Annotated in this window: 51 protein-coding genes and 1 pseudogene (2 of these 52 cut by a window edge); 34 read left to right on the top strand and 18 right to left on the bottom strand. The window is 64.3% G+C overall.

Features of this window, described 5'->3' with window-relative positions; genetic code table 11:
- Both MTR72_RS04165 and MTR72_RS04160 read left to right on the top strand, forming a co-directional pair.
- Window positions 1-1,168, top strand: the 3' portion of a protein-coding gene (locus tag MTR72_RS04165) for a dihydrodipicolinate synthase family protein (protein WP_341510119.1). The gene continues 23 nt to the left of window position 1, outside the view; 1,168 of the gene's 1,191 nt are visible here — the last part of the coding sequence; its start codon lies beyond the left edge, outside the window; it ends in the stop codon at window positions 1,166-1,168.
- Window positions 1,168-2,031: a sugar phosphate isomerase/epimerase family protein gene (locus MTR72_RS04160; protein ID WP_280965166.1), complete on the top strand. Its 864-nt coding sequence runs from the start codon at window positions 1,168-1,170 to the stop codon at window positions 2,029-2,031. The genes MTR72_RS04165 and MTR72_RS04160 overlap by 1 nt, the downstream gene beginning before the upstream one ends.
- 29 nt (window positions 2,032-2,060) lie before the next feature.
- On the opposite strand, the gene MTR72_RS04155 is transcribed toward MTR72_RS04160, so the two are convergent.
- The 4 genes from MTR72_RS04155 to MTR72_RS04140 all read right to left on the bottom strand — a co-directional run bounded on the left by MTR72_RS04155 (window position 2,061) and on the right by MTR72_RS04140 (window position 6,691).
- Entirely contained in the window at window positions 2,061-3,605 is a 1,545-nt protein-coding gene (locus tag MTR72_RS04155) for a Spy/CpxP family protein refolding chaperone (RefSeq protein ID WP_280965165.1), read from the bottom strand.
- A 97-nt stretch (window positions 3,606-3,702) separates the two neighbouring features.
- Window positions 3,703-4,065, bottom strand: a complete 363-nt coding sequence (locus tag MTR72_RS04150; RefSeq protein WP_280965164.1) for a hypothetical protein — start codon at window positions 4,063-4,065, stop codon at window positions 3,703-3,705.
- A 120-nt stretch (window positions 4,066-4,185) separates the two neighbouring features.
- The gene (rocD, locus tag MTR72_RS04145) at window positions 4,186-5,403 is read right to left on the bottom strand and encodes an ornithine--oxo-acid transaminase (protein ID WP_280965163.1); all 1,218 of its coding nucleotides are present in this window, start codon (window positions 5,401-5,403) and stop codon (window positions 4,186-4,188) included.
- Window positions 5,404-5,470: 67 nt separating this feature from the next.
- On the bottom strand, window positions 5,471-6,691 hold the full coding sequence (locus tag MTR72_RS04140; RefSeq protein ID WP_341510118.1) for a cytochrome P450: 1,221 nt from the start codon (window positions 6,689-6,691) through the stop codon (window positions 5,471-5,473).
- Window positions 6,692-6,798: 107 nt separating this feature from the next.
- Between MTR72_RS04140 and MTR72_RS04135 the strand changes: the two genes are divergently transcribed.
- From MTR72_RS04135 to cnbZ, 9 genes are all read left to right on the top strand, one after another.
- Window positions 6,799-7,353, top strand: coding sequence for a phosphonopyruvate decarboxylase (locus MTR72_RS04135; protein ID WP_280965161.1), 555 nt, complete (start codon window positions 6,799-6,801; stop codon window positions 7,351-7,353).
- The gene (locus MTR72_RS04130) at window positions 7,350-7,940 is read left to right on the top strand and encodes a thiamine pyrophosphate-dependent enzyme (RefSeq protein WP_280965160.1); all 591 of its coding nucleotides are present in this window, start codon (window positions 7,350-7,352) and stop codon (window positions 7,938-7,940) included. The genes MTR72_RS04135 and MTR72_RS04130 overlap by 4 nt, the downstream gene beginning before the upstream one ends.
- A 185-nt stretch (window positions 7,941-8,125) precedes the next feature.
- Window positions 8,126-8,812 (top strand): TetR/AcrR family transcriptional regulator, encoded by a 687-nt coding sequence (locus tag MTR72_RS04125; protein ID WP_280965159.1) that lies wholly within the window; start codon window positions 8,126-8,128, stop codon window positions 8,810-8,812.
- Between the two features lies 1 nt (window position 8,813).
- Window positions 8,814-10,007, top strand: a complete 1,194-nt coding sequence (locus tag MTR72_RS04120; protein ID WP_341510117.1) for an efflux RND transporter periplasmic adaptor subunit — start codon at window positions 8,814-8,816, stop codon at window positions 10,005-10,007.
- Between the two features lie 68 nt (window positions 10,008-10,075).
- Entirely contained in the window at window positions 10,076-13,171 is a 3,096-nt protein-coding gene (locus MTR72_RS04115) for a MexW/MexI family multidrug efflux RND transporter permease subunit (protein WP_280965157.1), read from the top strand.
- Between the two features lie 166 nt (window positions 13,172-13,337).
- Window positions 13,338-15,917 (top strand): sensor histidine kinase, encoded by a 2,580-nt coding sequence (locus MTR72_RS04110; protein WP_280965156.1) that lies wholly within the window; start codon window positions 13,338-13,340, stop codon window positions 15,915-15,917.
- A complete protein-coding gene (locus MTR72_RS04105; RefSeq protein ID WP_279371176.1) occupies window positions 15,914-16,303 on the top strand; it encodes a response regulator in 390 nt (129 codons plus the stop codon). The genes MTR72_RS04110 and MTR72_RS04105 overlap by 4 nt, the downstream gene beginning before the upstream one ends.
- Window positions 16,300-17,550, top strand: a complete 1,251-nt coding sequence (locus MTR72_RS04100; RefSeq protein WP_280965154.1) for an adenylate/guanylate cyclase domain-containing protein — start codon at window positions 16,300-16,302, stop codon at window positions 17,548-17,550. The genes MTR72_RS04105 and MTR72_RS04100 overlap by 4 nt, the downstream gene beginning before the upstream one ends.
- 9 nt (window positions 17,551-17,559) lie before the next feature.
- Complete coding sequence (gene cnbZ, locus MTR72_RS04095; RefSeq protein ID WP_280965153.1) at window positions 17,560-18,306, top strand: 2-amino-5-chloromuconate deaminase CnbZ; 747 nt, start codon at window positions 17,560-17,562, stop codon at window positions 18,304-18,306.
- Here cnbZ and MTR72_RS04090 read toward each other — a convergent pair.
- The 12 genes from MTR72_RS04090 to MTR72_RS04035 all read right to left on the bottom strand — a co-directional run bounded on the left by MTR72_RS04090 (window position 18,303) and on the right by MTR72_RS04035 (window position 32,020).
- Window positions 18,303-19,190: an ABC transporter permease gene (locus MTR72_RS04090; protein WP_280965152.1), complete on the bottom strand. Its 888-nt coding sequence runs from the start codon at window positions 19,188-19,190 to the stop codon at window positions 18,303-18,305. The two genes, cnbZ and MTR72_RS04090, sit on opposite strands and share 4 nt — an antisense overlap.
- A 3-nt stretch (window positions 19,191-19,193) precedes the next feature.
- Complete coding sequence (locus MTR72_RS04085) at window positions 19,194-20,135, bottom strand: ABC transporter permease (RefSeq protein ID WP_341510116.1); 942 nt, start codon at window positions 20,133-20,135, stop codon at window positions 19,194-19,196.
- Window positions 20,136-20,145: 10 nt separating this feature from the next.
- On the bottom strand, window positions 20,146-21,654 hold the full coding sequence (locus MTR72_RS04080) for an ABC transporter substrate-binding protein (protein WP_280965150.1): 1,509 nt from the start codon (window positions 21,652-21,654) through the stop codon (window positions 20,146-20,148).
- A gap of 22 nt (window positions 21,655-21,676) precedes the next feature.
- Window positions 21,677-22,786: an ABC transporter ATP-binding protein gene (locus MTR72_RS04075; protein ID WP_280965149.1), complete on the bottom strand. Its 1,110-nt coding sequence runs from the start codon at window positions 22,784-22,786 to the stop codon at window positions 21,677-21,679.
- Window positions 22,783-23,772 carry an ABC transporter ATP-binding protein gene (locus MTR72_RS04070; protein ID WP_280965148.1) on the bottom strand — a complete coding sequence of 330 codons (990 nt, stop codon included), beginning with the start codon at window positions 23,770-23,772 and terminating at the stop codon, window positions 22,783-22,785. The genes MTR72_RS04075 and MTR72_RS04070 overlap by 4 nt, the downstream gene beginning before the upstream one ends.
- On the bottom strand, window positions 23,769-24,479 hold the full coding sequence (locus tag MTR72_RS04065) for a DUF1028 domain-containing protein (RefSeq protein WP_280965147.1): 711 nt from the start codon (window positions 24,477-24,479) through the stop codon (window positions 23,769-23,771). The genes MTR72_RS04070 and MTR72_RS04065 overlap by 4 nt, the downstream gene beginning before the upstream one ends.
- 11 nt (window positions 24,480-24,490) lie before the next feature.
- A complete protein-coding gene (locus tag MTR72_RS04060) occupies window positions 24,491-26,296 on the bottom strand; it encodes a gamma-glutamyltransferase family protein (RefSeq protein WP_280965146.1) in 1,806 nt (601 codons plus the stop codon).
- 86 nt (window positions 26,297-26,382) lie between these two features.
- Window positions 26,383-27,372: an ABC transporter ATP-binding protein gene (locus tag MTR72_RS04055; RefSeq protein ID WP_280965145.1), complete on the bottom strand. Its 990-nt coding sequence runs from the start codon at window positions 27,370-27,372 to the stop codon at window positions 26,383-26,385.
- Complete coding sequence (locus MTR72_RS04050; protein ID WP_280965144.1) at window positions 27,369-28,355, bottom strand: ABC transporter ATP-binding protein; 987 nt, start codon at window positions 28,353-28,355, stop codon at window positions 27,369-27,371. The genes MTR72_RS04055 and MTR72_RS04050 overlap by 4 nt, the downstream gene beginning before the upstream one ends.
- 13 nt (window positions 28,356-28,368) lie before the next feature.
- Window positions 28,369-29,334 carry an ABC transporter permease gene (locus tag MTR72_RS04045; protein ID WP_280965143.1) on the bottom strand — a complete coding sequence of 322 codons (966 nt, stop codon included), beginning with the start codon at window positions 29,332-29,334 and terminating at the stop codon, window positions 28,369-28,371.
- A 1-nt stretch (window position 29,335) separates the two neighbouring features.
- Window positions 29,336-30,316, bottom strand: a complete 981-nt coding sequence (locus tag MTR72_RS04040) for an ABC transporter permease (protein WP_280965142.1) — start codon at window positions 30,314-30,316, stop codon at window positions 29,336-29,338.
- A gap of 102 nt (window positions 30,317-30,418) precedes the next feature.
- Window positions 30,419-32,020, bottom strand: coding sequence for an ABC transporter substrate-binding protein (locus MTR72_RS04035; RefSeq protein WP_280965141.1), 1,602 nt, complete (start codon window positions 32,018-32,020; stop codon window positions 30,419-30,421).
- Between the two features lie 416 nt (window positions 32,021-32,436).
- Here MTR72_RS04035 and MTR72_RS04030 point away from each other — a divergent pair, with 416 nt between their 5' ends.
- The 6 genes from MTR72_RS04030 (at window position 32,437) to MTR72_RS04005 (ending at window position 40,166) form a co-directional block, all read left to right on the top strand.
- Window positions 32,437-32,694 (top strand): DUF6489 family protein, encoded by a 258-nt coding sequence (locus MTR72_RS04030; protein WP_280965140.1) that lies wholly within the window; start codon window positions 32,437-32,439, stop codon window positions 32,692-32,694.
- Window positions 32,694-33,494 (top strand): esterase/lipase family protein, encoded by an 801-nt coding sequence (locus MTR72_RS04025; protein ID WP_280965139.1) that lies wholly within the window; start codon window positions 32,694-32,696, stop codon window positions 33,492-33,494. The genes MTR72_RS04030 and MTR72_RS04025 overlap by 1 nt, the downstream gene beginning before the upstream one ends.
- A gap of 46 nt (window positions 33,495-33,540) precedes the next feature.
- Window positions 33,541-35,091: a wax ester/triacylglycerol synthase family O-acyltransferase gene (locus MTR72_RS04020; RefSeq protein WP_341510115.1), complete on the top strand. Its 1,551-nt coding sequence runs from the start codon at window positions 33,541-33,543 to the stop codon at window positions 35,089-35,091.
- Window positions 35,092-35,101: 10 nt separating this feature from the next.
- Complete coding sequence (locus MTR72_RS04015) at window positions 35,102-36,097, top strand: alpha/beta fold hydrolase (RefSeq protein WP_280965137.1); 996 nt, start codon at window positions 35,102-35,104, stop codon at window positions 36,095-36,097.
- A gap of 126 nt (window positions 36,098-36,223) precedes the next feature.
- Window positions 36,224-39,460 carry a bifunctional cytochrome P450/NADPH--P450 reductase gene (locus MTR72_RS04010; protein ID WP_280965136.1) on the top strand — a complete coding sequence of 1,079 codons (3,237 nt, stop codon included), beginning with the start codon at window positions 36,224-36,226 and terminating at the stop codon, window positions 39,458-39,460.
- Window positions 39,461-39,491: 31 nt separating this feature from the next.
- On the top strand, window positions 39,492-40,166 hold the full coding sequence (locus MTR72_RS04005) for a spermidine synthase (protein WP_280965135.1): 675 nt from the start codon (window positions 39,492-39,494) through the stop codon (window positions 40,164-40,166).
- On the opposite strand, the gene MTR72_RS04000 is transcribed toward MTR72_RS04005, so the two are convergent.
- Complete coding sequence (locus MTR72_RS04000) at window positions 40,163-41,083, bottom strand: alpha/beta fold hydrolase (protein WP_280965134.1); 921 nt, start codon at window positions 41,081-41,083, stop codon at window positions 40,163-40,165. The two genes, MTR72_RS04005 and MTR72_RS04000, sit on opposite strands and share 4 nt — an antisense overlap.
- A 170-nt stretch (window positions 41,084-41,253) precedes the next feature.
- Here MTR72_RS04000 and MTR72_RS03995 point away from each other — a divergent pair, with 170 nt between their 5' ends.
- The 16 genes from MTR72_RS03995 to MTR72_RS03920 all read left to right on the top strand — a co-directional run bounded on the left by MTR72_RS03995 (window position 41,254) and on the right by MTR72_RS03920 (window position 55,652).
- Window positions 41,254-41,634 (top strand): hypothetical protein, encoded by a 381-nt coding sequence (locus tag MTR72_RS03995; RefSeq protein ID WP_280965133.1) that lies wholly within the window; start codon window positions 41,254-41,256, stop codon window positions 41,632-41,634.
- On the top strand, window positions 41,631-42,713 hold the full coding sequence (locus MTR72_RS03990) for a PHA/PHB synthase family protein (protein WP_280965132.1): 1,083 nt from the start codon (window positions 41,631-41,633) through the stop codon (window positions 42,711-42,713). The genes MTR72_RS03995 and MTR72_RS03990 overlap by 4 nt, the downstream gene beginning before the upstream one ends.
- The gene (locus MTR72_RS03985) at window positions 42,710-43,303 is read left to right on the top strand and encodes a GNAT family N-acetyltransferase (RefSeq protein WP_280965131.1); all 594 of its coding nucleotides are present in this window, start codon (window positions 42,710-42,712) and stop codon (window positions 43,301-43,303) included. The genes MTR72_RS03990 and MTR72_RS03985 overlap by 4 nt, the downstream gene beginning before the upstream one ends.
- A 215-nt stretch (window positions 43,304-43,518) precedes the next feature.
- Window positions 43,519-43,974, top strand: coding sequence for a phasin (locus tag MTR72_RS03980; RefSeq protein WP_279371151.1), 456 nt, complete (start codon window positions 43,519-43,521; stop codon window positions 43,972-43,974).
- Window positions 43,975-44,167: 193 nt separating this feature from the next.
- A complete protein-coding gene (locus tag MTR72_RS03975; RefSeq protein ID WP_280965130.1) occupies window positions 44,168-45,454 on the top strand; it encodes a DUF445 domain-containing protein in 1,287 nt (428 codons plus the stop codon).
- 202 nt (window positions 45,455-45,656) lie between these two features.
- Window positions 45,657-46,427 (top strand): esterase/lipase family protein, encoded by a 771-nt coding sequence (locus MTR72_RS03970; RefSeq protein WP_341510114.1) that lies wholly within the window; start codon window positions 45,657-45,659, stop codon window positions 46,425-46,427.
- Window positions 46,428-46,638: 211 nt separating this feature from the next.
- The gene (gene paaX, locus MTR72_RS03965; protein ID WP_280965128.1) at window positions 46,639-47,505 is read left to right on the top strand and encodes a phenylacetic acid degradation operon negative regulatory protein PaaX; all 867 of its coding nucleotides are present in this window, start codon (window positions 46,639-46,641) and stop codon (window positions 47,503-47,505) included.
- A gap of 75 nt (window positions 47,506-47,580) precedes the next feature.
- A complete protein-coding gene (gene paaA / locus MTR72_RS03960) occupies window positions 47,581-48,573 on the top strand; it encodes a 1,2-phenylacetyl-CoA epoxidase subunit PaaA (RefSeq protein WP_280965127.1) in 993 nt (330 codons plus the stop codon).
- A gap of 9 nt (window positions 48,574-48,582) precedes the next feature.
- Entirely contained in the window at window positions 48,583-48,870 is a 288-nt protein-coding gene (gene paaB / locus MTR72_RS03955; protein ID WP_008136594.1) for a 1,2-phenylacetyl-CoA epoxidase subunit PaaB, read from the top strand.
- Between the two features lie 149 nt (window positions 48,871-49,019).
- Entirely contained in the window at window positions 49,020-49,796 is a 777-nt protein-coding gene (paaC, locus tag MTR72_RS03950) for a 1,2-phenylacetyl-CoA epoxidase subunit PaaC (protein ID WP_341510113.1), read from the top strand.
- Window positions 49,790-50,293 carry a 1,2-phenylacetyl-CoA epoxidase subunit PaaD gene (gene paaD / locus MTR72_RS03945; RefSeq protein WP_280965124.1) on the top strand — a complete coding sequence of 168 codons (504 nt, stop codon included), beginning with the start codon at window positions 49,790-49,792 and terminating at the stop codon, window positions 50,291-50,293. Before paaC ends, paaD begins: the two co-directional genes overlap by 7 nt.
- 130 nt (window positions 50,294-50,423) lie before the next feature.
- Window positions 50,424-51,506 carry a 1,2-phenylacetyl-CoA epoxidase subunit PaaE gene (paaE, locus tag MTR72_RS03940; RefSeq protein ID WP_280965123.1) on the top strand — a complete coding sequence of 361 codons (1,083 nt, stop codon included), beginning with the start codon at window positions 50,424-50,426 and terminating at the stop codon, window positions 51,504-51,506.
- 56 nt (window positions 51,507-51,562) lie between these two features.
- A complete protein-coding gene (gene paaI, locus MTR72_RS03935) occupies window positions 51,563-52,018 on the top strand; it encodes a hydroxyphenylacetyl-CoA thioesterase PaaI (RefSeq protein ID WP_280971036.1) in 456 nt (151 codons plus the stop codon).
- 34 nt (window positions 52,019-52,052) lie between these two features.
- A complete protein-coding gene (gene paaK / locus MTR72_RS03930) occupies window positions 52,053-53,384 on the top strand; it encodes a phenylacetate--CoA ligase PaaK (protein ID WP_280965122.1) in 1,332 nt (443 codons plus the stop codon).
- Between the two features lie 202 nt (window positions 53,385-53,586).
- The gene (locus MTR72_RS03925) at window positions 53,587-54,591 is read left to right on the top strand and encodes a quinone oxidoreductase family protein (RefSeq protein ID WP_280965121.1); all 1,005 of its coding nucleotides are present in this window, start codon (window positions 53,587-53,589) and stop codon (window positions 54,589-54,591) included.
- Window positions 54,592-54,593: 2 nt separating this feature from the next.
- Window positions 54,594-55,652 carry a YeeE/YedE family protein gene (locus MTR72_RS03920; RefSeq protein WP_280965120.1) on the top strand — a complete coding sequence of 353 codons (1,059 nt, stop codon included), beginning with the start codon at window positions 54,594-54,596 and terminating at the stop codon, window positions 55,650-55,652.
- Here the strand turns inward: MTR72_RS03920 and MTR72_RS03915 are convergent.
- Window positions 55,631-56,587, bottom strand: coding sequence for a DMT family transporter (locus MTR72_RS03915; protein WP_445819546.1), 957 nt, complete (start codon window positions 56,585-56,587; stop codon window positions 55,631-55,633). The genes MTR72_RS03920 and MTR72_RS03915 overlap by 22 nt on opposite strands.
- Window positions 56,588-56,648: 61 nt before the next feature.
- On the opposite strand from MTR72_RS03915, the pseudogene pdxR reads away from it, so the two are divergent.
- Window positions 56,649-56,735, top strand: a pseudogene (pdxR, locus tag MTR72_RS03910) (MocR-like pyridoxine biosynthesis transcription factor PdxR) (it continues 1,336 nt past the right edge of the window).

The raw sequence follows: 56,735 nt of genomic DNA, 5'->3' as shown, positions 1-56,735 counted from the left end.
GTCATCGCTTTCATTGAAACTACCGAAGGCCGACCGGTCGATCGAGACCTATCGACTCGCGGCTTCGCGCAACTTTCCGGCCAAGCTCGAGGGCACGCTGAACCGTGTCGCCTTCTCGGCCGTGCACACGGTTGCCGATCCCTTCGCGGATAATGATCCCTGGCTCTCGGTGTCCGTCGACTGGGACAAGACCATCGCCTTCCGGGAGCACGTCTGGGATCTCGGTCTTGGCGTCGCGGAGGCCATGGACACCGCGCAGCGCGGTATGGGCTTGGATTGGCCGACGTCGCTGGAACTGATCACGCGCTCGGTCGCGGCCGCCAAGCGCCGCAAAGCTCTGGTGTTCTCCGGTGCCGGCACCGACCATCTCGCGGTCGAGGATGCGAAGAGCCTCGACGATGTGATCCGCGCCTATGAGGAGCAGATCTCGGCGGTCGAGAAGGTTGGCGGCCGGATCATCTTGATGGCCTCGCGCGCGCTCGCCAAGCTCGGCCGCAACGCCGACGACTATGCCAAGGTCTATGATCGTGTGCTATCGCAGGTCCGCGAACCCGTGATCATTCACTGGCTCGGCGACATGTTCGATCCGGCGCTGACGGGATATTGGGGCACCAAGGATCTCGACAAGGCGATGGACACGGCCGTTGCCATCATCAACGGCAACGCCGCCAAGGTCGACGGCGTCAAGGTCTCGCTGCTCGACAAACAGCGCGAGATCGATATGCGCCGCCGCCTCGACAAGCGCATCAAGATGTATACTGGCGACGACTTCAACTATGCGGAGCTGATCGCCGGCGATAGCCAAGGCTTTTCGCACGCGCTGCTGGGCATCTTCGATGCTATCGCGCCGGCGGCCTCTTATGCACTGTCGCGGCTTGCGGCCGGCGACGAAGCCGGCTTCCACGACGTTCTGGGGCCAACCGTGCCGCTGTCGCGCCATATCTTCAAAGCACCGACACGCTTCTACAAGACCGGCGTGGTGTTCATGGCCTATCTCAACGGCCACCAGGATCACTTCACCATGGTCGGCGGCCAGGAGAGCGCGCGGTCGATGCTGCATCTGGCCGAGCTGTTCCGCCTCGCCGATCAGGCCGGCCTGCTCGCCAACCCCGAACTCGCGACGCGGCGGATGAAGACCGTGCTGGCCTCGCACGGAATCGAATCCTGATGCGTGATTTTTCGTCCGATCATCGCTGGCTGTCGCTGAACACGGCGACGGTTCGCAAGCAGGGTGACCTCGTTGCGATCGTCGAGGCCTGCGCCCGCCATGGCATCCGTGCCATCGATCCCTGGCGCGACCAAGTCGCATCCGTTGGCCTCGACCGCGCCGTGCGCGCGGTGCGCGACGCCGGCCTGGAGCTCTCGGGCTATTGCCGGGGCGGCATGTTCACGTCTGACAAGTCGCGCCGAACCGAGGTGCGCGATGATAACCGGCGCTGTGTCGATGAAGCCAAGGCGCTGGGCGCATCCTGCATCGTGCTGGTCGTCGGTGGCCTGCCGCAATACTCGCGGCCGGGCAGCGCAGTCTCGAAAGATATCGTTGCGGCGCGGGGGCAGGTTGAGGACGCCTTGGCCGAGATGCTCGACTACGCCAGGCAGGCAAAACTGCCGCTGGCGATCGAGCCTCTGCATCCGGCCTACGCGGCGGACCGGGCCTGCGTGAACACGACCAAGCAGGCGCTCGATATCTGCGACCGTCTCGACCCTGATCATACAGGCATGCTCGGGGTTGCGCTCGATGTCTATCATATCTGGTGGGATCCGGAGCTGATGGGCCAGATCGCGCGCGCCGGCAAGGATCGCCTGCTGGCGTTTCACGTCTGCGACTGGCTGGTGCCGACCAAGGACATCCTCAATGACCGCGGCATGATGGGTGACGGCGTGATCGACATCAAATCCGTGCGCGCAGCGGTCGAGGCGCAGGGTTACGCAGGCTATTCGGAGATCGAGATCTTTTCCAACGACTGGTGGGGCAGACCGATGGACGAGGTGCTGCGCACCTGCATCGAGCGGCACCGGAGCGTGGTTTAGGATCGGCACTCAGGCAACGCTGGTGGCGGTCACTGGCTTGCCGTCTGGGGAAGCGTGTTGAAGCGGGCCTTCTGCTCGCTGCTCAGCGTCGCATAGAACTCGTCCAAGGCCGGCTGCACCCGATTGGCTGCCTCCAGCATAGCTTCGAGCCGCTTCTGCATCGCTTCGAGACGCCCGACTGGCGTCAACGGCACGTCGTCCGGGCAGGCAGCCTGTAGGGCTTGTACCGCCTGCTTGGTCGCATCGCCCAAGCGTTCGAGCGCTTCCTTTTGCTTGCCCGCCGGGTGTACCACCGCCTCGATTCGTTCGATCGGGAGCTGCGTCAGGCTGGCTTTCGGATCGCCGCAGCTTTCGGGCTGGGCATTCGCTTCCTGTTGCTGCGGCTGCTGTTGCGCGCGCTCGCCCAAATTGGGGCCGAGCGCGTTGAAACGCGCCTGCTGCTCGTCGCTGAGTGAGCTATAGAATCGTTCGAGCGCCGGCCGCACGATTTTCACCGCTTCGAGCGTGACGCTGACGCGGTTCGTCATCGCGCGCAACCGGCCGGGTGGCGTCAGCGCGTATGAGTCATTGCAGGATTGCTTGAACACGTCGGCAGCCTTCGCGGCCGCAGCCTTCAAGTCATCGAGCAGGGTACGCTGCTCCGGTGTCGGCCGCACTGCCTGCGTGATCGACGCGAAGGGCCAGGCGGTCACGCCTTTTTCCGGATCTCCGCACAACTGCCGGACGGTCTGCGCGCTTGCGCTCGCGCGTTGGCGCGGCCGACCGCTCGGTATCGTCGCGCCGGATTGCGGATAGGCGGCGTAGGCGGAATACACGTTATCGCCGCCCCAGAACACGGTGTCGACGAAGTCGTCGTAGGCGTAGGCCCAGTAACCGGGCTCATAAGCGTAAGGCCAAAACGTGTAGTCGAAGATGTCGGAATAGGCATAGGGCCAGAACACCGGGCCGAGCCAGGCCACAAACGCTGCGCGCCTGCCATGTCGCCAGGCAGAGCGGGGAGCCCAACCGTGTTGCCGGGCGTCGATGGCCGCGCGCGCTTGCAGCGTGTCGTCGCCGCGGAAGCGGGCGGCAAACCGTCCGCGTGCCGCAGCTTGTGCCGCGACGGCAGCGGCAGCGGCGGATCGCTCGGCCGAAGGCTGCGGTCCCAACCGCTGCAGGCGCGCCTGATCGCGCTCTTGCATGCGCTGCTCGCGCTGGAGCAACCGGTTCTGCGTCTGCAGCGCCCGCTCCTGCGCGCGTTGCGCCCGCAGGCCTTCCGGCTTCTGCGACTGCAATTGCTGGACGCGCTGCTGCATGCGATCGATGCGGCTCTGCCGTTCTGCGCTCTGGCGATTAAGCATCTCGCGCTGCCGCTGCTCGACGTGCTGCTCGCGTTGTTGCACTCGCTGCTCGCGCTCAAGCAGCCGGCTCTGCGACTGCAGTAACCGTTGCTGCTCGCGTTGCGCCCTTGCGCCTTCTGCGGGCTTTTGCGACTGCAATTGCTGCACTCGCTGCTGCATGCGGTCGATGCGGCCCTGGCGTTCCGCGGATTGGCGCGACAGCATCTCGCGCGGCCGTTCCGGCCGCTCGCTCACAGCCGGCGGCGCTCCGGGGCGTGAGGCGGGTGCGACATGCGGCGTCGGCCGCTGTGCCACGGCCGGGCGCTGCGGTGCTGCCGGCGGGCGACGGATTTCAGGCCGCGGTGCCGCCACGTGCGGGGCAGCTCGCGGCGGTGGTGCAGCGAAGTGCGGGGTCGGACGCGGCGGCGGTGAGGCGATATGGGGCGCCGGATGTGGTGCCATCGCCGGTCGCTGCGGCATGGCCGGTGGATGGAATGCCGGTGCGGCAGGCCGCGCCATGGCCGGCGGTGCGGCAGGCCGCGCCATGGCTGGCGGCGCGGCGGGCCGCGCCATGGCTGGCGGCGCCGCCGGACGGGCCATCGCAGGTGGCGCTGCCGGTCGTGCAGCCGGTGGTCCACCTCTTCCATGCTCCTGGGCGAGTGCGCCGACATTCGCCGCCAGCACGGAGACGCCAACCAGGAAAGCCGTAAGCCAAACGCCACGCGGAAGCATGACAGCAGCTCTCCGCTCATCCAGTCGCCCGCAACCTTCAACGCGCAGATGGCGAAATCGTTCGGCCGCCGCCGGCATTGCGCTATTCGGACGCAGGCAGACCTTACGCCAAATCCCGTGTAAGCGTGGCCGCGATGCCCTCCAGCGCCCAGTCAACCTGGTCGCTGGTGATCACCAGCGGCGGGGCGAAGCGGATCGTGTGCTCGTGAGTATCCTTGGCGAGGATGCCCTCGAGCTGCAGGGCCTCGCAGTAGCGGCGCGCACGTCCGGCCTCAGGGTTGAGCTCGACCGCCAGCATCAGCCCGCGTCCGCGCACCTCGCGGACAGTGTTGGCGCGGATGTTTCTGAGGCCTTGCAGAAAGCGTTCACCCTGTACCGCAGCGTTTTCGATCATCCCTTCCTCGACGAGAACGCGGAGCGCCGCCCGCGCCACCGCACAGGCCAGCGGGTTGCCACCGAATGTCGAGCCATGCTGGCCCGGTTTCAGCGTGCCGAGGACGTCGTTGTTGGAAAGCACGGCGGAGACGGGATAGAAGCCGCCGGACAAAGCCTTGCCGAGCAGCGTGACATCCGCCTCGATGCCCTCGTGCTGTTCCGCAAGCAGCTTGCCGGTGCGGCCGAGCCCGGTCTGGATCTCGTCGAGGATCAGCATCACCTCGTGTGCGGTGCATAGCTCGCGCACCCCCGTGAAATAGCCTGCCGGTGGAATGATGACGCCGGCTTCGCCCTGGATCGGCTCGACCAGGAAAGCGACTGTGTTCGGCGTGATTGCCTCTTCCAGCGCTGCGAGATCGCCGAAGGGAATGATTTTGAAGCCCGGTGCAAAGGGACCGAAATGTTCGCGCGTGGTCGCGTCGGTCGAGAAGCCGACGATACCGAGGGTGCGTCCGTGGAAATTGTTGGCGCAGACTATGATCTCGGCTTGCCCGTCGGGCACCCCCTTCACCTCGTAGCCCCATTTGCGCACGGATTTGATCGCGCTCTCCACCGCCTCGGCCCCGCTGTTCATCGGCAGCACCTTGTGGGAGCCCGTCAGCTCCGCGATCTCTTCATAGAAGGGAGCGAGCTGATCATTGTGGAATGCGCGCGAGGTCAGGGTCAGTCGGCTGGCCTGTTCGACCATCGCGGCCAGGATTTTCGGATGGCAGTGGCCCTGGTTGAGCGCCGAATAGGCGGAGAGGCAATCCAGATATCGGTTGCCCTGGGTGTCCCAAACGAAGACGCCTTCGCCGCGCGACAGGACAACGCCGAGCGGCTCGTAATTGCGGGCGCCGAAGCGCGCCTCCCTGGCGATGAAATCAGCGACTGGCGGACTACTCATCCTTCGTCACTCCCGCTCATGTGCCTCGCGCATTCTAACCGATCATGCGCGGCTCTTTCAAAAATGCTCAGCCGGTGGAGCAGGGTACGCTCAAAAAGCCGCGGAACCGCACCCGCCCGCCCCGCACCGGCTGACCGTTCACGGCATAACGCGGGAAGCGCGCCAGAAAGCGGGAAATCGCGATGGCGCCTTCGAGCCGCGCCAGCGCCATGCCGGCGCATTGATGCGCGCCGGTGGCGAAGGCGAGATGCCGGTTCGGTGTGCGCGCGATGTCGAAGCGTTCGGGATCCGGAAACTGCGCGGGATCGCGGTTGGCCGCGCCGATGCACAGCGTGACCGACGTGCCCGCATCGAGCATGACGCCACCGAGCTCGACGCGTTCCGTGGTCATGCGGTTGCCGAGCTGGTTGGAGCTCTCATAACGCAGCATCTCCTCCACCGCCGTCTTGATCAGCTCCGGATTGTCGATCAGACGCTGCTTCTGATCGGGATTGCGGTGCAGCGCCACCAGACCGTTGCCGATCAGGTTGGTCGTGGTCTCGTGTCCGGCATTGAGCAGGAAGATGCAGTTGTGCAGCAATTCCTTCTCGGTCAGACGCTCGCCATTCTCCTCGCCCTGGATCAGGCGCGTCAGCACGTCGCGCTCGGGATTGCCGGGCTTGCGGCGCCGGCGCGCAACCAGCGTCTCGAGATAGGCGAGGAAGTCCTTCACGGCGCGATTGCCGCGTGCAGCGGCTTCGGTCGACACGACCGGTTCGAGCGCTCCCAGGATTGCCAGCGACCAGTCGCGGAGCGGCTCGCGCTCCTCGTGGGGAACGTCGAGCAGGTTGCCGATCACCTCGATGGGAATGGAGGCTGCAAAGTCGTCGATCAGCTCGCAATGGTCTTTGGCGGCGATGGCGTCGAGCAGGCCGTCGATCAATCTGATCAGGTCAGGTTCCATGCCGGCGATCGCGCGCGGCGACAACGCGCCCATGATCAGGCGCCGTACGCGGGTATGGGAGGGCGGATCGTTGAAAACGAGACTGGTGGTGTGGTGCTCGTAGAGCAGGGAATCACCGTATTTCGGTGCGAACTCGCGCTTCTTGTCCGAGCTGAACGACTTTGTGTTCTTGTAGGCGGCGACGAGATCGTCGTAGCGGGTCAGGAACACGGTGCCGTTCGGCAGGCGCTTGATCGGCTCATTCTCCCGCAGTGCACGATAAGTTGGGTAGGGATTGTCGTAGAATTCTGGCGTCAGCTTCTCCAGATCGAAACTGGCCGCCAGTTCTCTCGCATCTGCGTTCATGCCGCCATACTCGCCGGTTGAGACCGATATGCCGTTTTCGCTGTTTCGAGCGATGCGGCTCACCGTCTACAGTCGTGCCACGATTTGCTAGCCGACCGGACAGGAAAATGCACGCCCGCGCTGATGCTGCCGACACGGCCCCCGAATCCAGCCCTCTTTGGCCGGACGATATTTTCGCGACATTGCAACGCTTCGATGTCCGGCAGGTGCCTTACGTACCTGACGCCGGTCACTCGAAGCTGATCCAGCGCGTGCTGGGCTCGTCCACGATGCGCGGCATTCCGCTGACGACGGAGGAGGAGGGCGTGGCGCTTCTGGCCGGCGCCTGGGCCGGCGGACAGCGCGGCGTGCTGCTGATGCAGTCGAGCGGGGTCGGCAATTGCATCAACATGCTGTCGCTGATCCCGATCCTGCGCTTCCCGTTCCTGACCCTCGTGACCATGCGAGGGGAGTGGGGCGAGTTCAATCCATGGCAGGTACCGATGGGCTCGACCACGCAGGGCGTCTTCGAGCTCTGTGGCGTCAAGGTGCTGCGCGCTGCGAACGCAGCCGAGGTGCCGGCCGTGCTCGAAGCGGCTGCGGCGCAGGCCTACAATGCCCTCACGCCGACCGCCGTGCTGTTGTCGCAGCGCCTGATCGGTGCCAAGGTTTTCACCAAATGAGCAAAGCCAATCTCCTCGACCGCCGCCAGGTGGTGTCCAGGCTGCTTGCGAACCGCAAGGATGTCGTCGCGATCGGCGGCCTCGGGGCCTCCACCAACGACATCACCGCCGCCGGCGACCACGCGCGCAACTTCTATCTCTGGGGCGGCATGGGCGGCGCCGCGATGATTGGCCTCGGACTCGCACTGGCGCAGCCAAAACTGCCGGTGCTGGTCATCACCGGCGACGGCGAGATGCTGATGGGCATGGGCAGCCTTGCCACCATCGGCCTGCAGAAGCCGTCCAACCTCTCGATCGTGGTGCTCGACAACGAGTGCTATGGCGAAACCGGCGGCCAGACCAGCCATACCTCCGCGGCCGCGGACCTCGTCGGCGTCGCCAGGGCCTGCGGCATCCCGGATAGCCGGCCGATCTCGACCATGGCCGAGGTGGAGGCCTTTGCCAAAGCCGTCCATGACGTCTCGACCGGGCCGCGCTTTGCCAATGTGAAGATCGACAGCGCCAGCCTCGAGCGGATTTTGCCGAGCCGGGACGGGACTTACATCGTCAACCGAATCCGCGGCGACCTTGGCTTCCAGCCGATCTAGCCCTTTCGCTCGAATCGACCGTCCCAAGAGAACTGCCGGCCGAGCTGCCGGCCGCTGCGGTGCCGGCGGGCGATTGCCGGCGCTCAAGTTTCCGTTGAATCTACAACCCATTTAGGTTGCGTCGCAGCATTTTGCTTGACTTTTGCGTGGGTGAGTGCTTACTCACTAGCATGAACTCATTACGCATGACGAGCGACCTGAGGCGTCAATTGATCCTCGGCGCCGCCAAACGTTGCTTTGCCCGGCACGGCTATAACGGCACCACGACCAAGAGCGTGGCGGCCGCTGCCGCCATTTCCGAGGCGCTGTTGTTCAAGCATTTCCCGTCCAAGGCGGCACTTTATGCCGAAATCCTCTCCGACGAATGCGAGGCCGACCCGGCGCTGATGGAGCTCCTCGAGCGGGAGCCATCGACCGCCGCGCTGGTCGAGCTGATCTGCGGCATGGTCCAGCATTTCCTCGAGATCGCCGACGGTCCCGACCAGGAGGAGGCGCAGCGCCTGCGACTGATGGCCACTAGCCATTTGGATGATGGCGAGTTCGCGCGCTTGCTATATGCCAAGATCGAGAAGCTGATCGGCGCAGTATTCGTCGCCTCGCTCGAGCGTGCGGTCGCCGCTGGCGACGCGCGGCCTTGCGGCGGCGAGCCGCTCAACCTGTTCTGGTTTGCGCATCATTCGGTGATGACGGCTGCGCTGACCAGGCTGCCGGCCACGCCCTGCCTCGCTTACGGCAAGGCGAACGATCTGGAACGGCAGCTCTGTGAGTTTCTCCTGAGGGGTATAGGACTTAACGACGCCGCAATTGCTTCGCATCTGGACCGCGCCTTGGCGCCGGGTGGCGGCAAGACGGCGATTGCAGAAAGTGCATGACATGAACATCGTAGCCGAACACAAGATTTCGGGCGAACCGATCGACAACAAGACTCCCAAGCGTCCAGTTAAGCCAGTGCGCTGGTTTCTCATCGTCGGCGTCCTGCTGGGCGCGCTCGTCGGCGGCCTTGTCTGGTTCAACTCGTTCCGGGGCCAGATGATCAAGCAGTTCTTTGCCAACAACAAGCCGCCGCCGGTGGCCGTCAGCGCGGCCGAGGCGAAGTCGGAGGTGGTGCCGAATCTCTTGACCGCGGTCGGCGAGCTCGCCGCCGTGCACCAGGTCAACGTCACCGCTGACGTCAACGGCCGTGTCACCGAGATCAAGTTCGAGCCGGGTGCGCATGTCGAAGCCGGCACGCCTCTGGTGCAGCTATTCGACGCGCCCGAGCAGGGCGACCTCGCCAGCTTCAAGGCGCAGGCGACCGTCGGGCAGCTTTCGCTCGACCGCGCCAAGCAGCTCGCGTCGCGCCAGTTCGGCCCGCAGGCGACCGTCGATTCCGCGCAGGCCGCCTACGACCAGGCGATGGCGGGCATCGCCAAGACCGAGGCGCTGATCTCGCAGAAACTGGTGCGTGCGCCGTTCTCCGGCGATCTCGGCGTCCGCAAGGTCGAGGTCGGCCAGTATCTCACCGCGGGCACGGCCATCGTGTCGCTGACTGATCTGTCGGAGCTGTGGGCCAACTTCACCGTGACGGAAAAGGACTCTGGCAACCTCAAGGTCGGCCAGCCCGTCCGGCTGAAGGTCGACGCCTATCCGGGCCGCACCTTCGAGGGCAAGATCACGACGATCGAGCCGCAGATCTCGACCGACACCCGCAACATCCGCGTGCAGGCGACGATCGCCAATCCGGAGAAGATCCTGAAGCCGGGCATGTTCGTGACCACCACGGTGGTGCTGCCGGAGAAGCCGGCGGTGATCACCGTCCCGGAGACGGCGGTTGACTACACGCTCTACGGCGACTCGGTGTTCGTGATCACCGAGAAGAAGGAAGACGACGGCAAGACCAGCCTGAGCGCGGTTCGCACCTTCGTGCAGACCGGCAACCGGGTCGAGGGACGTGTCGAAATCCTGAAGGGCGTGAAGGCGGGCGACAAGGTCGTCGCCGTCGGCCAGCTCAAGCTGCAATCGGGCGCCGCTGTGTCGATTTCGCCCGATTCCGCGCCGCCGATCCCCGCGCAACCGCCGCGCTATTGACATAACGCTCGCATGATCCGGCCCGGCCGGATCATGCCTCTTGAGACAAAGAAATCGAGATCGCCGCGATGGCCTTTACCGATATTTTCATCAAGCGCCCGGTTCTGTCGGTCGTCGTTAGCCTGCTGATCCTGCTGATCGGTCTGCGCGCGGCGATGGTGTTGCCGATCCGGCAATATCCGAAGCTTTCGAACACGGTCATCAACATCACGACCGTCTATCCCGGCGCGTCCGCAGACCTGATCCAGGGCTTCATCACGACGCCGATCGAGCAGGCGGTCGCCTCGGCCGAAGGCGTCGACTACATCACCTCGTCCTCGGTGCTCGGCACCTCGACGATCCAGGTCTACATCAAACTGAATTTCGATCCGAACCAGGCGCTCACCGAGGTGCTCGCCAAGACCAATTCGGTCAAATATCTGATCCCGAAGGAATCCAACGACCCGATCGTCACCAAGACCACGGGCCAGACCACGGCCGTGATGTATCTCGGCTTCTCGTCCGAGGAGCTGTCGGGATCGGCGATCTCGGACTATCTGACGCGCGTGGTGCAGCCGGTGCTGTCGACCGTCGACGGCGTGGCCTCCGCCGACATTCTCGGCGGCCAGACCTTCGCGATGCGGCTGTGGCTTGATCCGGTGAAGATGGCGGGCCGCAACGTGTCGCCGGCCGATGTCGCCGCGGCGATCACCGCCAACAACTTCCAGTCCGCGGCAGGCCAGACCAAGGGCTACCTCATCGTCTCGAACGTCTCGACGAACACGGGCCTCACCGACGTCAATCAGTTCAAGAAGATGATCGTCAAGGCCAAGGACGGCGGCTTCGTGCGGATGGAGGACATCGCGACCGTCGAACTTGCCGCGCAGAGCACGGATGCGAGCGTCGCCTTCAACGGCGAGCACGCGATCTTCATCGGCGTGCAGGCGACCCCACAAGGAAACCCGCTGACGCTGGTCAAGGGCGTGCGCGCGCTGTTCCCCGAACTCGAGCGCAATTTGCCGCCGTCGATGAAGATGAAGGTCGCCTACGACTCGACCAAGTTCATCCAGTCGTCGATCGACGAGGTCGAGAAGACGCTGGGCGAAGCCGTCATCATCGTCATCGTGGTGATCTTCCTGTTCCTGGCCTCACTCCGCTCGGTCATCATTCCGGTGGTCACCATCCCGCTGTCGATGATCGGCGTCTGCACGCTGATGCTGGCGCTGGGCTTCAGCTTCAACCTGCTGACGCTGCTCGCCATGGTGCTCGCCATCGGCCTCGTGGTCGACGACGCCATCGTCGTGGTGGAGAACATCCACCGCCATCTGGAGGAGGGCAAGACGCCGGTCCAGGCGGCGCTGCAAGGCGCGCGCGAGATCGTGGGTCCGGTCATTTCCATGACCATCACGCTCGCCGCAGTGTATGCGCCGATCGGTTTCCTCGGCGGCCTCACCGGCTCGCTGTTCCGCGAATTCGCCTTTACCCTCGCGGGCTCGGTGATCGTATCAGGCGTGATCGCGCTGACGCTGTCGCCGATGATGTGCTCGGTGCTGCTGAAGAACACCGAGGAAGGGCGTTTCGCCAAGCTCGTCAACAAGGTGTTCGGCGCAGTGACGCGCTGGTACGGCCGCAAGCTCGACCGCTCGCTCGACTACAAAGCGGTGACGGGACTGTTCGCGCTGACGATCCTCGGCCTCGTCGGGTTCCTTTACATGCATACGTCGAAGGAGCTGGCGCCCGAGGAAGATCAAGGCATCGTGTTCGCGGTGACCAAGGCGCCGAAATACGCCAACATCGACTATCTCGACTTCTATGGTGACAAGCTCGACAAGGAATTCCAGAAATTCCCCGAGACCGATCTCCGCTTCGTGCTGAACGGTATCAACGGTCCGCAGGGCGGTATCGCTGGCATGCTGCTCAAGCCCTGGGACGAGCGCAAGCGCTCGTCGATCGCGTTGAAGCCGCTGGTGCAGGCGGAACTGTCCAAGATCGAGGGCGTCCAGGCGTTCGCATTCAACCTGCCGCCGCTGCCGGGCGGGCCGGGCGGCCTGCCGGTGCAGATGGTGATCAACTCCACCGCCGGATTCCAGACGGTCTATGAGCAGATGGAGAAGTTGAAGGACGCTGCGCGCAAGAGCGGCATGTTCATCGTCTCCGACAGCGACCTTGCCTTCAACCAGCCGAACGTGAAGATCACGATCGACCGCACCAAGGCCCAGGACCTCGGCGTCAACATGCAGAATCTCGGCAGCACGCTCGCGGTTCTGCTCGGCGGCAACTACATCAACCGCTTCAACCTTGAGGGCCGCTCCTACCAAGTGATCCCGCAGGTGCCGCGCGGCAAGCGGCTCTCGCCGGAATCGCTGGGCGGCTACTACGTGACCACCAACACCGGCCAGCAGCTCCCGCTGTCGACGGTGGTATCGATCAAGACCACCACCGATCCGAACTCGCTGACCCACTACAATCAGCTCAATTCGGCGACGTTCTCGGCGGTGCCGATGCCCGGCGTGACCATCGGTCAGGCGGTGGACTTCCTCGAGAGTGAGGCCAAGAAGCTGCCGCAGGGCTTCAGCCACGACTATCTCGCGGACTCCCGCCAGTACGTGCAGGAGGGCAACCAGCTCGCGATCACCTTCGGCTTCGCGCTGATCATCATCTTCCTGGTGCTGGCGGCGCAGTTCGAGAGCTTGCGTGACCCGCTGGTGATCATGATCTCGGTGCCGATGGCGATCGTGGGAGCTCTGATCCCGCTGTTCTTCGGTGTTGCGACCATGAACATTTACACTCAGGTCGGTCTGCTCACCCTGGTCGGCCTGATCACCAAGCATGGCATCCTCATGGTGGAGTTCGCCAACGAGCTTCAGATCAGGGAACGGCTCGACCGCCGCTCGGCGATCGAAATGTCGGCCCGCATCCGCCTTCGGCCGATCCTGATGACGACGGCCGCCATGGTCACCGGCCTGATCCCGCTGCTGACGGCCACCGGCGCCGGCGCCGCCAGCCGCTTCTCGATCGGCCTCGTGGTCGTGGCCGGCATGTCGATCGGCACCCTGTTCACGCTGTTCGTGCTGCCGGCGGTCTACGTTGTGCTGGCGACCGATCACAGCAAGGAGGCCGAATCGGAGCGCAACAAGCAGATCGACGCCATGGATATTGGCTCCAAGGCGCTCCGTCCGACCTGAGAAAGGCCAACTGAACAAAAGGGGCGGCATCGGCTGACACCGTTGCCGCCCCTTTTTTTGTGGCTGGCATTGGCGAGGATTCCGCAGCGCGGCGAGCCCGCACCGGACGGGTCTTTTCCCGCGCTTGCGAGAGACAAGGTCCGGCCTTCTTGCTAGGCTTGCCGGGATGAGCATTTCCATCCATCCCGACACCTCGCAAACCCGGACACTGCCAAGCGCGGCCCGGGATAGCGCGTCCGATGAGGCGCAGAGGCCGCGGACCGGGAGCCGGCTGTTCATCAAATATGTCGCGCTGTTCGTGGCCGTCGTTGCGGTTGCGCTGCTTGCCAATGGGCTTTTCGAGGTCTTCTTTTATTATCGGGAGCACAAGGCGTCGCTGATCCGGGTCCAGCATGAGCAGGCCGAGGCGGCCGCGGCCAAGATCAGTCAGTTCGTCAAGGAGATCGAGAACCAGCTCGGCTGGACCACGCAAATGCCGTGGTCCGCGAGCTCGATCGAGCAGCGGCGGTTCGATGCGTTGCGGCTGCTGCGCCAGGTGCCCGCCATCACCGAGCTCGCGCAGGTGGATGCGACCGGCAAGGAGCGCCTGCGCGTGTCGCGGCTCGCGATGGACGCGATCGACAGCGGGGTGGACCTGTCGAGCGATCCGAAATTCACCGAGGCGGTCGCGCACAAGGTCTATTACGGCCCGGTTTACTTTCGCCGGGAGTCCGAACCCTACATGGCGCTGGCGCTGGCCGGCGCGCGCAAGGATGCCGGCGTCAGCATCGCGGAGGTTAACCTCAAGCTGATCTGGGACGTGGTCTCGCAGATCAAGGTCGGCGAGCACGGGCATGCCTATGTGGTCGGCCCGGAGGGGCGCCTGATCGCGCATCCCGATATCAGCCTCGTCCTGCGTAACACCGACATGTCGGGACTGGCGCAGGTGCGTGCCGCGCAAGCCGGCGGTGGCGTCATGCCGGATTCGCTTCAGGAAGCGACCAACATCCAGGGACAGAAGGTTCTGACGGCGTCGGCGCCGATCGCGCCGCTCGGCTGGACCATGTTCGTCGAGTTGCCGGTCGAGGAGGCTTATGCGGCGCTTCATGCCTCGTTGGAGCGGCTTGCGGTCGTGCTGCTGGTGGCGTCGATCTTCGCCGTGCTCGCCGGGATCTTTCTCGCGCGCCGCATGGTCGGCCCGATCCAGGCGCTGCGCAGCGGCGCCGAGCGCATCGGCGGCGGTGATTTCTCCCAGCGCATCTCGATCAGAACCGGCGACGAGCTCGAAGGGCTGGCCGACCAGTTCAACGACATGGGCGCGCGATTGCAGGAATCCTATGCGGACTTGGAAAGGAAGGTCGAGCAGCGCACGGCGGAATTGAGGGAGTCGCTGCAGCAGCAGACAGCGACTGCCGATGTGCTGAAAGTCATCAGCCGCTCGGCGTTCGATCTGCAAATGGTGTTGAACACGCTTGTCGAGTCGGCGGCCCGTCTGTGTGACGCGGACGAAGGCACGATCTTTCGGCCCAATGACGGGATTTTCTATTTGGCAGCAAGCTGCGGCCTCGGAGCCGAGCAGGAAAGCCATCTTCGGACTTTCGCTTCCGTGCCCGAGCGAGGAAGTGTGGTTGGACGTACGCTGCTCGATCGCAAAACGGTTCATGTCCCGGACGTGCAGGCCGACGCGGAATTTGCGCCTTCCTCTGCTCGAAGGCGCTCTGACGTGCGTACGATGCTTGGTGTGCCTCTGCTTCGCGAGGGTGAGCCAATCGGAGTATTCGTCCTGACCCGGCACATGGTGCGGCCCTTTAGCGAGAAGCAAATCGAACTCGCGACTACCTTTGCCGATCAGGCCCTTATCGCGATCGAAAATGCCCGGCTGTTTGAGGAGGTGCAGGATCGCACCAGGGAGCTATCGCAGTCGCTCGACGAGTTGCGCGCGGCGCAGGACCGCCTCATCCAGACCGAGAAGCTCGCATCGCTCGGCCAGCTTACCGCCGGCATCGCCCACGAAATCAAGAACCCGCTGAACTTCGTCAACAATTTCTCCGCGGTCTCGACGGAGTTGATCGACGAACTCAACGAGCTCCTGCAATCGGTCGAGATCAGCGACAAGACGAAGGAGGAGATCGGCGAGCTCACCCACATGCTCAAAGGCAATCTCGAAAAGGTGGTGCTGCACGGCAAGCGCGCGGACTCCATCGTCAAGAACATGCTGTTGCATTCGCGCGAAGGCTCGGGCGAGCATCGCCTTGTCGACATCAATGCGATCGTCGAGGAGAGCCTGAATCTGGCCTATCATGGCGCGCGCGCCGAAAGGCCCAGCTTCAACGTCACGCTCGAGCGCGATCTGGATCCGGCGGCCGGCGCGGTCGACGTCTATCCGCAGGAGATCACGCGCGTCCTCCTCAATCTGGTCTCGAACGGCTTCTATGCGTCGGCCAAACGCAAGCAGAGCGCCGGGGAGGGCTTCGAGCCGATCTTGAGCGCGACGACCCGAAATCTCGGCAACAAGATCGAGATCCGGATTCGCGACAACGGCACCGGGATTCCGTCCGAAGTGAGGGAGAAGATGTTCAATCCCTTCTTCACCACTAAGCCGGCCGGCGAGGGCACCGGGCTTGGCCTTTCCATGAGCCATGACATCGTCGTGAAACAGCATGGCGGAACGATCGACGTGAATACCGAGCCCGGTGTATTTACCGAGTTCATCATAACGCTGCAGCGCACGCTGGCGGCGGCAGGCACTACCGGAGGCAAGACTTGAACGTTTACATCCTGGTCGTCGATGACGAGCCCGACGTCGAGGCGCTGTTCCGACAGCAGTTCCGGCGCGACTTGCGCGCCGGCCGTTTTCAGATGGAGTTCGCTCCCTCTGCGCCCGATGCGCTCAGGCGCGCCGCCGAGGTCCGCGATCCCGCGTTGATCCTGATCCTGTCCGACATCAACATGCCCGGGATGAGCGGGCTCGACATGCTGCCGAAGGTGCGGGCCGAACATCCGCATGTTCCCGTCATCATGATCACGGCCTATGGCGACGCCGAGACGCACAGGAAGGCGATCGAGCGGGGCGCTGTCGGACTTCTCACCAAGCCGATCGACTTCGCGCAGCTACGCCAGGAGATCGATACCAGGCTCGAGCAGGCGGCATGACGGCGACCATCCTCTTCGTCGACGACGAGCCCGATCTCGAGGCGTTGGTCCTGCAGAAATTCCGCAGGCAGCTTCGCGATGGGTTGGTCAACTTCATGTTTGCGCGCGACGGCGTCGAGGCGCTGGAGTCGATCGCGCAGCATCCGCATGTCGACATGGTCGTCTCCGATATCAACATGCCGCGGATGGACGGGCTGTCGCTGCTGCAGAAGCTCCAGGAGGCCGAGGACAAGAAGTCGACCATCATCGTCTCGGCCTATGGCGACATGAGCAACATCCGCACCGCCATGAACCGCGGCGCCTTCGATTTTCTCACCAAACCGATCGACTTCGCGGACCTCGAGACGACGATCGAGAAGACCCTCCGCCATATCGAGATGCTGCGCGAGGTGCGGCGGCGCCAGATGGAGGCGGAGCGGGCCCATACCGCTTTGTCGCGCCATTTCTCGCCGGAGCTCGCCAGGCGTCTGGCGGCAAGCGCTGAAGGCGACGGGATGGAGGTGCAGTGGCGCGACGTTGCGACCATTTTCACCGACATCACCGGGTTCACGTCGCTGATCGAGAGCGCACCGCCCGAGACGCTCGGCGCGCTCCTCAACGAATATGTCGGCGGAATGACTGAAGTCGTCTTCGCACATGAAGGAACGGTCGCCAAGATCATCGGCGATGCGATCCAGGTGCTCTTCAACGCGCCCGGTGACCAGCCGGACTATGCGACGCGTGCAGTCGCCTGTGCCCATGATCTCGATGCCTGGGCGCAGGATTTTTGCGCACGCCAAAAGGCCAAGGGCGTGAACTTCGGCACCACCCGCATCGGAGTCCATGCCGGGCCGGCGCTCGTCGGCAATTTCGGCGGCAACCGTTTCTTCGACTACACCGCCTATGGCGATACCATCAACATCGCCGCGCGGCTGGAGGCCGCCAACAAATATCTGGGCACGCGGATTTGCGTCAGCGCGAGCATTGCCGGGAGCGCCGAGAATTTTCAGGGACGCCCGGTGGGAGACCTGATGCTGCGCGGGCGCAGTGAGCCCTTGCGTGCCTTTGAGCCGCTGCCGCCGGTAAAATTCGAAGCGCCCGCAACGGCGCTATATTTCGAGGCCTTTGCCAAGCTGGAGGCAGGCGATTCCGCGGCCATGCCCGCATTCGCCGCCTTGATCGGCGTTCATGCCGATGATCCCCTGGCTGGCCTTCATCTCAGGCGCCTGCTCAACGGCGCCAAGGGCGTCCGCATGCAACTGGACTAGGAGCTCGACATGACGCGTGAATTCTCTGCCGGCAATTATCGCTTCATCCCGTCCGTATTCCAGTATTCTGCGGGTGCAGCGGCAGACGACGGCTATGAGATCGAGCGTGTCCGATTCGATCGGTTGGTGCCGCTTGCCGAGGGATTTGCGCGTGCTGCGAAATTCATCCGGGAAGTGGGGCGCCCGCTGACCGCCTTCTGCGCCTGCGAGTTGCGCTCGCCGGCAGCTTTCAGCGAAGAGGGCTTTCGCGCGTTCAACCTGCATTACGTGAAGACGCTCTCCGAATGGGACATCTTCGACGGGACGAGCAATCCGGTGGCGCGAAGCAATGTCTGTCCGGAGATCGACCCGCCGTCCGAGCCGTCGTTCTATGCGTTCTCCTTCACGAAGCCGACGGGGTCGAAGACGCCGACCTTCGTGATCGCGGGCGGTGCCGAGGCGCGCGAAGGCAGCGGTAGCTATGTCGAGCGGCGCACGGTGCGCTACCGTGATCTCAGCCCGGACGGTTTACGGGAGAAGGTGCGCTTCACGACGTCACAGATGGAGGCCCGGATGACGGCTCTCGGTTTCGGCTGGAGGGACGCCACGGGCGTACAGGCCTATTCCGTGCACGATTTCCATCACGCGCTGGCCGACGAGCTAGTCCGACGCGGCGCGCTGCGTTCGGGCCTGACTTGGCACTTCGCGCGTCCGCCGGTGGTCGATCTCGAATATGAGATGGATTGCCGCCGCGTGATGCGGGAAACGGTCATCTAGCGCGCGCGTGGATCGAGCGCATCACGCAGGCCGTCGCCCAGCAGGTTCAGCGATAGCACCACCAGGAAGATCGCGAGGCCCGGCCAGACGGCCATCCAGGGCGCTTGCGTCAGGAAACGTTGCGCGGCGTTGAGCATGCTGCCCCAGGACGGCGCCGGCGGCTGTTGGCCGAGGCCGAGGAACGACAGCGCCGCTTCGGCGATGATTGCGGCGGCGATCGAGAGCGTGGCCTGAACCAGCAGCGCCGGGAGAATGTTCGGCAGAATATGAGCGAAGGCAATCCGCCAGGGCGGGTTGCCGAGCGCGCGCGCCGCTTCGACATAGTCCTCGGCCTTGACACTCAGGACCTGGCCACGCGTCAGGCGGATGAACACCGGCGTTGCCGAGATGCCGATCGCGATCATGGCGTTGCCGAGGCTGGGCCCCAGGAACGCCGCGAGCGCGATTGCGAGGATCAGGAACGGGCAGGCCAGCATCGCGTCCGTGATGCGGCTGATTAATGCATCAATGGCGCCGCCGCGATAACCGGCGAGAAGACCGAGCGGCACCCCAATGCCGAGCGCGATCGCGACCGAGATCAGGCCCGCGAGGAGCGATGCGCGTGCGCCGTAGACGACGCGGCTCAAGATATCGCGGCCGAGCTCGTCGGTGCCGAACCAGTGCAGCGCCGTCGGCGGCTTTCGGACCAGGCTCCAGCTCGTCGCGATGGGATCGTAGGGCACGATCAGTGGTGCAAACAGCGCAAGGACGATGAAAAAGCAGAGCACGACGAGGCCGGCGACCGCCGCCTTGCGCTTGAACAGCCGCCGGCGTGCCCGCCGCGCGGGACTGTCCAGCTCGTTGGTCTCGGCGGTGGGGCTGACTGCGAGTGCGGCGTCGGTCATGGCCTAACCCCTCAGTCGCGGATTGACGAGGATATAGGCGATATCGGCGATCAGGTTGAGCGTGATGTAGATCGTCGCCGTTACCAGCACGACGCCCTGCACGACGGCGTAGTCGCGGTTGAAGACGGCATCCACGATCAGCTTGCCGAATCCGGGAATGGAGAAGATCTGCTCGGTCAGCACGGCGCCCGATAACAATGTGCCGAGCTCGAGCGCGCCCAATGTGATCACCGGTGTGAGTGCATTGCGCATGGCGTGCTTGAGAATGACCGAGCGTTCCAAAAGTCCCTTCGCGCGCGCGGTGCGGACGTAATCGCTTTCGAGCACCTGCAGCATGGCGCTGCGGGTATGCCGCATCAGGATCGCGGCAATCGCATTGCCGAGCACGAAGGCGGGCATGATGGTGGCTGCTATGCTCGCGCGCCAGTTCTCGGTGAGCGGCACGTAGCCCGACGCCGGCAGCCAGCCGAGCTCGATCGAGAACAGAAAGATCAGCATGATGCCAAGCCAGAAATTCGGGGTCGAGATGCCCCACAGCGCGAACAGGTTGGCACCGTAGTCCCAAGCGGTCCCTTTCTTCACGGCCGCGACGATGCCGGCGGGAATCCCGATCAGGAATGCGATCAGGATCGCCATGGCGCCGAGCTGCAGCGTGACGGGAAGCTTCTGCGCGATCAGCTCGCGCACCGGCATCTTGTTGCGCAGCGACTCGCCAAAATCGCCCCTGAGCACGCCGCCGACCCAATAGGCGTATTGTACCGGAATCGGCTGATCGAGCCGGTATTGACGGCGGATTTGCTCGATGACCGCCGGATCGCGCTCTTCGCCCGCCATCACCAGTGCGGGATCGCCCGGCAGCAATTGCTGGAGCGAGAAGATCAGCACCGAGACGAAGAACAGCGTCGGCACGATCTGCGCAAGACGGCGGGCGAGGATGCTCAGCATTCGGCCGAAGTCACTTCAGCTTGAGGCCAATGACGCGAACGAGGCCGTCCGGCATCTGCTTGTAGCCTTCGAGCCTGGTCGAGTGGGCAATGATGATGCGGCGATGGTAGAGATAGAGGATTGGTTCATCGTCCTGGACCAGCCTCGCCAGCGCTTCGTAGCTGGCCTTGCGCTTGTCGGGGTCGGTGACCAGCCTGGCTTCATCCAAAGCCTTGTCAGCCTGCGCATTGTTCCACCCGCTGTAATTCTGCGGGGCGTCGCTGTGCAGGAAGACGTAGCTGTTGCCGTCAGGGTCGACGCGACCGCTCCAGGCGAGCATATAGGCCTGGTAATCGCCGGCTTCGGCCTGCTTGAGACCGGTTGCGAATTCAGTGACGCGGATCTTCATGTCGAATCCGGCTTCCGCGGCCATCGACTGGATCACCTGCGCCGGCGTCTCGGTTTCTGCACCTTTCGGCACCAGGAAGTCGACGCTGACCGGTGGCGTAACGCCGGCTTCCTTCAGCAAAGCCTTGGCCTTTTCCACGTTGCGGGCACGGAGTGGAAAGGCCTTCTGGTAGTAGGGATGGTCGGGATTGACCCATTGATTGCCGGGCTGGAATTCGCCGTTGAACACGACCTGGTTGATTGCCTCGCGGTCGATCGCAAGATCGAGCGCCTGCCGGACCTTCGCAGACTGGCTGAGAGGACCTTTGGCCTTGTCCTTGCCGATGTTGAGCGTGACGCCCTGATAGCCCAGCTCAATGGCAGTCGCGACCTTCAGCCGCGAGTCCGCACGCACCTCCTTGAGGTCGGTGGCGAGCACGCGCTCGATCAGGTCGAGCCCGCCCGATTTCAGGTTCGCCAGCCGCACGGTGGCGTCGACGATCGGCTGGAACACGATGCGGTCGATGAACACGTTGTCCTTGTTCCAGTAGTCGGCGAATTTCTCGAACACGATACGGTCCTGCTGGACCCGCTCGACGAACTTGTAGGGACCGGCGCAGACTGGATGCAGGCCGAACTTGTCGCCGGCTGCCTTCGCGGCCTTGGGCGACACCATCATGCCGGCACGATCGGTGAGCTGCGCAAGCAGGGGCGAGAACGGCGCCTTCAACGCCAGCTTGACGGTGAGTGGATCGAGGACCTCGACATGATCGACCGAGGCGAGCTCGGGCTTGCGGAAGGAGCCGGGGAACGTCAGGTGCCGTTCAAGCGAGAATTTTGCGGCTTCCGCATCGAAGGGCTCTCCGTCATGGAATTTCACGCCGGGCCTGAGCTTGATGACAAGGGCCTTGCCGTCGTCGGCCGTCTCGCTGGACAGCGCGAGCTGAGGCACGATGTTGAGCTTCTCGTCGATGTCGAACAGCTTGTCGCAGAACGAGGAAAACACGATGCGTCCGACATAGGTGCGCGCTATGGTCGGATCGAGCACGTCAGGGTCCTCGGCCAGGCCGATGCGCAGCGTGGTCTGGGCTTGGGCCGCCGCAAACGACAGTACGAAAGCGGCTGCTGCTGTGGCGAGGCGAAGAGTCTTCATCGGACAGTCCCCATTGCTGCGGCTACGTCGTTGTAGGCGTTGCACCATGTATACCAACCCCGGAAGCGGTTCCGCCTTCCGCCTTTTGGCTGAAAGCTGCGACCAATTTTGCCAGCGCCGGCGAAAAGCCGCCCGCGGTCGGCAGAATGGCCTCGGCGGACGGCAGCTCGGCGACGCGATGACAGGCGGTGGCATGGCCTGTGTCGTCAGCCAGCAGCTCCGGCGATGTGGTGCGGCAGCGCGCGACCACGAACGGGCAGCGGGTGTGGAAGCGGCAGCCCGACGGCGGATTGAGCGCGCTCGGGATCTCGCCCTCCAGCAGGACCGTCGTGCGCTTGGCGTGGGGTTGCGGCAGGGGGATCGCGGACAGCAGCGCGCGGCTATAGGGATGGCGTGGTGCGGCGAACAGGGCGTCCGCGTCGGCTTCCTCGACGATGCTCCCGAGATTCATCACCGCGACGCGATCGGCGATGTGCTTGACCACCGCGAGGTCATGCGAGACGAAGATGTAGGCAAGTCCGAGCCGACCCTGGAGCCCGCGCAGAAGGTTGAGAATCTGCGAGCGGATCGAGACATCCAGCGCCGAGACCGGCTCGTCGCAGATGATCAGCTTCGGCTCGACCGCGAGAGCGCGTGCAATCGCGATGCGCTGGCGCTGGCCGCCGGAGAATTCGTGCGGATAGCGCCGCGCCAGCCGTGGCTCCAGCCCGACCAGCCGCAATAGCTCATCGACACGCGCGCGCCGCTGCGGCGGCGGCACAAGATCGTGCAAAGCCAGCGGCTCGGTGAGGATCTGGCCGACCGTCATGCGCGGGTTGAGCGACGCGTAGGGGTCTTGAAAAATGATCTGCGCCTGGCGACGGAATGCACGCAAGGCGCCGGCGTCGAGAGAGAGCAGGTCGCCGCCGTCGAAGCGGATCGACCCGGCGTCCGGCTCGATCAGCCGCAGCACGAGGCGGCTGACCGTCGACTTGCCGCAACCGGATTCGCCGACGAGGGCGAGCGTCTTGCCCGCCTCGAGCGTGAAACTGACGCCATCGACCGCCTTGATGAAGGCTTTCGGACGGCCAAGCAGCGAACGCTCGACCACGAAATGCTTGACCAGGTTTTCGACCTCGAGCAGCGCCATCATGACACCAGGAGCTCGAGTGGCGCGCGGATGCAGCGGGAGAGGTGACCGGGGGTGACCTCGACGAGCGGGGGTGGCGCCTCGGTGCAGGCCTCGCGCACGAAGGGACAGCGTGCCGCGAAGCGGCAGGCCGCAGGCGGCTGCGCCATGTTCGGCACCATGCCTTCGATCGTCGCGAGCTGGTCCGCGCGGTGATCAAGCCGCGGGATCGAGCCCAGGAGCCCGACAGTGTAGGGATGCTGTGGCGAGGCAAACAACTCGTCCACCGGCGCGCGTTCGACAATCTCGCCGGCATACATCACTGCGACCTCGTCGCAGACCTCGGCGACGACCCCGAGATCGTGCGTGATCAGGATGATGGCCGCCCCGCTTGCCGCCTTCAATTCACGCATCAGCTCCAGGATCTGGGCCTGCAGGGTGACGTCAAGGGCCGTGGTGGGCTCGTCGGCGATCAGCAGCCGCGGATCGCAGGCGAGCGCCATCGCGATCATCACGCGCTGGCGCATGCCGCCGGACAGCTTGTGCGGATACTCGTCGATCCGTTGCTCGGGCGAGGGGATGTGGACGCGACGCAGGAGTGCGATGGCCCGCTCGCGCGCGCTCTTGCGGGAGCCGCTGCGGTGACGCAGGATCGTCTCGATGATCTGGTCGCCGATGGTGAAGCTCGGATTGAGTGAAGTCATCGGCTCCTGGAAGATCATCGCGAGCCGATTGCCGCGCAGGTCGCGCAAGGTCTGGTCCGGCGCTTGCAGCAGATCGAAGCCGTCGAAGCGGATCGCGCCGGTGACCTCCGCGCTCTGTTTGGGCAGCAGTCCCATGATCGCGAGCGACGTCACGCTCTTGCCGCAGCCGGATTCGCCGACAAGGCCGAGCGTTGCGCCATTGGCGACGCTGAGATCGACGCTGTCGACCGCATGCGTGATGCGGCCATCGTCGCCGCGGAAACGGATGCGCAGTCCCTCGATCTCGATCAGCGGGGCCGCGGTCATTGGACTTTCGCGCGCGCGGCCGCGATGCTGGCGTCTATGACGCTGCGATCGGTGTTCCCGGCCGGGTTCTGCCGCGTCGGGAGCGAGTCGCGGAAGTGCACCCAGACCTCGTGACTGACTTGCTCGAGCCGCTCGAGCTCGCCGAGCGGGTCGGAATGATCGTCGGCGCGCAAATCGAGCGCCGGCCATTCCTCTTCGCCGTGGATCAGGAGCGCGGCGGATTGCTTGCCGCGCTTGTCGCCGCCGGCGGCCTCGCCTGCGCGCATGGCCGCGAGCAGGCGGCGCGGGAAGGGCAGGCCGTCATTGGCGATGTACGTCTTGGCCGTCTCGTCGAGCACGTCGGGCCCCGTAAGCATGTTGCCGGCGAGGGAAAGGCCGCTGCCCGCGATTTGGCCACACCAGCCGGTACAGTCACGGCCCGTATGCGCCGCGATCGCGCCGCTCGCATCCATGATGTGCACCTGCCGGCTTTCGCGGCCGTCATCGGTGGCGAGCAGGGCGGCCAGGACGTCGTGGGCGTTCAGGCCCTCGCGCAAGAGCTTGACGCCATCGATGCCGTAATAGGGATTGACGAAAGCCTGTGTCGCGATGGCGCCGAGGCCGGCCGCGATGAAGGGAACGCGGGCGCCGACGGCGAAGAAGCGCGTTGCAACCGCAATGCCGAACTGGCCGGTGGCAGGATCGCGCGCGATGATCGACCAGGTCATGTCGTTATCCGTCAGCGTCCCGCCGCGTAGCCCTGCATGCCGCGCGGGTTGGCGGCGGCGCGGCGGCGCGGGCCGACGCGCGAGGCCGCGGTGAGGCGGCCTTCCGACCAGTCCGGGCCGACCTCTACGACATGTCCGCGCTCCCGCAGGTTCTCGATCGTTGCCTTGGGCACGCGGTTCTCGACCACGAGCACGCCGGGGCGCGCTGTGCGGGGCCAGAACGAGATAGGGAAGTGCTCGGAATGCCATGCCGGCGCGTCGATCGCCTCCTGGAGGTTGAGGTTGCAGTGGACGTGCCGCAGGAAGAACTGCGTGATCCATTGATCCTGCTGGTCGCCGCCTGGCGAGCCCCAGGCTAGATACGGTTCGCCGTCGCGCAGCGCCATGGTCGGCGAGAGCGTGGTGCGCGGCCGCTTGCCCGGCGCAAGCGAAGCGGGATGGCCTTCCTCCAGCCAGAACATCTGCGCGCGGCTGCCGAGACAGAAGCCGAGCTCCGGAATCACGGGCGAGGATTGCAGCCAGCCGCCCGATGGCGTCGAGGAGACCATGTTGCCAGCCTTGTCGATGATGTCGAAATGCACGGTGTCGCCGCGTACCTCGCCGAAGCGCCCCACCGTCGGCTCGCCGGCACCGAGCGCACCGACCGCCTCGCGCTGCCCCTCGGCGCGCCGCAGCTTGACCACGCCGCCGAAGCCCTCGACCGAGCCTGGTCGAAAATCGAGCGAGGCCTTGTCAGTGACGAGCTTGCGGCGCTCGTCGTTATAGGCATCCGACAGCAGCGTCGCGATCGGGATCTCGTTGAACTTGGGATCGCCGTAGAACTTTTCGCGGTCCGCGAATGCAAGTTTGGCGCATTCGATCTGGAGATGGATGAATTCCGGTCCAGTCGGATCGAGCCCGTCGAGCGCAAAACCCTTCAGCAGCGCGAGCTGTTGGAGCGTCACCGGGCCCTGGCTCCAGACGCCCGCCTTGCAGACGGCGTACCGGCCGTAATCGTAGGTGAGCGGGGCCTCGATCGTCGGCTGCCAGCGCGCCATGTCGTCGCCCGAGAGCACGCCGCGATGCGGCGAGCCGCTGACGTCCATGACCTCCTGGGTGCGGCAGAATTTGTCGATGGCTTCGGCAACGAAGCCTTGCGACCAGGCCTTTCGCGCGCGCTCGATCTCGGCTTCGCGGCCACCGCCGCCACTCTCGGCTTCGCTCAGGATCCGCGCGTAGGTAGCGGCCAGCGTCTTGTTGCTGAAGAGCGTACCGGGCTTCGGCACCTCGCCATTCGGCAGGTAGACTGCGGCCGAGGTCGGCCAGTGCTTGCGAAACAGTTGCTCGACGGTCTGGATCGTGGCGCAGGCCCGTTCGACCAGCGGATAGCCATCACGCGCATAGGAGATGGCGGGCTCCAGCACGTCGCGCACGCGTAGCGTGCCGTAGTCCCGCAATAGCAGCATCCAGGATTCGAAGGTGCCAGGAACGCAGGCCGCGAGCAGGCCGGTGCCGGGCACCATGTCGAGGCCTTCGCTCCTGTAATGGGCGATGGTGGCGCGGGCCGGCGCCGGTCCCTGGCCGCAGATCACTTCGGTGCGACTGCGTTTCACATCATGCACGATGATCGGCACGTCGCCGCCGGGGCCGTTCAGATGCGGCTCGACCACCTGCAAGGTGAAGGCGGTGGCGACACCGGCATCGAAGGCATTGCCGCCCTTTTCCAGCGTGGCCATGCCGACGGCGGTTGCGATCCAATGCGTGGAGGCGACGACCCCGAACGTGCCTTCGATTTCGGGCCTGGTCGTGAAGGGATCGGGATTGATTTTGCTGGTCATGGACTTCGTTACCTCATTTGCGGCGCGCGCAATTGATCACAGGCCGTGCGGGGTCGCCAATGCACCGGCCGCATGGCACGCGCGCGTCACGCCGGGACCGGCGTGGTGTTAACCGCGTGGCAGGCGACGCCGTCGATGAGTTCCGGGGTTTCCTTGCGACAGAGATCGAATGCCAGCGGGCAGCGCGGGTTGAAGGCGCAGCCGGGCGGCGGATCGATCGGATTCGGGATCTCGCCCTTCACCGGAATGCGCTGGCGGCCGCTCATCGCGAGATCGGGCACGGCGCCCAACAGCATCTTGGTGTAGGGCATGCGGGGGTGCGCGAACAGTTCGCGCCCCTCCGCGATCTCGACGATGCGGCCGAGATACATCACGCCGACACGGCTCGCCATGTGGCGGACGACGGCCAGATTGTGGCTGATGAACATGTAGGTCAGGCCGAACTTGTCCTGGAGGTCGCGCATCAGGTTCAGGATCTGCGCCTGCACCGAGACGTCGAGCGCCGAGGTCGGCTCGTCGCAGACGATGAATTCGGCATCGGAGGCAAGCGCCCGCGCGATCGCGATGCGCTGGCGCTGGCCGCCGGAAAACTCGTGCGGATATTTGAGCCGGTCGTCGGGATGCAGGCCGACGAGGCTGAGCAGCTCGCCGACGCGGGCCTGGATGTCGCGCTCGCCCTGGATCAGGTCGAAGGCGCGGATCGGCTCGGCGATGATGGCGTCGACCCGGAAGCGCGGGTTCAGGCTCGCATACGGGTCCTGGAAGATCATCTGGATGCGGCGGCGCAGCTTTCGCCGTGCTGGCGCCTGCCGCGGATCGGTCATGGAGACGCCGTCGATCAAGACGCTGCCGGAGCTCGGCGGCAGCAGGCCGACAACCATCCGCGCCACCGTGGTCTTACCCGAGCCGGATTCGCCGACCAGCGCAAAGGTCTCGCCTTTCCTGATATCGAAGGTGACGCTGTCGACCGCCTTGAGATACTCGAGATGCCCCCCTTCGAGCACGCGGTTGAGCCAGGGTTTCGAGACGTCGAAGACGCGGCGGAGGTTCCTGACCTGGACGAAGGGCCCATTCATGCCGCGCTCTCCGTCGGCACGCTGTCATAGAGATGGCACGCGACCGATTGCGCGCCCCGTGGCAGCGGCTCAGGTCGCTCGACGCGGCAGCGATCGAAGGCGAACGCGCAGCGCGGGTTGAAGGAGCAGCCGCGCGGGATCGCGGAGAGACGCGGCATTGATCCGGGAATCTGCACCAGGCGCTTGTCGTCGCCCCCGAGCGTCGGGATCGCGCCCATCAAGCCCTTGGCGTAGGGGTGCAACGGGTTTTTCACGACGTCCTGCACTGGGCCAATTTCGGCGATACGGCCGGCATACATCACGGCGACGCGGTCGGAGGTTTCCGCAATCACGCCCATGTCGTGTGTCACCAGCATCACCGCGGTGCCGTGGTCGCGCCCGAGCCGCTTGATCAGCGAGATGATCTGCGCCTGCACGGAGACGTCGAGCGCGGTGGTCGGCTCGTCCGCGATGATCAGCTCCGGCTCCGCGCAGATCGCGAGCGCAATCACCACGCGCTGGCGCATGCCGCCGGAGAACTCGTGCGGATAGCCGTCGATGCGCTTCTCCGGCGCTGGGATTCCGACCTCGGCGAGCAGGTCGATGGCACGCCGGCGCGCAGCCTGCTCCGAAAGATCGAGGTGGGTGCGGATCGTCTCCACGATCTGTTCGCCGATCCGGTACAGCGGATTGAGCGAGGTAAGGGGATCCTGAAAGATCATGCCGATGCGCTTGCCGCGGACGCGGCGCATGTCCTCCGGCGGTAGATTGTCGATGCGCAGGCCGGACAGGCGGATCTCGCCGCCCGCGATGCGGCCGGGCGGATCGATCAGGCCGATCACCGAGAGCCCGGTCACGGATTTGCCGGCGCCGGACTCGCCGACCACGCCCAGCACTTCGCCCTTGGCGATGTCGAAGGAGACGCCGTCGATGGCGCGCAGGGTGCCGCGGCGGGAGGCAAACTCCACCTGAAGATCGCGGACGGAGAGGACGGGTTCGGTCATGAGCGAAGCGTATTCATCTGAGTTTCGGGTTGAGCGCGTCGCGCAGCCAGTCACCGAGCAGGTTGATGGAGAGGATCAGCGCGGCAAGCGCGAGGCCAGGGAACGCGACGATCCACCATTCGCCCGCAAACAGATAGTTGTTGCCGATGCGGATGAGCGTGCCGAGTGACGGCATTGTCTCTGGCATGCCCGAGCCGAGGAAGGACAGCGTCGCCTCGGTGATGATGGCAAGCGCGAGATTGATGGTGGCGATGACCAGGATCGGCCCCATCGTGTTCGGCAGCACGTGCCGCAGCATGATCACCGGCGCAGGCAGGCCGATCAGTTGCGCGGCGGCGACATAGTCCTTGTTCTTCTCGACCATCACCGAGCCGCGCACCGTGCGGGCATATTGAACCCAAAAACTCAGGCCGATCGCGAGCACTAGCACGCCCAGCATGCTCATCTCGTCGAGCCTGTTCCCCAGCACCGATTTGGCGATACCGTTGATCAGGAGCGCGATCAGGATCGCCGGGAAGGAGAGCTGTACGTCGGCGATGCGCATGATCAAGCCGTCGATGGCACCGCCGAAATAGCCGGCCGTCAGCCCGAGCAGGATGCCGAGCGCGCCCGAGAAGAACACGCCCAGCACGCCGACGACGAGCGAGATGCGCAGGCCGTAGAGGATCGCGGAGAGCACGTCGCGGCCCTGCTCATCGGTGCCGAGCAGGAACGGGCTCTGGCCATCGGCGGTCCACAGCGGCGAGATGCGCGAGTTCATTAGCTGAAGCTGGGCCGGATCGAACGGATTTTGCACGGCAAACAGTGATGCGAAGATCGCGAGCAGGAAGAACAGCAGCGTCACACCGGCAGCGATCATGGTGATCCTGGAGCGGCGGAACGAGTAGAACAGGTCGCTGTCGAGCGCGCGTTTGAACCAGCCAGCGGCGGAGCGCGAGCCGCGATCTTCGACCTTGTGCGGGACGATCGCTTCGCTCATTTTAGTGTGCCCGGCTGACCGTCGAGCGCAGACGCGGGTCGACGATGGTGTAGAGGATATCAACCACGAGATTGATGGTGACGAAGATCAGGGACACCATCATCAGATAGGCGGCCATGATCGGGATATCGACATTCTGCACGGCCTGCACGAACAACAGTCCCATTCCCGGCCACTGGAACACGGTCTCGGTGATGATGGCAAAGGCAATGACCGAGCCAAATTGCAGGCCGGCGACGGTGATGACCGGAACCAGCGTGTTCCGCAGCGCGTGACCGAAATGGATGGCTCGGGTGGTTAATCCGCGGGCGCGGGCGAAGCGGATGTAGTCGGTGCGCATCACTTCCAGCATCTCGGCGCGCACCAGCCGCATGATCAGCGTCATCTGGAACAGGCCAAGCGTGATCGAGGGCATGATCAACGCCCTCAGTCCTGAGAGTGTCAGAAGACCCGTCGTCCACCAGCCGATATGCACGACCTCGCCGCGTCCGAACGAGGGCAACCAGCCGAGCGTCACCGAGAACAGGTAGATCAGGAGAATGCCGATTAGGAAGGTCGGCAGCGAGATGCCGATCAGCGAGATCGCCTGGAACGCATGAGCAAGCCAGGTGTCGCGGCGGAGCGCCGAATAGACTCCCATCAGGATGCCGCAGACCATCGCGAGAATGGTGGCGCAGACCGCCAGTTCCAGCGTCGCCGGCATCCGCTCCGACAGGAGCTGCGATACGGGCAGCCGGAACTGATAGGAGACGCCGAATTTGAACTCGGCGGCGTTGGCCACATAGCGGCCGAACTGCACGATCACGGGATCATCGAGGCCGAGCGACTTGCGGATCGCGGCACGTTCGGCGCCCGAGGTGTCCATCGACACCATCTGGTTCACGGGATCGCCGGCGAAGCGGAACATCGAGAACGAGATGATCCCGACGGCGATCATGACGCCGATAGCCTGGATTGCCCTGCGAAGGGTGAAAGCGAGCATCTGGTCCTTTCACGTCTCTTCAGACGTGCGCATCATTTGCGTGAGGTGCGAATGGCAAGTCCCGGAAGCCGAGGCTTCCGGGACTTCACAACTCGTCGGCACCTATTCTTCCTGCTTGGTGGCCCAGTACAGCAGGACCTGGTTGTCCGCGCGCTGAACCAGTTTCACCTTCTTGGACACGCCCCATGCCAGCGCCTGCTGATGTAGCGGGATGTAGGCCCAGTCCTTGTTGCCGATCTCGAAGGCCTGCTTGATCAGCAGATTGCGCTTGGTCATGTCGGGCTCAACCAGAATCTTGTCCGTGAGCTCGTCGAGCTGCTTGTTGCAGTAGCCGCCGAGATTGGCTTCGCCACGGTTGGGATCCTTCGGATCGTCACGACAGCCCATGATGTCGTGCAGCACGTTCTGGGAATCCATCGTGGCGGGCGTCCAGCCCAGGAGGAAGAACGAAGTCTTGTAGCCGCCGGGCTTCAGCACCTTGGCGAAATACTGCGCCTTGGGCTGCGCCAGCAGGTTCACTTTGACGCCGATGCGGGCGAGCATGCCGACGACGGCCTGGCAGATCGCGGCGTCGTTGACGTAGCGATCGTTCGGACAGTCCATCGTGACCTCGAAACCATCGGGATAGCCTGCCTCCGTCAGCAGCTTCTTGGCGCCCTCGAGATCGAATTTCGGCCGCGTGAATTCCTTCGACAGCGGGTAGAGCTCCGGTGCGATCATCAGGGCTGACGGGGTGGAGAGCCCGCGCATGACGCGATTCTTGATCAACTCGACGTCGATCGCCTTGTAAAAAGCCTCGCGTACGCGGATGTCCTTGAACGGATTCTTGCCCTTGATGTTCGAATACAGGAGCTCGTCGCGCGACTGGTCCATGCCGATGAAGATCGTGCGCAGTTCCGGTCCGGACAGCACCGTCGCGTTGGGACTTGCATTGACGCGCTGGATATCCTGGATCGGAACCGGCTCGATCACGTCGACCTCGCCCGACAGAAGCGCCGCCACGCGCGTGGCGTCCGATGCGATCGGGGTAAACACGATCTCCTTGAGGTTATGTTCCGGCTTCTTCCAGTAGTTCGGATTGGCCTTGAACACGGTCTTCACGCCGGGCTGGTGGCTCTCGATCATGAAGGGGCCGGTGCCGTTGGCGTGCAGCGAGGCATAGCTCGGGGTCGTGGCTGCGGCCGGCGTCGGTGCCACCGCGTTGTTCGCCTCCGCCCATTTTTTGTCCATGATGTACCAGACGTCCCATTGCCCTATGAGGATGGGATTGGGCGAACTGAGGATGAAATCGACGGTGTAATCGTCGACCTTGACGACCTTGGCATCGGCCGGCAGGCGGTTCAGCAGGTTGGAGCCCTGCGCGCGGACGCGTTCGGCGGAGAACACCACGTCGTCGGCGGTGAAGGGATCGCCGTTGTGGAATTTAACGCCCTTGCGCAAATGGAAGCGCCAGCGGGTCGGCTCGGGCGTTTCCCAGCTTTCGGCCAGAGCCGGAATGATTTTCAGGTCCTTGTCGCGTTCGACCAGGCCCTCATAGACGTGACCGAGGTGGGCATGGGTGGTGCTTTCGTTCAGCGTGTAGGGATCCAGTGACTTGAGCTCGCCCTGATTGGCGTAACGCAGCGTCTGGCTCGACGCCGGCGTGAGCGTCAACGCAAGCATACCGGCAAGCGTCGCCGCGAACAGACTACGACCTATTGACATCCCTGACCCTCTCCAATGCCGCACCGGTGTTTTTTGATTGTTCGGCGGGCTTATTGATCCATGTTGCCCAGAGTTGCTGAACCGTGCAAGCGTCATTCCAGCAAGGAACGCGCCAAGTTGCGCCGCTGTGCAGCAATGCTGACCAACAATTGCAGGACGGGCTGCAGGTGATGTTCGACTTTCGGCCCGTGAAGTCCCAGAATGGCGGACGGAAGCGGCCCCGGCCGGCCGTTGGGCCGCCTGCGGTGGTCTGCGCCAGATGCGCCCGGCCCACCACTCCTGGCGGCGCGATTTGATTGATCATGTCCGCCGATTGTCGAAACCGGCGGTCTGCCGCTTGCGTCAGGTCGCTTGCGTCGCACACCAGGTCGCGGCGATACTGTGCAGGCCGCTCGAATCCGTTCTTAGGAGGGGATATGAAAGTTAATATAGAAATCGACTGCACCCCCCTCGAAGCCCGCCAGTTCTTCGGATTGCCCGACGTTGCGCCGATGCAGACGGCGGTGATGGACAAATTGCAGCAGCAGGTGCTGAGCAACATCGAGAAGGTCTCGCCGGAATCGCTGATCCAGAGCTGGTTCACCTTCGATCCGAAGCTGGCCGAGCAGTTTCAGAACATGTTCGTGACGATGGCCGGTCTCGGCGGCACCCGCGGCAATGACAAGAAGAAATAATGCCGTTTGAGCGGGACGGGGCCCTGGCGTCAGGCCGGCTTCGTCCGCCGGGCCTCGGACTGCTGTTTGCCGAAGCACGCAGCCTGTTCGAATTCAACGCCAGCGTCCTGCTGTCGCCCATCCTGATGCGTGCGCCGAGGGGTGGCGGCCATCCGGTACTGGCGCTGCCGGGCTTTCTCGCCAGCGACCTGTCGATGGCGCCGATGCGGCGCTATCTGAGCGAGCTGGGCTACGATACGCATGCCTGGCGGATGGGCCGCAATCTCGGAGGCCTGGCGCGAATGCGGGAGGCGTTGCGCGGCCGCCTCGCGGAGATCCACGCCGCGACGGGTCGCAAGGTCAGTCTGGTCGGATGGAGTCTCGGCGGCGTCTATGCGCGCGACCTTGCGCTGCAGGCGCCCGACATGGTCCGCTATGTGGTTACGCTCGGAAGCCCCTTTGCCAATGACGTACGGGCAACCAATGCCACGCGGCTGTACGAATCGCTGTCCGGCGAGCGCGTCGAGGATTTTGCCGAGCTGCGTGCGGCGATCGCCGGCGATCTGCCGGTGCCGGCCAGCTCGATCTATTCGCGCGCCGACGGCGTCGTGAACTGGCGGACCTGCCTGCTCCGTCCCTCCGAACGTGCCGAAAACATCGAGGTCTTTCTTGCGAGCCACATCGGGCTCGGGGTGAACCCGGCCGCCCTGTGGGCCGTGGCGGACCGTCTAGCGCAGCCGGAAGGGGAATTCTGGCCATTTGACCGGGAGGGGCCGTTTGCCATTGCATATGCCCCGCCGGAACAGGCAGTATCCGCCTGACGAGAAGCGCCAACCAAGGTGCCCGTCGAATTTGCGGGAGGGAATGATGGCCGACGGGAAGAAGCTGTCGTCATTGGATGCGTCGTTTCTCTATCTGGAAACGCCGGAAATGCCGATGCACGTCGGCAGCATGGCGATCTTTCGCCTGCCCGACGACTACAAGGGCGACTTCTTCGAAGCCTTCAAGGCGATGATCGTCTCGCGCCTGCACATCGCGCCGATCCTCAAAGCGCGGCTGGAAAAGGCGCCGCTCGACATCGATCATCCCACCTGGGTTGAGGACGATCAGTTCGACATCGACCGCCACATCTTCCGCGCCAGCCTGCCGGAGCCGCGCGACCGCGCCACGCTCGAGCGCATCGTCGGCTGGATGCATGCAAAACTGCTGAACCGCGCCCGTCCGCTCTGGGAGTTCTACGTGTTCGAGGGCATGAAGGACAACGAGGTCGGGCTCTATTCCAAGATGCATCACGCCGCCATCGACGGCGGTGCCGGCGCGGCGCTGACCAACATGATCTACGACATCTCGCCGATCCCGCGGAAGGTCGATCCGCCGACGGGAGGCGCAAAGCCCGGACCGGAGCCGCGCGACATTGCGGCGAACCTGCTCGATTCCTATCAGCAGCTCTTCAGCCAGCCGCTCGACGCTTCGCAGGCCGCCAAGAATCTGCAACTGCCGCGCACCGGCAAGAGTGACATCGGCTCGATCCTGTTCGACAATGCGATGTACCAGATCGAGAGCGCGGTGCGTTTCGCCGGCAACATCCCGACCGTGCTCAAGAGCGTGTCCGACGTGCTCGGCAAGATCGCCGATCCGAAATCGCGCGAGAGCCTCGCCAGCATGGTGTCGCCGCCGACCATGCTCAACAAATCGATCTCGTCCGAGCGCAGCTTCGCCGGTGTGTCGATTTCGCTGTCACGGGCCAAGGCGCTCGCCAAGCAGGCCGGCGGCAAGCTCAACGACGTGGTGCTGGCGCTCGCCTCCGGCGTGGTCTGCCGCTACCTGCAGCAGTACGGCACGCTGCCTGCGAAATCGATGACGGCGGCGGTGCCGATTTCGTTGCGCGAGGAAGGCAACACCGAGGCCAACAACCAGGTGTTCGGCATGATCTGCTCGATCGCCACCAACATCGACGATCCCAAGGCGCGGCTGGAGGCGATCATCGCGCAATCGACCAAGGCCAAGGAGATGTCGCATCCGCTGCGCGCCTTGATGCCGCAGGTCTCCAACATCTCGATGCTGGGCGCCCCGATCATGGTGCAGATCCTGGCGCTGCTCTACAGCCGCTCGAACCTCTCGGACGTGCTGCCGCCGGCCGCCAACATCACCGTATCCAACGTGCCGGGACCGCGGCAGACGCTCTACGCCGCCGGTGCCGAGCTCTTGCACATATTCCCGGTGTCAATCTCGACGCATGGACAGGCGCTCAATATTACCGTGCAGAGCTATCGCGACCAGCTCGATTTCGGCTTCATCGTCGGGGCCAACATCATTCCGCACGTGCAGGTGATGTGCGACATGCTGCCGGAGGAGTTTGCCGCGCTGGAGGCGGCCTATGCGCCGCCGGCAACCGACGTCAAAGGCGCCGCCGAATAGGAAGCTTGCAATGATCGAAATGCCGCCGCTCGAGTTCGTGCAGACGAACGGAATCCGTGTGGGCTATTACGACGCGGGCCCGAAGAGCGACAAACCGCCGATGGTGCTCTGTCATGGCTGGCCCGAGCTTGCCTTCTCCTGGCGCCACCAGATCAAGGCGCTGAGCGGAGCCGGTATCCGGGTTATCGCGCCGGACCAGCGCGGTTATGGCGCGACCGACCGGCCCGAGCCGGTCGAGGCCTATGACATCGAACATCTGACCGGCGATCTGGTCGGGCTGCTTGATCATCTGAAGATCGACAAGGCGATCTTCGTCGGCCACGACTGGGGTGGGTTCGTCGTCTGGCAGATGCCGCTGCGGCACATCGACCGCGTCGCGGGCGTGGTGGGGATCAACACACCCCATACCAACCGGGCTTGGGCCGATCCGATCGAGCTGCTGCGTGCGCGCTTCGGCGACAAAATGTACATCGTGCAGTTCCAGGATCCGGCGCGCGAGCCTGACGGGATATTCGGCAGTCGCGTCGAGCAGACCTTCGACGCTTTCATGCGCAAGCCGGTGCCACGCCCGGCCGACGCGCCGGCAGAGGAAGTGATTGCCGGTGTCGGCGCTTCGCCGCGGCTTAATCTGGCGTTTCCGCAGATGATCGCCGGCTATGACGCCAAGCACGATCCGCGGACGCCGATCCTGTCGCCGGAGGAGAAGCAGGTGTTCGTCGACGCCTTCACCAGGACCGGCTTCACCGGTGGTATCAACTGGTACCGCAACATGTCGCGCAACTGGGTGCGCTCCGAAGGCCTCGATCACACCGTTCGGGTGCCGTCGCTGATGATCATGGCCGAGAACGATGCGGTGCTGCCGCCGTCCTCCGCCGACGGCATGGAAAAGCTGATTCCGGATCTGGAGAAATATCTCGTGCGCGACAGCGGCCATTGGACGCAGCAGGAGAAGCCGGAAGAGGTCAGCGCCAAGCTGATCGAATGGCGTAGAAGGCGGTTTGGCTAAACTCGTCATTGCGAGCGAAGCGACGCAATCCAGGAATCTCTCCGCGCGCGGCAGCCTGGATTGCTTCGTCGCGAGAGCTCCTCGCAATGACGGGGTACTGATCGAGGCAGGGGGATACGCACGTCAATGCCATCCAAGAACCGTCTGGACCCGATTCCGCATCCGCCGACCAAGCCGGTGGTCGGCAACATGCTGTCGCTGGACTCGGCCGCGCCGGTGCAGCACCTGACGCGGCTGGCCAAGGAGCTCGGCCCGATCTTCTGGCTCGACATGATGGGCTCGCCGATCGTCGTCGTCTCGGGCCATGAACTTGTCGACGAGCTCTCCGACGAGAAGCGGTTCGACAAGACGGTGCGCGGAGCGCTGCGCCGCGTACGCGCTGTCGGCGGCGACGGCCTGTTCACGGCCGACACCAACGAGCCGAACTGGAGCAAGGCGCACAACATCCTGCTCCAGCCCTTCGGCAACCGCGCCATGCAGTCCTATCATCCGAGCATGGTCGACATCGCCGAGCAGCTCGTGAAGAAGTGGGAGCGGCTCAACGCCGACGACGAGATCGACGTCGTTCACGACATGACCGCGCTGACGCTGGACACGATCGGGCTGTGCGGCTTCGACTACCGCTTCAATTCGTTCTACCGGCGCGACTACCATCCCTTCGTCGAGTCGCTGGTGCGCTCGCTCGAAACCATCATGATGACCCGCGGCCTGCCGTTCGAGCAGCTCTGGATGCAGAAGCGGCGCAAGACGCTGGCCGAAGACGTCGCCTTCATGAACAAGATGGTCGACGAGATCATCGCCGAACGGCGCAAGAGCACCGAGGCCATCGACGACAAGAAAGACATGCTCGCGGCGATGATGACCGGCGTTGACCGCTCGACCGGCGAGCAGCTCGACGACGTCAATATCCGCTACCAGATCAACACCTTTCTGATCGCGGGCCATGAGACCACCAGCGGCCTTTTGTCCTACACGATCTACGCGCTGCTCAAGCACCCCGAGATACTGAAGAAGGCCTATGACGAGGTCGATCGCATCTTCGGTCCGGACGTCGATGCCAAGCCGACCTATCAACAGGTGACGCAGCTCGCCTACATCACGCAGATCCTCAAAGAGGCGCTGCGGCTGTGGCCGCCCGCGCCCGCCTACGGCATTTCGCCGTTGAAGGACGAGACCATCGGTGGCGGCAAGTACAGGCTCAAGAAAAGCACCTTCACCACCATTCTCGTGACGGCCCTGCATCGCGATCCCAGCGTTTGGGGGCCCAATCCCGATGCGTTCGACCCGGAGAATTTCAGCCGCGAGGCGGAGGCCAAGCGACCGATCAATGCCTGGAAGCCGTTCGGCAATGGCCAGCGCGCCTGCATCGGCCGCGGCTTTGCCATGCACGAGGCCGCGCTCGCGCTCGGCATGATCCTGCAGCGCTTTCGCCTGATCGACCATCAGCGCTACCAGATGCATCTGAAGGAGACGCTGACGATCAAGCCGGAAGGCTTCAAGATCAAGGTTCGCCCGCGTGCCGATCGCGAGCGCGGGGCCTATGCCGGTCCGGTGACGGCGACCTCGGGCGCCGATACGGCCGCGCCGCGCGCCACGACGCGCCCCGGGCACAACACGCCACTGCTCGTACTGTACGGTTCAAATCTCGGCACCGCCGAGGAGCTGGCTATGCGCGTCGCCGATCTTGCCGAGGTCAACGGCTTTGCCACCAAGCTCGCGCCGCTCGACGATCATGCCGGCAAGCTGCCGGAAGAGGGCGGCGTCTTGATCTTCTGCGCCTCATACAACGGCGCGCCGCCCGATAATGCCACCCAGTTCGTCAAATGGCTGCACGGCGACGTGTTGAAGGATGAGCTGTCCAGAGTGCGCTATGCGGTGTTCGGCTGCGGCAACAGCGATTGGGCGGCGACCTATCAATCCGTGCCGCGCTTCATCGATGAGCAGCTTGCGGCCCGCGGCGCGCGCAGCGTCTATGCCCGCGGCGAGGGTGATGCGCGCAGCGATCTCGACGGCCAGTTCGAAAAATGGTTCGCGGCCGCCGCACCCGCAGCGATGAAAGAATGGGGGCTTACCCAAAGCTTCAGCCGCAGCGCCGACGACGAGCCGCTTTACAAGGTCGAGCCGGTCGCGCCCGGTGCGGTGAATGCGGTCGCAGCGCTTGGCGGCACGGTGGCGATGAAGGTGCTGGTCAACGACGAGCTCCAGAACAGGAGCGGCCCCAATCCGTCGGAGCGTTCAACAAGGCATATAGAGGTCCAGTTGCCGCAAGGCGCGAGTTACCGCGTCGGCGACCATCTCAGCGTGGTGCCGCGCAACGACCCCGCGCTGGTCGATGCCGTCGCGCGCCGTTTTGGCTTCTTGCCTGCTGACCAGGTCAGGTTGCAGGTCGCCGAGGGACGCCGCGCGCAACTGCCGGTCGGCGAGAGTGTCTCGATCGGCCAGCTCCTCACCGATTTTGTCGAGCTCCAGCAAGTGGCAACGCGCAAGCAGATCCAGATCATGTCGGAGCACACGCGCTGCCCGGTCACCAAGCCGAAGCTGCTGGCCTTCGTCGGCGACGATGCGGAAGCGGGCGAGCGCTATCGCGACGAGATCCTGGTCAAGCGCAAATCGGTGTTCGACCTGTTGATCGAACATCCGGCCTGCGAACTGCCGTTCCATGCCTATCTCGAGATGCTGTCGCTGCTCGCGCCGCGCTATTATTCGATCTCGTCTTCGCCGTCGGTCGATCCCATGCGATGCAGCGTCACCGTAGGCGTGGTCGGCGGGCCTGCCGCGTCGGGGCGCGGGATCTACAAGGGCATCTGCTCGAACTATCTCAGCGACCGCCGCGCGGGCGATATGATCTATGCAACCGTGCGCGAGACCAAGGCCGGTTTCCGACTGCCGGACGATGCATCGGTGCCCATCATCATGATCGGTCCGGGCACGGGACTGGCGCCGTTCCGCGGCTTCCTTCAGGAGCGCGCCGCGCGCAAGGCGAAGGACGCCGCCCTTGGACCGGCGATGCTGTTCTTCGGCTGCCGCCATCCCGACCAGGACTATCTCTACAGGGACGAATTGAAGGTGCTGGAGGCGAGTGGTATCACCGAGCTCTTCACCGCGTTCTCGCGCGCAGATGGTCCGAAGACCTATGTGCAGCACCTGCTCGCGAGCCAGAAGGACAGGGTCTGGACGCTGATCGAGCAGGGCGCGATCATCTATGTCTGCGGTGACGGCGGCAAGATGGAGCCGGAGGTGAAGGCTGCGCTCGTCGCCATCTATCGCGAGAAGAGCGGCGGCGATGCGGCCGCAGGCGCGCGCTGGATCGAGGAGTTGGGTGCAAAGGACCGCTACGTGCTCGATGTCTGGGCGGGCCGATAACCCGCCGGCCGGATCGTGCTAAACCTCAGGCATGATTCCCTGGGAAAAAATCGATAGCACCCGGATACCCGGCTCTGATGGCGAGCTTCGCCTGATGCGCCGCGGCAGAGAGTTCTCCATCATGCTCGGTACCAACGAGTTGATGAACAGCCGGCTGTCGGGCTCCGAGGCCGCGCTCGCGACGCTCGCGGCGAAGCGAATCGAGACGGTCGCCATGCCGGTTGTCCTCATCGGCGGGTTGGGCATGGGCTTTACGCTGCGTGCGGCACTCGCCGTGCTCGGAAGCAAGGCGCAGATCGTTGTGGCCGAACTGGTCCCTGCGGTGGTGGCATGGGCGCAAGGTCCGATGGCCGAGATTTTCGGCGACAGTCTCAGTGACTCTCGCGTTGATATACGTGAAGCGGATGTTGCGCAGTTGATCGAAAGACATCCGCTCGGGTTCGATGCGATCCTGCTTGACGTCGACAATGGTCCCGAAGGTCTCACCCGCAAGGCCAATGATGCCTTGTACGATATCGCCGGGTTGAGAATAGCTCATACCGCGCTGCGGCCGGGCGGGGTACTCGCAGTCTGGTCGTCCGGACCGCATGCGAAATTTTCACGCCATCTTCGTGCTGCGGGCTTCGAGGTCGACGAAGTCAACGTCCGCGCCACTGGAAAAGGCGGTGGTGCGCGCCATGTGATCTGGATCGCGAAGAAGCGTTAGGCCGCCTTCGCCGCCGCGCCATGCGCATGCTTGTCGATGGCGTCGATGATCTCGCCCCAGAACCGCATCGGCAGCGCGTGGCCCATGCCCTCGATCATCAACAGCTTTGCTCCGGGAATCGATGCCGCCGTGTCCTGACCGCCCTCGGGCCGCACCAGCGGATCGACGGTGCCGTGGATCACCAGCGTCGGCGTCTTGACGGCGTGCAGCCGCTCCTTGCGGCTGCCCGAGGCGAGCACGGCGCGGAGCTGTCGGCCAACGCCGGCCGGGTTGAGCCCGCGTGCGAACACCCGCTCGGCGCGGCCTGGATCGAGCGCCTCCTCTTCCGGGAAATGACCGGCGCGCAAGACCTTCCAGGTCTGGCCGAAGCGAACGATGAACTCCTCCTTGCTGCGCGGCGGCGGCGCCATCAGCATGGCCGAGGCTTCGCGAGTTGGTGGCGGCACTCGCGGATTTCCCGTCGTCGACATGATCGAGGTGAGCGAGCGGACGCGCTGCGGAAACGACAGCGTGACCTCCTGGGCGATCATGCCGCCCATGGAGGCACCGACCAGATGCGCCGACTTGATGCCGAGTGCATCCATCAGGCCGACCGTGTCCTTCGCCATGTCGATTAATCTGTAGGTGGCTGCCACCGGGATCTTCAGGAAGCGCAGCTTCAACAGCTCAAAGGGCGTGAGCCGCTTGCCGCCGCTCAGGTGGCTGGACTTGCCGATGTCGCGATTGTCGAAGCGGATCACGCGAAAGCCGCGCGCGGCGAGTTGTTCGCAGAAGGCGTCATCCCAATGGATCATCTGGGCGCCAAGCCCCATGATCAGCAGCAGCGGCTCGGCACTATCGCTCCCGAAGATCTCGTAGCAGATGTCGATGCCGTTGGCGCGGACGATCTGCGGCGGCTGATGGACGGAGGCGTTCACGGGCGTGCTCCTCTTGCAGGTCAACACCTGTTGTATTGCACGGTTTGCCGCCGCAAAGAAGCCATGCGCGCGACACCAGGCCGCCGCTTACCCGTTGACCGGCCCGTCGCAACGGTGTGGTATGGCGGAAAAAGAGGAGCGCAAAAGCTCTCGTGACCTGGAGGACGCCGATGACCGACAAGATCAACGATCCGGTCGCCTTGTGGCAGAAGATGATTGGCGAGATGGAGAAAGGCTTCAACTCGTTTGCCACCAAGGCGATGGAAACGCCCGAATTCTCGCAAGCCATGAACCGGGCCGGCGGTGTTGCTGCGGGTGCTCAGAAGCAGTTCGGCGATGTCATGGAGAAATATCTTCTCTCGATGAATCTGCCGAGCCGTGAGCAGATGACCGGCATCGCGGAGCGGCTGCAATCCATCGAAGGGCAACTCGGCGAGATCAAGTCCATGCTGAGCCAGATGTCGGCGACCTCGGGCCGATCGCAGATCGGTGCGGCACCGCGGCCGCCGCGGACGAAGCGCCCACCCCCCGAAGGCGGAGAGCAGAAATGAACGCGCCGACGGGACTTGATTTCGCATCGATCCCGGAGCGCATTCAATCCGAGGTGCAGCGCGCCATCATGCGCAGCATCAAGGGCGTCGAATATTTCTCGACCTCCGGTCCAACAATCGGGTCGACGCCGAAGGACGTGCTGCATTCGCGCGGCACGATGAGCCTCTATCACTATCGTTCGATGTCGGACGAGATCTACCGCGTGCCGGTGCTGATCGTGATGGCGACCACCAATCGCGGTTACATCCTCGACCTCGTGCCGGGCCAGAGCTTCATCGAGTTCCTGCTCAAGCGCGGCTACGACGTCTATATGCTGGACTGGAGCGCGCCGCGGCCGGAGGAAAGGAACCTTCGGATGGAGGACTATGTCCTCGATTTCATCCCCGATTGCGTCCGCCGCGTGCAGCAGGATTCCGGCGAGCAGGACGTCTCCGTCATCGGCTACTGCTTCGGCGGGGTGCTGTCGCTGCTCTACGGCTCGATCGTCAATGACGGGCCGATGAAGAACCTGATCTGCTTCACGACGCCGATCGATTTCCGCGAGATGAAGCTGTTCTCCAACTTTTCCGATCGCCGCTATTTCGACGTCGACCGCCTCGTCGACAGCATCGGCAACATGCCGCCGGAGATGATCCTGTCGTCGTTCGAGATGCTGCGCCCCGCCTCGCGCACGGTGAGCCAGATCCAGCTCTGGGAGAACATCTGGAACGACGAGTTCGTGAAGTCCTACCGGATGTTCGATCGCTGGGCGACCGACACGCTGCCGCTCGCCGGCGAGTATTTCCGCGCCATCACCAAGGACCTGATGTGGGACAACAAGCTCTTCAACGACACCATGTCGGTCGGCGGCCGCGCGGCGAAGCTCGAAAACATCAAGGTGCCGATCCTGCATGCGGTCGCCGAGCACGATCACATCGTGCCCTATGAGGCGGCAAAGCACCTCATCGCGAAGATCGGATCCGAGGACAAGGAAGAGGTGATCCTAAAGGGCGGTCACGTCTCCCTCGTCGCCGGCGCCAATGCGGTCAAGCGGCTGTGGCCGAAACTGGACTCCTGGTTGGGGAAGAGATCGACATGAGCGAGCAGCGTTCCTATCCGCGTCACGTCAAGACGGATGCCGGTGATATCGAGATCCGCCTGATGTCGCCGGCGGACGAAGCCGCCGTACTCGGCTTCGGAAAGGCGTTGCCGACGCACGATTTGTTGTTCCTGCCGCGCAACATCAGCGAGCCGAAGGTGCTCTCCGCCTGGGTCAAGGAGATCGAGCGCGGGGCGATCACGAGTCTGCTCGCGGTGAAGGAGGGCAAGGTCGTCGGCTGCGGCACCTTGGTGCGCGATCCGCATTCCTGGTCGCCCCATGTCGGGGAGATCCGCATGGTGGTCTCGCTCGACGTGCGCGGAAACGGGGTGGGGCGGGCGCTGTCGCAGGAGACCTTTGCGCTCGCACTCGGCGCCGGCCTGGAAAAGCTCTCGGTCCAGATGACTGTCGACCAGCAGGCCGCGATCACCCTGTTCGAAAGCCTCGGCTTCAAGGCGGAGGCCTTGCTCCGGGACCATGTCCGGGATGTCGACGGCAAGACGCACGATATTGTCGTGCTTGGGCACAACATCGCGCAGGTCCAGGCCCAGATGGAGGCCTACGGGCTACCGGGAGCGGTCCAGCACTAGGTCCCATCCAGCATCAGGTCGCCGTCCGGGCATCAGTTCCGGACGTGGCAGAGGCATCAGGATGCCTCCCATTTAGGATGTTCACGATTTCGTGATGTCGCACCGCAGCACGGATATTGCATCGCACAATTAGTCGTGTCATATAAGCAGTGCCCCGGGCCAAAACCGGACGGGGTGAGCCCATAGCTCAGACCAATGAGGATGGAGAGACCCCAATGACCACTGAAACGAACGGCGCTTTCGAGGGCTTCAAGGACGCATTCAAGAACATCCAGAACCTGGAAGTTCCCGAGGCCGCCCGCGAGTTCGTCAAGAAGACTGCCAACACTGCCAAGGACCGTGCTGCCGAGGTTTTCGCTGGCTCCGAGCGGGTGACCGCCGCCATCGAGAACGCGGTGACCGAATCCGTCACCGAGGCCGGCAAGATCAGCCGCAACATCCAGCAGGCGATCTATGAGGATGCCGAGGCGTTCTTCTCCGGTATCGACAAGCTCGCGTCGGCCAAGTCGATCAGCGAAGCCGTCGAGATCCAGTCCGGCCTGCTCCGCGCCCGCGGCGAAGTACTCGTCTCGCGCGCCAAGGCGACCTCGGACTATTTCGGTAAGCTCGCCGCCAACGGCGCGAAGGCCGCTCAGGACAATTTCGCCAAGGTCTACAACAAGACCGCGTAATTTGTGCGTTGAGTTGAGAAACTGAATTTTAAGGCCCGCTTCGGCGGGCCTTGTTTTTATCTGAAGCCCGTATACCGCTGACCCGCATGGTGAGGAGGCGCGAAGCGCCGTCTCGAACCATGAGGTCCGCGCGCGGCCTCATCCTTCGAGACGCCGCTGACGCGGCTCCTCGGGATGAGGAACGAATACCGCCATGACCGCGCAGGCAACCTTCTCCTTCGATGCCCCCGGCGACACCAAACGCGCGGCGGAGCTGCGCCGCGTCAAGGCGCTGGCGACGCTGGTGCTGGCCTCGACGCTTCTCTTGTTCGTGGTCGCGAAGTGGCTGTTAAACGTGCATCCGGTGTTCGGCTTCATCGCCGCCTTCGCGGAGGCCGCGACCATCGGCGGGCTCGCCGACTGGTACGCTGTCGTGGCGTTGTTCAAGCGGCCGCTCGGCCTGCCAATCCCGCACACCGCAATCATCCAGAGCAACCAGGCCCGCATCGCCGACAAGCTCGGCGAGTTCATCCAGGTGCATTTCCTCGAGGCAGGTCCCGTCGAGGCCAAGTTGAAAGAGATCGATTTCGGCTCCTTCGTCGCGGACTGGCTGCGCGACCGCAAGCGCAGCGACGATCTCGCGCGCTTCGCGCTGCGCCTCTTGCCGGAAGCCTTTTACGCGACGGAAAACTCGGGCCTGATGACCTTCATCATCCGCCGCATGTCCTCGCAGCTTCAGGCCATCGATCTCGCGCCGCTTGCCGCCGGCACGCTGCGCGGTTTCGTTTCGGAGGGGCGGCATCAGGTTCTGTTCGACGATCTCCTGCGCGTGATGCACGACACGCTGACTGGAAAGCAGTCCATGGCGATGATCCGCGAAAAGGTGCGCGCGGAGCTGCCGACCCTGCTCAGGCTCTATCGCGCCGACAAGTTTCTGGTGAACAAGATCGTGGCTTCGGCAACCGCCTTCTTCAATGAAGTGCGCAGCGATCCCAAGCATCCGTTCCGCGGCGAGTTCGACCGCATGGTGCTGACCTTCGTCGATCGGCTCGGTACCGACCAAATCTATATCGACCGCATCGACGGGCTGAAGCGCGATCTGCTCGCGCGCCCCGAACTCGCCGATCTCGCGCACACGGTGTGGGCGAACACGCGCTCATTCATCGAGCGCAGCGCGAGCGGCGAGACGCAGGTGCTGCAGCATCATCTCGCCGGCATGTTCGTCGCCGCCGGCGAAGCGCTTGCGGGGGACGCCGAGCTGCGCGCCGAGATCAACAAGGGTCTGGTCACCGTGCTGCGCAGCTTCGTCGCCGACCAGAAGAGCGGCGTCTCGACCTTCATCTCCGATCAGGTCAAGTCGTGGAATATGACGCAGTTGATTTCGCTGATCGAAATCAACATCGGCCGCGACCTGCAATACATCCGCTTCAACGGTTCGCTGATCGGTGGGATCGCCGGACTTACGCTCTACACCGTCGAATTCCTGCTGCGATTGTTGTGACTTTTGCGTCACGGCCGTTCGGATTGACGCGCGGCCCTATTGTCGTCCTCGGTTCCAGCCGCTTGAATGTCGGGAACCGGCCGCCTAGCTGATTCATGTTGCGCTGCAGAACGTTCAAGATGCCGGCGTATATTGGAATTCATGTCCATTGCCGGCATCGCGGCCGGCGTCCTTTCCAAGGATTCTTGCAGGGGAAGCATTGATGACCGCTACTGCCCAGACGCTGCGACCGCCGTCCCGCATCCTGATGTTTCTGGAGGGACGGGCGATCCACGAACTCGGCGCATTCCTCGGCGCGCTGCCGCTGCTCAGTCTTGCGCCGCGCGGTGACGGCCATCCGGTGCTGGTGCTGCCGGGCCTGGTTGCGTCCGATGTCTCGACACGCCCGCTGCGCACCTTCCTGAAGAGCAAGGGCTATGCGGTGAGCGGCTGGCGTCAGGGTCGCAACTACGGCCTGCGCTCGGGCGTGCAGCATGCCATGGTCGATCTGGTCCAAGAGCTCAACGATAGCCATGGCCGCAAGATCAGCCTGGTCGGCTGGAGCCTCGGCGGCCTCTATGCGCGGCAGCTCGCCAAGATGATGCCGGAGCGCGTGCGCCAGGTGATCACGCTGGGCAGCCCGTTTGCAGGCGATCCGCGCTCCACGAATGCCTGGCGCGTCTATGAGTGGGTGAGCGGGCGCAAGGCCGACGAGGTCGACCCCCGCTTCGGCGGCGAACTCGCCGTTCCGCCGCCGGTGCCGACCACCGCCATCTTCAGCCGCACCGACGGCGTCTGCGCCTGGCAGGGCTGCATGGAGAAGGAGGGCGCGCAGAGCGAGAGCATTGAGGTCGAGAGCAGCCATTGCGGCATGGGCCACCATCCCGCCGTGATCTATGCGGTGGCCGATCGCCTCGCTCAGAAGGAAGGCCAGTGGCGGCCCTTCGACCGCAGCGGCTGGCGCAGCCTAGCGTATCCCGACCCGCATCGGTAGTGCTCTCCTTCACCTCGCCCCGCTTGCGGGAAGAGGTCGGATCGCATCGGAGATGCGATCCGGGTGAGGGGGACTCTCCGCGGGTCCCACCGTCACCGTTTGGGCGGATGCAGCCCTCTCCCGGTAAGAACGGGGAGAAGGAGAAGAAGCTGCGGAGCCAGCGTCACGCCCTCCATTGTCCCGCCCGCACCAAACGCGCTATGGCTCGTGCATGGCGCATCCGCTCTCCCGCATCATCGACCAGCTCAAGCGCGAGCCGTCGCGCACCGGCTCCATCGTCATCACCGTGTTTGGCGATGCCATCGTGCCGCGCGGCGGCTCGGTGTGGCTTGGTACGCTGCTGGAATTCTTCGAAGGCCTCGACATCGACAGCGGTGTGGTTCGCACCGCGATGTCACGCCTTGCGGCCGATGGCTGGCTGACCCGCGAAAAGGTCGGCCGCAACAGCTTTTATCGGCTCGCCGAAAAAGGCCGGCAGACCTTCGAGGCGGCCACGCGCCACATCTATGATCCACCGCCGTCGGACTGGACCGGACGCTTCGAGCTCCTGCTGATCGGCAATGGCGAAGACCGCGACGCCTCGCGCGAGGCGCTGCGCAATGCCGGCTTCGGCAGTCCGCTGCCGGGAGTCTGGGTCGCACCGTCCGGCGTCCCCGTGCCGGAGGAAGCTGCCGGCGCCATTCGCCTCGAGGTCTCCGCCGAGGATGACAGCGGACGCCGCTTGCTCAGCGCGAGCTGGCCGCTCGATCGCACCGCCGATGCCTATCTCAAATTTATGAAGATGTTCGAGCCGCTGCACGCTGCGCTTCACCGCGGTACGGATCTCTCCGATGCCGATGCTTTCACCGCGCGCATCCTGCTGATCCACTATTACCGCCGTGTGGTGCTGCGCGATCCGCTGCTGCCTGACGGCCTGCTGCCGGCGGATTGGCCGGGCAGGGCTGCGCGCGAGCTCTGCGGCGGGATCTATCGCGCCCTGCTTGCCCCGTCGGAACAATGGCTTGATGGCCATGGAACCAATGAAAAGGGAGCATTGCCGCCCGCACGGAAGCTTCTCGCGCTGCGGTTCGGGGTCTGAATTTATGTTACAGAAATATCTTGCATGATCTAATTTTTGTTATATATTGCCTCCCAATCATACGGGAGGATGCGCATGTATACGCAGGCGCTGAACACGGCCGAGGCCGAGGATCGCGGCCTTGAGGACGCGGCCAAGGCTGCGCAATTCCAGGCGCGCATCGATGCCGAGGAGCGTATCGAGCCGAACGACTGGATGCCGGCGGCCTATCGCAAAACGCTCACCCGCCAGATCTCCCAGCACGCCCACTCCGAAATCGTCGGCATGCTGCCCGAGGGCAATTGGATCACGCGCGCACCAACGCTGCGCCGCAAGGCCGCGCTGCTCGCCAAGGTGCAGGACGAGTGCGGCCACGGGCTTTATCTCTATGCCGCGGCCGAGACGCTCGGCTCCTCGCGCGAGGAACTGGTCGACGCCATGCTTGCGGGCAAAGCCAAGTACTCCTCGATCTTCAACTATCCGACGCTGACTTGGGCCGACATCGGCACCATCGGCTGGCTGGTCGATGGCGCCGCAATCATGAACCAGATCCCGCTGTGCCGCTGCTCCTACGGCCCCTATGCGCGTGCGATGATCCGGGTCTGCAAGGAGGAGTCGTTCCACCAGCGCCAGGGCTACGAGATCATGCTGACGCTGTGCCGCGGCTCCGACGAGCAGAAGGCGATGGCGCAGGATGCGTTGAACCGCTGGTGGTGGCCGGTGCTGATGATGTTCGGCCCGCCCGATGCCGCGAGCCAGCACAGCGACACTTCGACCAGGTGGAAGATCAAGCGCTTCTCCAACGACGAGCTGCGCCAGAAGTTCGTCGATGCCACCGTGCCGCAGGCGCAATATCTCGGCCTCACCGTTCCCGATCCCGGCATGACGCAGGATGCCGGGGGACACTGGCGCTACAGCGAGATCGACTGGACCGAGTTCAAGCAGGTGCTCGCCGGTAACGGCCCCTGCAACCGCGATCGCATCTCCGCGCGCCGCAAGGCGCACGATGAGGGCGCTTGGGTGCGCGCGGCCGCCGCGGCTTATGCCGCGAAGCGCGCAAACCGTCAGACCGCGCAAGCTGCGGAGTAGGAGATCACGATGGCCACGCCGAACACACCGTTATGGGAAGTCTTCATTCGCAGCCGCAACGGGCTCGCGCACAAGCATGTCGGCTCGCTGCATGCGAGCGATGCCACCATGGCGTTGCAGGCCGCGCGTGACATCTACACCCGCCGCGGCGAGGGGCTCTCGATCTGGGTCGTGCCGTCGACCGCGATCACCGCGAGCGATCCCGCCGAGAAGGGCATGATGTTCGAGCCGGCGGAATCGAAGATCTACCGGCACCCAACGTTTTATGAGGTGCCTGAAGAAGTCGGACACATGTGACCCTTTCGCCCCTCATGGTGAGGAGGCGCATAGCGCCGTATCGAATCATGAGGGCCCCAGGCCTCGCGGCCCATCCTTCGAAACGTCCGCTACGCGGGTTCCTCGGGATGAGGTCGGAACAAGTGGCAAGTGAACAGCGGATCGAAGCAATGCCCCTCGCCAACATCCAGGTCTCCGAAACGCCGCTGGTGCTCTACACACTGCGCCGCGCCGACGACGCGTTGATCCTCGGCCATCGGTTGTCGGAATGGTGCGGGCATGCGCCGATGCTGGAAGAGGACATGGCGCTCTCCAATATCGCGCTCGACCTGCTCGGCCAGGCCCGCGAGCTCTACACCTACGCGGCCAGGGTCGAAGGCAAGGACAACGACGAGGACAAGTTCGCCTATCTTCGCGACGTCAGGCAATACCGCAATTTGTTGCTGGTCGAGCAGCCGAACGGCGATTTCGCCCAGACCCTGGTGCGGCAGTTCTTCTATTCCGCCTTCGCCGATCTCTACTGGCGCGCGATGATGACATCGCGCGATGCGACGCTGGCTGCGGTTGCGGCCAAATCGGAGAAGGAGAGCGCCTACCATCTGCGCCACGCCTCGGAATGGATCATCCGGCTCGGCGACGGCACGGAAGAGAGCCACGTCCGCGCGCAGGCGGCGATCGATCACCTCTGGGCCTTCTCCGGCGAGATGTTCGTCGTCGACGACAGCGAGCGCGGTCTGATCGACGCCGGCGTCGCCATCGATCCGGCGGGTTTGCGCGATCGCTGGCTTAAGACGGTGACCGGCATCATCGGCGAGGCGACACTCACATTGCCGCAAAACGACTGGATGCAGGAGGGCGGTCGTTCGGGCCGGCACAGCGAGCATCTCGGCCATCTGCTCAGCGAGCTGCAATCGATGCAGCGCACCTTCCCGGGGCTGACATGGTGACCGCGCTCGACAGCGACACCGAGCTGCGGCAGCGTGCCTGGGACGCTGCAGCGAGCGTCGTCGATCCGGAGATCCCGGTGCTGACCATCGCCGATCTCGGCGTCCTGCGCGACGTCGCGCTCCAAGGCGATCAGATCGAGGTCTCGATCACTCCGACGTATTCGGGCTGCCCCGCCATGAACATGATCGCGCTGGAAATCGAACTCGCGCTGGAGCGCGCCGGCTTCCGGCGTCCGAAGGTGCACACCGTGCTTTCGCCGGCCTGGACCACCGACTGGATGAGCGAGGAGGGGCGCCGGAAGTTGCGCGCCTATGGCATTGCACCGCCGCAAGCTTCGAGCTCTCGTCGCGCGCTGTTCGGCGAGCAGGCGGTCGCATGCCCGCAGTGCGGGTCTGGCAACACCGAGCTGCTGTCCGAATTCGGCTCGACCTCCTGCAAGGCGCTGTGGCGCTGCAAGGCCTGCCGCGAACCCTTCGACTACTTCAAGTGTCATTGAGAAGGCACGATGTCAGCCCAACCGTCATTGCGAGCGCAGCGAAGCAATCCAGAGTGTTCCCGCGGAAGGATTCTGGATTGCTTCGCTGCGCTCGCAATGACGCCGGTGAGCCAAACTTAGAGTGTTCATCATGTCCGCAGCCGCACCACGCTTCCATCGCCTCGCCGTCAACGACCTTCGCCGCGAGGCGTCGGACGCCGTGTCGATGACCTTCACCATCCCGAGCGAACTTGCGAGCGATTACGCCTTCTCGCCCGGCCAGTACCTCACGCTCCGCACCACGCTCGATGGCGAGGAGGTGCGCCGCTCCTACTCGATCTGCTCCGGTCCGGATGACGGCGAGATCCGCATCGCCGTGAAGAGGGTCGACGGCGGCGCGTTCTCGAGCTGGGCTGCGGACGAGTTGAAATGCGGCGATGAGCTCGACGTGATGACGCCGACCGGCCGCTTCGGTGCGATCCCATCGGCAGATAGCGGACGCATCCATGTCGGCTTTGCCGCCGGCTCCGGCATCACGCCGATCCTGTCGATCGTCAAGGGCGTGCTGACGGGTGAGCCGAGCAGCCGCTTCTTCCTGTTCTATGGCAATCGCGCGAGCGCCAACATCATGTTCCTGGAGGACCTCGAGGAACTCAAGGACCGCTTCATCGATCGTCTCTCGATCTTCCACGTCATTTCCGGCGAGGAGCAGGACATTCCCATCCTGCATGGCCGGCTCGACGGTGAGAAGGTGAGAGTGCTGTTGCGCGCACTGGTGCCGGCGGAAAGCATCGATCACGTCTTCGTCTGCGGTCCTCTCGGCATGAGCGAGGAGATCGAGGCGACCTGCCGCGACATCGGCATCGCCGAGGACCGCATCCATGTCGAACGTTTCGTCTCGGAATTCGGCGGAAAGCCTCGGACAAAGAAGGTTGTCGCAGTGGACGCGCCGCCGAAGGCGATCGCCTCGCTGATTATCGATGGCAAGCGCCGCGATGTTCCAGTCGCCGAAGACGAAGCGATCCTCGATGCCGCGCTGCGTGCCGGCGTCGATCTGCCCTTCGCCTGCAAGGGGGGTATGTGCTCGACCTGCCGCGCCAAGCTGGTCGAGGGCGAGGCGCCGATGGACATCAATTATTCGCTGGAGCCCTGGGAGCTGAAGGCGGGTTTCGTGCTGACCTGCCAGGCGAAGCCGTCGTCGGAGCGGGTCGTGGTTGACTACGACCACGTTTGACAGGCTTCGCCAAGCAGCAGAACATCATGGGAAAAACATTTGGCCGGGAGAAGCGCGTGAACGTCAAAGCAGCCCTGTCGCCCGAAGATGTGGCCCGCGCCTGCGCCGACGCGATGTGGGCGGAGGACGATGCCTCGAAAGGTCTCGGTATGGAGATCGTCGAGATCGGCCCCGGCTTTGCGACGCTGGCAATGACGGTCCGGCCTGACATGGTCAACGGCCAGCGCATTGCCCATGGCGGCTTCATCTTCACACTGGCCGACTCGGCTTTCGCGTTTGCCTGCAACTCGCACAATGAGCGCGTGGTCGCCGCGCAAGGGCAGATCACCTTCATCAAGCCGGGCAGGCTCGGCGATCGGCTCATTGCGAAGGCCCGAGAGATCAGCCGCGGCGGACGCTCGGGCATCTATGACGTGCGCGTCACTGTCGGCGACACCGTCATCGCTGAGTTTCGCGGGCACTCGCGTGTCATTCCCGGCACGTGGCTGCCGACGCAAGGTCATCAAGACTAAAGAAAAAACAAACCAATGATGTGGGGAAACGAGGATGGCTCTGACCAGGCTCAAGGAAGGTGGCAGCACCTATAGTCCGGAGATGGACGCGCATGAGCGCGCGTCGCGCGACGAGATCATGGCGTTGCAGACGCAGCGCCTGGCCTGGTCGCTGAAGCACGCCTACGACAATGTTGCGCATTTTCGCAAAGCCTTCGACAAGGCCGGCGTGCATCCCTCTGACTTTCGCGAATTGTCCGACCTCGCAAAGTTTCCGTTCACGGTGAAGACGGACCTGCGCGACAACTATCCATTCAACATGTTCGCCGTTCCCCGCGAAAAGCTGGTGCGCGTGCATGCCTCCTCGGGCACGACGGGCAAGCCGATCGTGGTCGGCTACACCCAACGCGATATCGATACGTGGTCGGAAGTGATGGCGCGCTCGATCCGCGCCGCCGGCGGCCGCACCGGCATGATCATCCATAACGCCTATGGCTATGGCCTCTTCACCGGCGGGTTAGGAGTGCACTACGGCGCGGAAAAGCTCGGCTGTACCGTGGTGCCGATCTCGGGCGGCATGACCGAGCGGCAGGTGCAGCTCATCAACGATTTCCGTCCTGATATCATCACGGTGACGCCGAGCTACATGCTGGCGATCCTCGATGAGTTCAAGCGCCAGGGGCTCGATCCGCGCCGGTGCTCGCTCAAGGTCGGCATCTTCGGCGCCGAACCCTGGACCAATGCGATGCGCGGCGAGATCGAAGAGGCCTTCGACATGGACGCGACCGACATCTATGGCCTCTCGGAGGTGATCGGTCCCGGCGTCGCGCAGGAATGCATCGAGACCAAAGACGGCCTGCACATCTGGGAGGATCACTTCTATCCCGAGGTGATCGATCCCGAGACCGGCGCGGTGCTGCCGGATGGCGCGAAGGGCGAACTGGTGTTCACGTCGCTGACCAAGGAAGCCTTCCCGGTGATCCGCTACCGCACCCGCGACCTGACGCGGCTGTTGCCGGGCACCGCGCGCCCCGGCATGCGGCGCATGGAGAAGGTGACGGGGCGCTCGGATGACATGATCATCCTGCGCGGCGTCAACCTGTTCCCGACCCAGATCGAGGAGGTGCTGCTCGCGACCGATTGGTGCGGCGGCCACTTCATCCTCGAACTGACGCGCGAAGGCCGTATGGACGAGCTGACCATCATCGCCGAGGCGCGGCCCGAAAGCTGGGACGGCCGCGGGCTCGTCGAGCACGCCGAGCGGATCTCGACCCACATCAAGAACACCATTGGCGTCACGGCGAAGGTGCAGGCGGTCGCGCCGGCCACGCTGGAGCGGTCGCTCGGAAAGGCCAAGCGGGTCTACGACAAGCGGCCGAAGGACTAGCCTCGACCCTCATGGTGAGGAGCGCGTCAGCGCCGTGTAGCGGACGATGCCTCGTATCGCCGCGAGAACCACGAGACCGGCTGCTGCGAGGCGGCCTTCATCCTTCGAGACACCTGCTTCGCAGGCTCCTCAGGATGAGGGGGCAGGTTGACTTGAGTCTCCGCAAGGGCGACAAGGCCCGCGAGAAATCGTGGGTCTTTTGATGTCACCAGCCGATACCAACGCCGTCGAAGCGCGCTGCGTGCGCCTCAATGCCAAGGCTGAGACCGCCGCCGCGCTGGCGCCGGTCGTCGAACGGCACATGCTCACGCGCGGTCCAAACGATCTCCTGATCGAGGTCAAGGCCGCCGCCGTCAATCCGTCCGACGTGAAGGCCGCGACCGGGCTGATGCCCTATGCCGTGTTCCCGCGTACGCCCGGCCGCGACTATGCCGGCGTGGTCATCGATGGCCCGGCCGGCACGGTCGGCCGCGAGGTGTTCGGTTCCTCCGGCGATCTCGGCATCCGCCGCGACGGCACCCATGCCACCCATCTCGTCGTCGAGACGGATGCAGTGGTGGAGAGGCCGAAGACCGTCTCCTGGGAGGAGGCGGCCGGCATCGGTGTGCCCTTCGTCACCGCCATGGAGGGCTTTCGTCGCGCCGGTGTGCCGAGGACCGGCGAGACCGTGCTGGTGTTTGGCGTCAACGGCAAGGTCGGCCAGGCCGCGGTGCAGATCGCGACTTGGCAGGGCGCGCGCGTCATCGGCGTGGTGCGCAAGGCCGAAGCCTATGAAGGCCATACCAACGCAGCCATCGAGGTGATCGATGCCTCCGCAACCGATGTCGCGGCGCGCGTGCGCGATGTGACCGGCGGCAAGGGCGTCGACCTCGTCTTCAACACCGTCGGCGATCCCTATTTTCAGGCCGCGCACAAGTCGCTCGCACTTCGTGGCCGCCAGATCCTGATTGCCGCGATCGACCGCATCGTGCAGTTCAACATCCTCGAATTCTACCGGGGACAGCACACTTATGTGGGCATCGATACGCTCGGCCTCTCGTCGGCGGCAACCGGCGCGGTGCTGCGCGACCTGGGCCCCGGCTTTGCGAGCGGCCACTTGAAGCCGTTCCCGATCAGGGCGAGTGCGATCTATCCGCTGGAGCGCGCCAAGGAGGCGTATGTCGCCGTCGCCGGCTCCTCGCGCGATCGCGTGATCCTGAAGCCGTAGTCATGGAATCGTCCGCGCAAGTCGTCATCCTCGCCGGCCTCGCCATCGGCCTGATCTACGGCGCCGTCGGCCTGCTCAGTGGCTTCTGCCTGATGAGCAGCATGCGCGGCTGGCTCGCGGAGGGAGACGGGCGGCTGGTGCGCACCTATGCGCTGGCGATCGCCGTCGCGATTGCGGCGAGCCAGCTTCTTGCCGGCAGCGGCACGATCGATCTCGGCAAGTCGATCTATCTGCAGCAGACGTTTTCGGCGCCGGTGCTGTTCCTCGGCGGCCTGTTGTTCGGTTACGGCATGGTGCTGTCGAACGGCTGCGGCTCGCGTGCGCTGGTGCTGCTCGGCCGCGGCAATCTCCGCTCCTTCGTCGTCGTGATCGTGCTCGCCATCGCCGCACAGATGACGCTCAAGGGCCTGATCGCGCCGGCGCGCATCGCGCTCGTTCAAGCCTCGCAGGGCACGGTGAACGCGAACTCGCTGCCGTCCCTGCTGGCAACGCTTGGCCTTGGCGAAGCCGTCTCGCGCACGCTGGCCGCAGCCGCGATCGCTGTCGCCCTGATCCTTTTTGCATTCGCTCACGCCAGTTTCCGGCGCTCGCCGGGCCAGATCGCGGCCGGCATCATCGTCGGCCTCCTCGTTGCCGGCGGCTGGTTCGTCACAGGTTACCTCGGTGCCGATGATTTCAACCCGGTACCGGTCACCTCGCTCACCTTCATCGCGCCGATTGCGGACGCGCTGCAATACGCCATGCTCTCGACCGGCCTGACGCCGAACTTCGGCATCGCGACGGTCGCCGGCGTGTTCGCAGGTAGCCTCGTGACGGCACTGGCCACGGGTCGTTTCAAGCTCGAAGGCTATTCCTCGCCGCGCCACATGCTGCGCTCGGCCAGCGGCGCAGCGCTGATGGGTATCGGCGGCGTGATGGCGTTCGGCTGCTCGATCGGGCAGGGGCTCACCGGCCTGTCCACCCTCGCACTGGCGTCATTCGTCGCGGTCGCCGGTATCCTGCTCGGCACTGCTGCGGGCTTGCGCGGTGCGCTGCGCGTTCAGCCTCTCGCAGTCGCCTGACCGCGCAGTGGCCGGTCGGTCAGAGTGGCGAGGCCGATGCCCGCGACGATCAGCGCTGCCGCGACGGCAAGGCTGATGTCGATGGGTTCGCCCAGGAGGGCCGCAGCACTGGCGATGCCGACGATCGGCGTCCCCGTGGTGCCCAGCGACGTCGTCAAGGCCGAGATGCTCTTGTTGACCATCGACATCGCCCAATAGGCCAGCGCCGTCCCGATCAGGCCTGAATAGAGGAACAGCAGCACGAGCCGCCACGACCATTCGGCGTGCGGCAGGCCGTCCGCAATCGTCGCCGCGACTGATAGCACCACCGTTGCCACGAGCACCTGCCAGATCAGGAGTTGGAGCGGGGACGCGATCCAGCGATGCGAGCGCAGATAGATGATGTTCGCGGCCCAGCAGATGGCGGCCAGGATCACCATGCCGGCGCCGAGCACGACGTTGACGTTGGTCCAATCGATCGAGGATGGATTCAGGATCACGGCAAGTCCGGCCAGGCCCAGCAACGCGCCGCCGAGCTTCGGCGCGGTCAGCGTGTCCTTGCCGAGCAGGGGCGCGGCGAGCGCCACCCAGAGCGGCGTCGTGTAGCCGAGCACGACGCCCTTGCTGGCGGGAATGAAGCGCAAGCCCGCGGCCGCCAACGTCGAGAATAGCGTCATGTGCAGCAGCGACACGCTCAGGATCACGGGGACGTCGTGTCGCTCCGGAATGACCAGATTATTGCTTGCGCGCAGAATCACGAACAGACCGATGAGCGCGATCCAGCTCCTGATTGCCGCGCTCCACAGCGGCGGCACTAACTGCACCAGCTGCTTCGTTACCGACCAGTTCACGCCCCAGGCCAAAACGACGATGACGAACAGGCCTACGGCCGCGCGGGGTGACAGGGAGGTGTTCATTGCAAGATCCTTGAAGCGGCGTAGTCCGACAGATAGCATCGCAATTGGCACTCAAAAAAGTGCCAGATTTGAAAGAATCAAAGTGCCAGTTCTAGAGACGATGATTTCCGGGCTGATCGTGCTGGAGCGATCCAGCGAGGAAGGGCTGGTGGCGCAATTGACGAGCCAGCTCAGGCGCCTGATTGCA

Origin of the sequence: Bradyrhizobium sp. ISRA442, from assembly GCF_038085055.1 — a bacterium.
GTDB lineage: Bacteria > Pseudomonadota > Alphaproteobacteria > Rhizobiales > Xanthobacteraceae > Bradyrhizobium.
The sequence above is the reverse complement of the archived record's forward strand: the minus strand, read 5'-3'. Positions and strand labels throughout refer to the sequence as shown.

Excerpts from the sequence above, each read along its gene's own strand:
- MTR72_RS04160 (WP_280965166.1), top strand. The coding sequence starts at position 1,168 with ATGCGTGATTTTTCGTCCGATCATCGCTGGCTGTCGCTGAACACGGCG.
- rocD (WP_280965163.1), bottom strand. The coding sequence starts at position 5,403 with ATGAGTAGTCCGCCAGTCGCTGATTTCATCGCCAGGGAGGCGCGCTTC.
- MTR72_RS04140 (WP_341510118.1), bottom strand. The coding sequence starts at position 6,691 with ATGAACGCAGATGCGAGAGAACTGGCGGCCAGTTTCGATCTGGAGAAG.
- MTR72_RS04135 (WP_280965161.1), top strand. The coding sequence starts at position 6,799 with ATGCACGCCCGCGCTGATGCTGCCGACACGGCCCCCGAATCCAGCCCT.
- MTR72_RS04130 (WP_280965160.1), top strand. The coding sequence starts at position 7,350 with ATGAGCAAAGCCAATCTCCTCGACCGCCGCCAGGTGGTGTCCAGGCTG.
- MTR72_RS04125 (WP_280965159.1), top strand. The coding sequence starts at position 8,126 with ATGACGAGCGACCTGAGGCGTCAATTGATCCTCGGCGCCGCCAAACGT.
- MTR72_RS04120 (WP_341510117.1), top strand. The coding sequence starts at position 8,814 with ATGAACATCGTAGCCGAACACAAGATTTCGGGCGAACCGATCGACAAC.
- MTR72_RS04115 (WP_280965157.1), top strand. The coding sequence starts at position 10,076 with ATGGCCTTTACCGATATTTTCATCAAGCGCCCGGTTCTGTCGGTCGTC.
- MTR72_RS04110 (WP_280965156.1), top strand. The coding sequence starts at position 13,338 with ATGAGCATTTCCATCCATCCCGACACCTCGCAAACCCGGACACTGCCA.
- MTR72_RS04100 (WP_280965154.1), top strand. The coding sequence starts at position 16,300 with ATGACGGCGACCATCCTCTTCGTCGACGACGAGCCCGATCTCGAGGCG.
- cnbZ (WP_280965153.1), top strand. The coding sequence starts at position 17,560 with ATGACGCGTGAATTCTCTGCCGGCAATTATCGCTTCATCCCGTCCGTA.
- MTR72_RS04090 (WP_280965152.1), bottom strand. The coding sequence starts at position 19,190 with ATGACCGACGCCGCACTCGCAGTCAGCCCCACCGCCGAGACCAACGAG.
- MTR72_RS04085 (WP_341510116.1), bottom strand. The coding sequence starts at position 20,135 with ATGCTGAGCATCCTCGCCCGCCGTCTTGCGCAGATCGTGCCGACGCTG.
- MTR72_RS04080 (WP_280965150.1), bottom strand. The coding sequence starts at position 21,654 with ATGAAGACTCTTCGCCTCGCCACAGCAGCAGCCGCTTTCGTACTGTCG.
- MTR72_RS04075 (WP_280965149.1), bottom strand. The coding sequence starts at position 22,786 with ATGATGGCGCTGCTCGAGGTCGAAAACCTGGTCAAGCATTTCGTGGTC.
- MTR72_RS04070 (WP_280965148.1), bottom strand. The coding sequence starts at position 23,772 with ATGACCGCGGCCCCGCTGATCGAGATCGAGGGACTGCGCATCCGTTTC.
- MTR72_RS04065 (WP_280965147.1), bottom strand. The coding sequence starts at position 24,479 with ATGACCTGGTCGATCATCGCGCGCGATCCTGCCACCGGCCAGTTCGGC.
- MTR72_RS04060 (WP_280965146.1), bottom strand. The coding sequence starts at position 26,296 with ATGACCAGCAAAATCAATCCCGATCCCTTCACGACCAGGCCCGAAATC.
- MTR72_RS04055 (WP_280965145.1), bottom strand. The coding sequence starts at position 27,372 with ATGAATGGGCCCTTCGTCCAGGTCAGGAACCTCCGCCGCGTCTTCGAC.
- MTR72_RS04050 (WP_280965144.1), bottom strand. The coding sequence starts at position 28,355 with ATGACCGAACCCGTCCTCTCCGTCCGCGATCTTCAGGTGGAGTTTGCC.
- MTR72_RS04045 (WP_280965143.1), bottom strand. The coding sequence starts at position 29,334 with ATGAGCGAAGCGATCGTCCCGCACAAGGTCGAAGATCGCGGCTCGCGC.
- MTR72_RS04040 (WP_280965142.1), bottom strand. The coding sequence starts at position 30,316 with ATGCTCGCTTTCACCCTTCGCAGGGCAATCCAGGCTATCGGCGTCATG.
- MTR72_RS04035 (WP_280965141.1), bottom strand. The coding sequence starts at position 32,020 with ATGTCAATAGGTCGTAGTCTGTTCGCGGCGACGCTTGCCGGTATGCTT.
- MTR72_RS04030 (WP_280965140.1), top strand. The coding sequence starts at position 32,437 with ATGAAAGTTAATATAGAAATCGACTGCACCCCCCTCGAAGCCCGCCAG.
- MTR72_RS04025 (WP_280965139.1), top strand. The coding sequence starts at position 32,694 with ATGCCGTTTGAGCGGGACGGGGCCCTGGCGTCAGGCCGGCTTCGTCCG.
- MTR72_RS04020 (WP_341510115.1), top strand. The coding sequence starts at position 33,541 with ATGGCCGACGGGAAGAAGCTGTCGTCATTGGATGCGTCGTTTCTCTAT.
- MTR72_RS04015 (WP_280965137.1), top strand. The coding sequence starts at position 35,102 with ATGATCGAAATGCCGCCGCTCGAGTTCGTGCAGACGAACGGAATCCGT.
- MTR72_RS04010 (WP_280965136.1), top strand. The coding sequence starts at position 36,224 with ATGCCATCCAAGAACCGTCTGGACCCGATTCCGCATCCGCCGACCAAG.
- MTR72_RS04005 (WP_280965135.1), top strand. The coding sequence starts at position 39,492 with ATGATTCCCTGGGAAAAAATCGATAGCACCCGGATACCCGGCTCTGAT.
- MTR72_RS03995 (WP_280965133.1), top strand. The coding sequence starts at position 41,254 with ATGACCGACAAGATCAACGATCCGGTCGCCTTGTGGCAGAAGATGATT.
- MTR72_RS03990 (WP_280965132.1), top strand. The coding sequence starts at position 41,631 with ATGAACGCGCCGACGGGACTTGATTTCGCATCGATCCCGGAGCGCATT.
- MTR72_RS03985 (WP_280965131.1), top strand. The coding sequence starts at position 42,710 with ATGAGCGAGCAGCGTTCCTATCCGCGTCACGTCAAGACGGATGCCGGT.
- MTR72_RS03980 (WP_279371151.1), top strand. The coding sequence starts at position 43,519 with ATGACCACTGAAACGAACGGCGCTTTCGAGGGCTTCAAGGACGCATTC.
- MTR72_RS03975 (WP_280965130.1), top strand. The coding sequence starts at position 44,168 with ATGACCGCGCAGGCAACCTTCTCCTTCGATGCCCCCGGCGACACCAAA.
- MTR72_RS03970 (WP_341510114.1), top strand. The coding sequence starts at position 45,657 with ATGACCGCTACTGCCCAGACGCTGCGACCGCCGTCCCGCATCCTGATG.
- paaX (WP_280965128.1), top strand. The coding sequence starts at position 46,639 with ATGGCGCATCCGCTCTCCCGCATCATCGACCAGCTCAAGCGCGAGCCG.
- paaA (WP_280965127.1), top strand. The coding sequence starts at position 47,581 with ATGTATACGCAGGCGCTGAACACGGCCGAGGCCGAGGATCGCGGCCTT.
- paaB (WP_008136594.1), top strand. The coding sequence starts at position 48,583 with ATGGCCACGCCGAACACACCGTTATGGGAAGTCTTCATTCGCAGCCGC.
- paaC (WP_341510113.1), top strand. The coding sequence starts at position 49,020 with ATGCCCCTCGCCAACATCCAGGTCTCCGAAACGCCGCTGGTGCTCTAC.
- paaD (WP_280965124.1), top strand. The coding sequence starts at position 49,790 with ATGGTGACCGCGCTCGACAGCGACACCGAGCTGCGGCAGCGTGCCTGG.
- paaE (WP_280965123.1), top strand. The coding sequence starts at position 50,424 with ATGTCCGCAGCCGCACCACGCTTCCATCGCCTCGCCGTCAACGACCTT.
- paaK (WP_280965122.1), top strand. The coding sequence starts at position 52,053 with ATGGCTCTGACCAGGCTCAAGGAAGGTGGCAGCACCTATAGTCCGGAG.
- MTR72_RS03925 (WP_280965121.1), top strand. The coding sequence starts at position 53,587 with ATGTCACCAGCCGATACCAACGCCGTCGAAGCGCGCTGCGTGCGCCTC.
- MTR72_RS03920 (WP_280965120.1), top strand. The coding sequence starts at position 54,594 with ATGGAATCGTCCGCGCAAGTCGTCATCCTCGCCGGCCTCGCCATCGGC.
- MTR72_RS03915 (WP_445819546.1), bottom strand. The coding sequence starts at position 56,587 with ATGCTATCTGTCGGACTACGCCGCTTCAAGGATCTTGCAATGAACACC.